The sequence below is a fragment of the Vreelandella indica genome, from assembly GCF_037070225.1.
Classification (GTDB): domain Bacteria; phylum Pseudomonadota; class Gammaproteobacteria; order Pseudomonadales; family Halomonadaceae; genus Vreelandella; species Vreelandella arctica.
In genome coordinates this window covers 1-57,671 of the sequence record NZ_JBANSO010000021.1, presented here as the reverse complement: position 1 = coordinate 57,671, position 57,671 = coordinate 1, and the positions used below count along the sequence as shown (strand labels likewise).

General features: G+C 53.7%; 52 protein-coding genes and 1 tRNA gene (1 of these 53 running past the window's edge). 19 read left to right on the top strand and 34 right to left on the bottom strand.

Annotated elements, in window-relative coordinates:
- The 8 genes from purH to ppa all read right to left on the bottom strand — a co-directional run.
- Positions 1 to 1,191, bottom strand: partial view of a bifunctional phosphoribosylaminoimidazolecarboxamide formyltransferase/IMP cyclohydrolase gene (gene purH / locus V8L71_RS14775; RefSeq protein WP_336274591.1) — the 5' portion only. Its footprint begins 426 nt before the window's first position; 1,191 of the gene's 1,617 nt are visible here — the first part of the coding sequence; its start codon is at positions 1,189 to 1,191; its stop codon lies beyond the left edge, outside the window.
- 50 nt (positions 1,192 to 1,241) lie between these two features.
- Entirely contained in the window at positions 1,242 to 1,598 is a 357-nt protein-coding gene (fis, locus tag V8L71_RS14770) for a DNA-binding transcriptional regulator Fis (RefSeq protein ID WP_336274590.1), read from the bottom strand.
- Complete coding sequence (gene dusB, locus V8L71_RS14765; protein WP_336274589.1) at positions 1,595 to 2,647, bottom strand: tRNA dihydrouridine synthase DusB; 1,053 nt, start codon at positions 2,645 to 2,647, stop codon at positions 1,595 to 1,597. The genes fis and dusB overlap by 4 nt, the downstream gene beginning before the upstream one ends.
- Positions 2,648 to 2,746: 99 nt before the next feature.
- Positions 2,747 to 3,661 carry a 50S ribosomal protein L11 methyltransferase gene (gene prmA / locus V8L71_RS14760; RefSeq protein WP_336274588.1) on the bottom strand — a complete coding sequence of 305 codons (915 nt, stop codon included), beginning with the start codon at positions 3,659 to 3,661 and terminating at the stop codon, positions 2,747 to 2,749.
- A gap of 142 nt (positions 3,662 to 3,803) precedes the next feature.
- Positions 3,804 to 5,144, bottom strand: coding sequence for an acetyl-CoA carboxylase biotin carboxylase subunit (gene accC, locus V8L71_RS14755; RefSeq protein ID WP_008956427.1), 1,341 nt, complete (start codon positions 5,142 to 5,144; stop codon positions 3,804 to 3,806).
- Between the two features lie 31 nt (positions 5,145 to 5,175).
- Positions 5,176 to 5,643: an acetyl-CoA carboxylase biotin carboxyl carrier protein gene (gene accB, locus V8L71_RS14750; RefSeq protein ID WP_176303548.1), complete on the bottom strand. Its 468-nt coding sequence runs from the start codon at positions 5,641 to 5,643 to the stop codon at positions 5,176 to 5,178.
- A 357-nt stretch (positions 5,644 to 6,000) separates the two neighbouring features.
- Entirely contained in the window at positions 6,001 to 7,860 is a 1,860-nt protein-coding gene (dsbD, locus tag V8L71_RS14745; protein WP_336274587.1) for a protein-disulfide reductase DsbD, read from the bottom strand.
- A gap of 179 nt (positions 7,861 to 8,039) precedes the next feature.
- Positions 8,040 to 8,570 carry an inorganic diphosphatase gene (gene ppa, locus V8L71_RS14740; RefSeq protein WP_008956424.1) on the bottom strand — a complete coding sequence of 177 codons (531 nt, stop codon included), beginning with the start codon at positions 8,568 to 8,570 and terminating at the stop codon, positions 8,040 to 8,042.
- A gap of 299 nt (positions 8,571 to 8,869) precedes the next feature.
- Here ppa and V8L71_RS14735 point away from each other — a divergent pair, with 299 nt between their 5' ends.
- Positions 8,870 to 10,585, top strand: coding sequence for a bifunctional protein-serine/threonine kinase/phosphatase (locus V8L71_RS14735; protein WP_336274586.1), 1,716 nt, complete (start codon positions 8,870 to 8,872; stop codon positions 10,583 to 10,585).
- 89 nt (positions 10,586 to 10,674) lie between these two features.
- Here the strand turns inward: V8L71_RS14735 and V8L71_RS14730 are convergent, their stop codons facing one another.
- Together V8L71_RS14730 and rnt are read right to left on the bottom strand one after the other, a co-directional pair.
- Positions 10,675 to 11,934 carry a 6-phosphofructokinase gene (locus V8L71_RS14730; RefSeq protein ID WP_336274585.1) on the bottom strand — a complete coding sequence of 420 codons (1,260 nt, stop codon included), beginning with the start codon at positions 11,932 to 11,934 and terminating at the stop codon, positions 10,675 to 10,677.
- 212 nt (positions 11,935 to 12,146) lie between these two features.
- Positions 12,147 to 12,815 (bottom strand): ribonuclease T, encoded by a 669-nt coding sequence (gene rnt, locus V8L71_RS14725; protein WP_176303552.1) that lies wholly within the window; start codon positions 12,813 to 12,815, stop codon positions 12,147 to 12,149.
- A gap of 288 nt (positions 12,816 to 13,103) precedes the next feature.
- Between rnt and V8L71_RS14720 the strand changes: the two genes are divergently transcribed.
- The 3 genes from V8L71_RS14720 to V8L71_RS14710 all read left to right on the top strand — a co-directional run bounded on the left by V8L71_RS14720 (position 13,104) and on the right by V8L71_RS14710 (position 15,913).
- Positions 13,104 to 14,324 carry an argininosuccinate synthase gene (locus V8L71_RS14720; RefSeq protein ID WP_336274584.1) on the top strand — a complete coding sequence of 407 codons (1,221 nt, stop codon included), beginning with the start codon at positions 13,104 to 13,106 and terminating at the stop codon, positions 14,322 to 14,324.
- 67 nt (positions 14,325 to 14,391) lie between these two features.
- On the top strand, positions 14,392 to 14,724 hold the full coding sequence (locus V8L71_RS14715) for an HlyU family transcriptional regulator (RefSeq protein ID WP_336274583.1): 333 nt from the start codon (positions 14,392 to 14,394) through the stop codon (positions 14,722 to 14,724).
- Between the two features lie 31 nt (positions 14,725 to 14,755).
- Complete coding sequence (locus V8L71_RS14710) at positions 14,756 to 15,913, top strand: DUF294 nucleotidyltransferase-like domain-containing protein (protein ID WP_101147177.1); 1,158 nt, start codon at positions 14,756 to 14,758, stop codon at positions 15,911 to 15,913.
- 38 nt (positions 15,914 to 15,951) lie between these two features.
- On the opposite strand, the gene V8L71_RS14705 is transcribed toward V8L71_RS14710, so the two are convergent.
- From V8L71_RS14705 to V8L71_RS14690, 4 genes are read right to left on the bottom strand one after another with little or no spacing between them, the layout of a single operon-like run.
- Positions 15,952 to 18,699: an ATP-binding protein gene (locus V8L71_RS14705; RefSeq protein WP_336274582.1), complete on the bottom strand. Its 2,748-nt coding sequence runs from the start codon at positions 18,697 to 18,699 to the stop codon at positions 15,952 to 15,954.
- 2 nt (positions 18,700 to 18,701) lie between these two features.
- A complete protein-coding gene (locus tag V8L71_RS14700; RefSeq protein ID WP_336274581.1) occupies positions 18,702 to 18,911 on the bottom strand; it encodes a hypothetical protein in 210 nt (69 codons plus the stop codon).
- 13 nt (positions 18,912 to 18,924) lie between these two features.
- Entirely contained in the window at positions 18,925 to 20,988 is a 2,064-nt protein-coding gene (locus V8L71_RS14695) for a 3'-5' exonuclease (RefSeq protein WP_336274580.1), read from the bottom strand.
- Positions 20,985 to 21,359: a response regulator transcription factor gene (locus tag V8L71_RS14690; protein WP_336274579.1), complete on the bottom strand. Its 375-nt coding sequence runs from the start codon at positions 21,357 to 21,359 to the stop codon at positions 20,985 to 20,987. The genes V8L71_RS14695 and V8L71_RS14690 overlap by 4 nt, the downstream gene beginning before the upstream one ends.
- A 251-nt stretch (positions 21,360 to 21,610) precedes the next feature.
- Here V8L71_RS14690 and V8L71_RS14685 point away from each other — a divergent pair, with 251 nt between their 5' ends.
- Positions 21,611 to 22,687, top strand: coding sequence for a tRNA-queuosine alpha-mannosyltransferase domain-containing protein (locus V8L71_RS14685; RefSeq protein ID WP_336274578.1), 1,077 nt, complete (start codon positions 21,611 to 21,613; stop codon positions 22,685 to 22,687).
- On the opposite strand, the gene V8L71_RS14680 is transcribed toward V8L71_RS14685, so the two are convergent.
- The 13 genes from V8L71_RS14680 to V8L71_RS14620 form a co-directional block, all read right to left on the bottom strand.
- Positions 22,667 to 23,740 (bottom strand): hypothetical protein, encoded by a 1,074-nt coding sequence (locus V8L71_RS14680; protein ID WP_336274577.1) that lies wholly within the window; start codon positions 23,738 to 23,740, stop codon positions 22,667 to 22,669. The two genes, V8L71_RS14685 and V8L71_RS14680, sit on opposite strands and share 21 nt — an antisense overlap.
- A 12-nt stretch (positions 23,741 to 23,752) precedes the next feature.
- Entirely contained in the window at positions 23,753 to 24,391 is a 639-nt protein-coding gene (gene nth / locus V8L71_RS14675; RefSeq protein ID WP_336274576.1) for an endonuclease III, read from the bottom strand.
- Positions 24,392 to 24,462: 71 nt separating this feature from the next.
- The gene (locus V8L71_RS14670; RefSeq protein WP_336274611.1) at positions 24,463 to 25,164 is read right to left on the bottom strand and encodes an electron transport complex subunit E; all 702 of its coding nucleotides are present in this window, start codon (positions 25,162 to 25,164) and stop codon (positions 24,463 to 24,465) included.
- A gap of 11 nt (positions 25,165 to 25,175) precedes the next feature.
- Positions 25,176 to 25,823, bottom strand: a complete 648-nt coding sequence (gene rsxG, locus V8L71_RS14665; protein ID WP_336274575.1) for an electron transport complex subunit RsxG — start codon at positions 25,821 to 25,823, stop codon at positions 25,176 to 25,178.
- Positions 25,820 to 26,860, bottom strand: coding sequence for an RnfABCDGE type electron transport complex subunit D (locus tag V8L71_RS14660; protein WP_336274574.1), 1,041 nt, complete (start codon positions 26,858 to 26,860; stop codon positions 25,820 to 25,822). The genes rsxG and V8L71_RS14660 overlap by 4 nt, the downstream gene beginning before the upstream one ends.
- Positions 26,857 to 28,530: an electron transport complex subunit RsxC gene (gene rsxC / locus V8L71_RS14655; protein WP_336274573.1), complete on the bottom strand. Its 1,674-nt coding sequence runs from the start codon at positions 28,528 to 28,530 to the stop codon at positions 26,857 to 26,859. The genes V8L71_RS14660 and rsxC overlap by 4 nt, the downstream gene beginning before the upstream one ends.
- Entirely contained in the window at positions 28,530 to 29,126 is a 597-nt protein-coding gene (gene rsxB, locus V8L71_RS14650) for an electron transport complex subunit RsxB (RefSeq protein WP_336274572.1), read from the bottom strand. The genes rsxC and rsxB overlap by 1 nt, the downstream gene beginning before the upstream one ends.
- A 12-nt stretch (positions 29,127 to 29,138) precedes the next feature.
- On the bottom strand, positions 29,139 to 29,720 hold the full coding sequence (gene rsxA / locus V8L71_RS14645) for an electron transport complex subunit RsxA (protein ID WP_007114112.1): 582 nt from the start codon (positions 29,718 to 29,720) through the stop codon (positions 29,139 to 29,141).
- Positions 29,717 to 31,315: a sensor domain-containing diguanylate cyclase gene (locus V8L71_RS14640; RefSeq protein WP_336274571.1), complete on the bottom strand. Its 1,599-nt coding sequence runs from the start codon at positions 31,313 to 31,315 to the stop codon at positions 29,717 to 29,719. Before V8L71_RS14640 ends, rsxA begins: the two co-directional genes overlap by 4 nt.
- Positions 31,316 to 31,415: 100 nt before the next feature.
- Complete coding sequence (metG, locus tag V8L71_RS14635) at positions 31,416 to 33,452, bottom strand: methionine--tRNA ligase (protein ID WP_336274570.1); 2,037 nt, start codon at positions 33,450 to 33,452, stop codon at positions 31,416 to 31,418.
- Between the two features lie 104 nt (positions 33,453 to 33,556).
- A complete protein-coding gene (locus tag V8L71_RS14630) occupies positions 33,557 to 33,838 on the bottom strand; it encodes a hypothetical protein (protein WP_176303569.1) in 282 nt (93 codons plus the stop codon).
- Positions 33,839 to 33,965: 127 nt separating this feature from the next.
- Positions 33,966 to 35,147 carry a 1-acyl-sn-glycerol-3-phosphate acyltransferase gene (locus V8L71_RS14625; RefSeq protein WP_336274569.1) on the bottom strand — a complete coding sequence of 394 codons (1,182 nt, stop codon included), beginning with the start codon at positions 35,145 to 35,147 and terminating at the stop codon, positions 33,966 to 33,968.
- 67 nt (positions 35,148 to 35,214) lie between these two features.
- Positions 35,215 to 36,144 carry a recombination-associated protein RdgC gene (locus V8L71_RS14620; RefSeq protein WP_336274568.1) on the bottom strand — a complete coding sequence of 310 codons (930 nt, stop codon included), beginning with the start codon at positions 36,142 to 36,144 and terminating at the stop codon, positions 35,215 to 35,217.
- 176 nt (positions 36,145 to 36,320) lie between these two features.
- On the opposite strand from V8L71_RS14620, the gene V8L71_RS14615 reads away from it, so the two are divergent.
- The 8 genes from V8L71_RS14615 (at position 36,321) to V8L71_RS14580 (ending at position 47,396) form a co-directional block, all read left to right on the top strand.
- Positions 36,321 to 36,755: an acyl-CoA thioesterase gene (locus V8L71_RS14615; RefSeq protein WP_336274567.1), complete on the top strand. Its 435-nt coding sequence runs from the start codon at positions 36,321 to 36,323 to the stop codon at positions 36,753 to 36,755.
- A 153-nt stretch (positions 36,756 to 36,908) separates the two neighbouring features.
- Positions 36,909 to 39,665 carry a DNA gyrase subunit A gene (gene gyrA / locus V8L71_RS14610; protein ID WP_336274566.1) on the top strand — a complete coding sequence of 919 codons (2,757 nt, stop codon included), beginning with the start codon at positions 36,909 to 36,911 and terminating at the stop codon, positions 39,663 to 39,665.
- On the top strand, positions 39,649 to 40,752 hold the full coding sequence (serC, locus tag V8L71_RS14605; protein ID WP_336274565.1) for a 3-phosphoserine/phosphohydroxythreonine transaminase: 1,104 nt from the start codon (positions 39,649 to 39,651) through the stop codon (positions 40,750 to 40,752). Before gyrA ends, serC begins: the two co-directional genes overlap by 17 nt.
- 5 nt (positions 40,753 to 40,757) lie before the next feature.
- Positions 40,758 to 41,849 (top strand): prephenate dehydratase, encoded by a 1,092-nt coding sequence (gene pheA / locus V8L71_RS14600; protein ID WP_008957324.1) that lies wholly within the window; start codon positions 40,758 to 40,760, stop codon positions 41,847 to 41,849.
- A 5-nt stretch (positions 41,850 to 41,854) separates the two neighbouring features.
- Positions 41,855 to 44,134: a bifunctional prephenate dehydrogenase/3-phosphoshikimate 1-carboxyvinyltransferase gene (locus V8L71_RS14595; RefSeq protein ID WP_336269046.1), complete on the top strand. Its 2,280-nt coding sequence runs from the start codon at positions 41,855 to 41,857 to the stop codon at positions 44,132 to 44,134.
- Entirely contained in the window at positions 44,127 to 44,825 is a 699-nt protein-coding gene (gene cmk / locus V8L71_RS14590) for a (d)CMP kinase (RefSeq protein WP_336269031.1), read from the top strand. The genes V8L71_RS14595 and cmk overlap by 8 nt, the downstream gene beginning before the upstream one ends.
- A 183-nt stretch (positions 44,826 to 45,008) precedes the next feature.
- A complete protein-coding gene (rpsA, locus tag V8L71_RS14585; RefSeq protein ID WP_176303578.1) occupies positions 45,009 to 46,688 on the top strand; it encodes a 30S ribosomal protein S1 in 1,680 nt (559 codons plus the stop codon).
- Positions 46,689 to 47,021: 333 nt separating this feature from the next.
- Positions 47,022 to 47,396: a histone-like nucleoid-structuring protein, MvaT/MvaU family gene (locus V8L71_RS14580; RefSeq protein WP_008957328.1), complete on the top strand. Its 375-nt coding sequence runs from the start codon at positions 47,022 to 47,024 to the stop codon at positions 47,394 to 47,396.
- 84 nt (positions 47,397 to 47,480) lie between these two features.
- On the opposite strand, the gene V8L71_RS14575 is transcribed toward V8L71_RS14580, so the two are convergent.
- Complete coding sequence (locus V8L71_RS14575; RefSeq protein ID WP_336269029.1) at positions 47,481 to 48,314, bottom strand: helix-turn-helix transcriptional regulator; 834 nt, start codon at positions 48,312 to 48,314, stop codon at positions 47,481 to 47,483.
- 374 nt (positions 48,315 to 48,688) lie between these two features.
- Between V8L71_RS14575 and V8L71_RS14570 the strand changes: the two genes are divergently transcribed.
- Complete coding sequence (locus V8L71_RS14570) at positions 48,689 to 49,033, top strand: hypothetical protein (RefSeq protein WP_336269028.1); 345 nt, start codon at positions 48,689 to 48,691, stop codon at positions 49,031 to 49,033.
- 45 nt (positions 49,034 to 49,078) lie between these two features.
- Here V8L71_RS14570 and V8L71_RS14565 read toward each other — a convergent pair whose 3' ends face one another.
- From V8L71_RS14565 to pilB, 6 genes are all read right to left on the bottom strand, one after another.
- The gene (locus V8L71_RS14565; RefSeq protein ID WP_336269027.1) at positions 49,079 to 49,954 is read right to left on the bottom strand and encodes a DNA replication terminus site-binding protein; all 876 of its coding nucleotides are present in this window, start codon (positions 49,952 to 49,954) and stop codon (positions 49,079 to 49,081) included.
- A 50-nt stretch (positions 49,955 to 50,004) separates the two neighbouring features.
- Positions 50,005 to 50,238 carry a DNA gyrase inhibitor YacG gene (gene yacG, locus V8L71_RS14560; RefSeq protein ID WP_008956862.1) on the bottom strand — a complete coding sequence of 78 codons (234 nt, stop codon included), beginning with the start codon at positions 50,236 to 50,238 and terminating at the stop codon, positions 50,005 to 50,007.
- A 33-nt stretch (positions 50,239 to 50,271) separates the two neighbouring features.
- Positions 50,272 to 50,874, bottom strand: coding sequence for a dephospho-CoA kinase (gene coaE, locus V8L71_RS14555; protein WP_336269026.1), 603 nt, complete (start codon positions 50,872 to 50,874; stop codon positions 50,272 to 50,274).
- An 82-nt stretch (positions 50,875 to 50,956) separates the two neighbouring features.
- On the bottom strand, positions 50,957 to 51,802 hold the full coding sequence (locus tag V8L71_RS14550) for a prepilin peptidase (RefSeq protein WP_336269025.1): 846 nt from the start codon (positions 51,800 to 51,802) through the stop codon (positions 50,957 to 50,959).
- Between the two features lie 47 nt (positions 51,803 to 51,849).
- Positions 51,850 to 53,082, bottom strand: coding sequence for a type II secretion system F family protein (locus V8L71_RS14545; RefSeq protein ID WP_336274564.1), 1,233 nt, complete (start codon positions 53,080 to 53,082; stop codon positions 51,850 to 51,852).
- A gap of 3 nt (positions 53,083 to 53,085) precedes the next feature.
- Entirely contained in the window at positions 53,086 to 54,843 is a 1,758-nt protein-coding gene (gene pilB / locus V8L71_RS14540) for a type IV-A pilus assembly ATPase PilB (RefSeq protein ID WP_336269023.1), read from the bottom strand.
- A gap of 241 nt (positions 54,844 to 55,084) precedes the next feature.
- Here pilB and V8L71_RS14535 point away from each other — a divergent pair, with 241 nt between their 5' ends.
- The 5 genes from V8L71_RS14535 to V8L71_RS14515 all read left to right on the top strand — a co-directional run.
- Entirely contained in the window at positions 55,085 to 55,603 is a 519-nt protein-coding gene (locus tag V8L71_RS14535) for a pilin (RefSeq protein WP_336274563.1), read from the top strand.
- Positions 55,604 to 55,710: 107 nt separating this feature from the next.
- Complete coding sequence (locus V8L71_RS14530; RefSeq protein WP_336274562.1) at positions 55,711 to 56,139, top strand: anti-virulence regulator CigR family protein; 429 nt, start codon at positions 55,711 to 55,713, stop codon at positions 56,137 to 56,139.
- 94 nt (positions 56,140 to 56,233) lie between these two features.
- The gene (locus tag V8L71_RS14525) at positions 56,234 to 57,049 is read left to right on the top strand and encodes an inositol monophosphatase family protein (RefSeq protein WP_336274561.1); all 816 of its coding nucleotides are present in this window, start codon (positions 56,234 to 56,236) and stop codon (positions 57,047 to 57,049) included.
- Positions 57,050 to 57,187: 138 nt separating this feature from the next.
- Positions 57,188 to 57,264 (top strand) — tRNA-Pro (locus V8L71_RS14520).
- A 147-nt stretch (positions 57,265 to 57,411) separates the two neighbouring features.
- The coding region (locus tag V8L71_RS14515) for a BrxA family protein (protein ID WP_336274560.1) at positions 57,412 to 57,671 on the top strand (260 nt) is incomplete at its 3' end.

Genomic DNA, 57,671 nt, shown 5'->3' with positions numbered 1-57,671 from the left:
CACCAGTAACCCGCCGTTGACACGCTTAAAGTCCAGCGCAGGCTGCTGCTCGCCGGGCCAGTGAGCGCTGACGTCCAGCAAGCGTACGTTTTGCTTATTCGCCACGATGGCAGCGGCTTCATCGCTGACCCCTGGGGCAATAATTACCTCGACAAACTGGCGATCAATGATCGCCTGGGCTGTTTCGGCGTCTAGCGGTGTATTGAAAGCGATAATGCCGCCAAACGCACTGGTAGGATCAGTGGCAAAGGCTTTGTCGTAAGCGGCTAAGGCGGTTGCGCCAATGGCGACGCCGCAGGGGTTGGCGTGTTTAACAATCACGCAGGCTGTCTCGTTAAAGGCTTTTACACACTCAAACGCAGCGTCAGTATCGGCGACATTGTTATACGAAAGCGGCTTGCCTTGGAGCATTTTGGCAGTAGCGACACTGGGCTCGCTCGCCTGGGGGTCAACGTAAAAGGCTGCCTGCTGATGCGGGTTTTCGCCGTAGCGCATGTCCTGCTTTTTCGTTAGCTGCAGGTTAAAAGTGCGTGGGAAGGTCTTATCGCTAGCATTCACTTGGCGACCCAGGTAGTCAGCAATCGCGCCGTCGTAGCCAGCGGTGTGTTCAAACGCTTTTACTGCTAAATCAAAACGCGTGGCGCGACTCACCTGGCCATCCTGGGCGGCCAACTCACCAAGTACCCGCGCGTAGTCACTGCTATTGACCACGATAGTGGTGTAGGCGTGGTTTTTAGCGCAGGCGCGTACCATGGTTGGGCCGCCGATATCGATATTTTCAATCGCATCTTCCAGCGTGCAATCAGGCTTGGCTACCGTCGCGGCAAATGGGTAGAGATTGACAACCACCATGTCGATCGGGGTGATGTCGTTCTCGGCCATAACCGCATCATCCTGACCACGGCGCGCCAGGATGCCGCCGTGAATTTTCGGATGCAGCGTTTTTACCCGGCCATCCATAATTTCGGGGAAGCCGGTGTGTTCAGACACTTCTTTCACTGCAATAGCATTTTCCTGCAGCAGGCGGAAGGTGCCGCCAGTGGAGAGCAGTTCAACACCGTGCTCCGTCAGGCCGCGGGCAAATTCTACAATACCGGTTTTATCAGAAACGCTCAAAAGAGCGCGGCGGACGGTGGTGGCGCTACTGTCAGTCAATGAAGAACTATCAGCCATGAGAGGATTATCAGCCATGAGAATGCTCGTATGCAGAGTCGAGAATAGAAAATAATAACGCCCCAGAGTTATGGGGCGTCACCTTCGATAAGTCCGTATTGCTTGAGTTTTTTACGCAGGGTGCCGCGGTTCAAACCGAGTACATCCGCGGCACGGGTCTGGTTGCCGTCGGTGTGCTCCAACACGCAGGCGAGTAACGGCGCCTCTACTTCGGCCATCACCATGGCGTAAAGGTCGCTGGCTTGGCTGCCGTCTAAGTGTTCAAAGTAGCGGCGCATTGCCGTTTCAACAGCCTCTCTAAGTGGCTGTGGCGGTGAGCTAGCAGCCGGGTCCGCAAGCGTGCCCGTTAAATGGGAGTAGCTCTCGCTGGAACGGGTGTCGCTAGAAGAATAGGTGTCGCTAGAGAGAAGATCGCGTTCGGTCATGCAGCATGGCTTCCTTTGGCTAGCAAACGTATGGCAGCACCGGGGGCCATCACGTCGTTGATCCAATCAAATTGCGTTTCAGGTGACGCTAACGCATTGAACTGCTGCTTAAGCGCGCGCTGCTGAGGCTGCGTAAAGCGTGGGTCGTCGCTGAGGTACCAGCCGACATGTTTGCGTGCGATACGCACCCCCATGGTCGTGCCATAAAACTCATGTAACGCCTCGACATGCCCGTGTAGCACGTGCTGGCGCTCCACAAGGGTGGGTAGCGCCAACCGTTCCCCATGCTGAAGATAGTGGTTAATCTGTTGAAATATCCACGGGTTGCCCTGAGCACCACGGCCTACCATTACTGCATCAGCGCCGGTATAAGCGAGTACCTCGGCGGCTTTTTCCGGGCTTGTTATGTCGCCGTTGGCTATCACCGGTATCGAGAGGTGAGATTTTATCTCAGCAATCGTGTCGTACTCTGCCTGTCCAGTATAGCGCTGCTGGCGGTGACGGCCATGTACGGCGAGTGATTGAATGCCTGCTGACTCAGCTAAGCGGGCAATTCGCAGGGCATTGTTTGATTCGGCACACCAGCCGGTGCGAATTTTCAGCGTTACTGGAATGTCGACCGCTGAAACTACTGCGTCAAGAATCTCGGCAACCAAGGCTTCATCGCGAAGTAGCGCCGACCCAGCGGCTTTGTTGCAGACTTTTTTCGCGGGGCAGCCCATGTTGATATCGATGATCTGCGCCCCCAACTCTGCATTTAGCCGCGCCGCCTGCGCCAGCATTTCAGCATCGCCACCGGCGATTTGTACCACGCGCGGGTCGGGCTCTCCGCGATGGTCCATCCGTAGCTGCGATTTACGCGTGTGCCATAAGCTGGGGTCTGACGTCACCATTTCACCCACCACCCAGCCAGCCCCCAGCCGCCGACACAGCTGGCGAAAAGGCCGGTCGGTGACGCCGGCCATGGGCGCGAGAATTACCCGGTTGGGTAATGCATACGTCCCAATGGTGACGGGCTCATCGGTGGCTAGTGCATTGGCTACAGTCATGGCGTTAGGCTTTATGTGTGCTGGGCTAGCGGCGAGTAGGCGATTCAAGGGGGCGTATGATACGCCTACTCGGTGATGGGGTGAAGGCCGTTTGCCGCTTTAACGCGGACGCTGGCCGTTAAGTCGCACCCAGCCTTCGCGAATCACTGGCTCTTCCATGGTGATTCCCTGTGCGGCATAGGCTTCATAAACCTCATTTGCCTGGTTCGCCAAGATGCCGGATAGTGCAATGCGGCCGCCAGGGGCCACGTGCCCGGCAATCATTGAAGCAAGCTCGACTAGCGGGCCCGCTAAAATATTGGCGGTCACAACAGGATAGCCGCCGCCATCGCTTAACTGCTCAGGGTAGTAGAGAGTTAAGTCCGGCTCGGCAATACCGTTACGCTCGGCGTTGTCGCGGCTGGCTTGGAGTGCCTGCGGATCAATATCGGTAGCATCAGCATGGCTAGCGCCCAGCTTGAGCGCGGCGATAGCAAGAATGCCGGAGCCGCAGCCCACATCCAACACGGTCTGCTGTGCTAAGTGCCCAGCCACGGCCAGTTCATCCAACCACTCCAAGCACAGCGCGGTGGTCGGGTGCGTGCCCGTACCAAATGCCAGGCCGGGGTCGAGAATCAAATTAACGGCGTCGGCATGGGGCGGTTCGTGCCAGCTTGGTACGATCCACAGCCGCTGGCCCATCTGCAGCGGTGTGAAGTCATCCATCCATTCCCGCTCCCAGTCCCGGTCAGCCAGTAGCTCATATTCGATGGCGGGGCAGGGCTCCTCAGGCATCTGTTCGGACCATGCCGCCTCAATACGTTCCAACATGCTTTCGACGCCCTCTAGGTCATCGTAAAGGCCGGTTAGAATGGTGTCTTCCCAGAGCGGTGTGGTGCCACGTTCTGGCTCAAATACCGGATCATCGTGGGCATCCTGAAGGCCAATCGCTGTCGCGCCTTCACCAAGCAGCAGTTCTTCGAGAAACTCTGCTTGTTCAGGGGCGACATGGGCTTTGAGTTGGAGCCAGGGCATGGAGAGTCTCCGCAGGGCGAATTAAAGACAAATACAGTCAAGACAGATTCAGTAAAAACAAAGACGTTAAAGACAGAGACGGGGTGGACATGGCCACCCCGCTGGGCATCACTCTTAGCGCTGGAAAGCGTTTGCAGCGCGATTAGCTGCTGAGCTTCTTTTCCAGGTAGTGAATGTTGACACCACCTTGACGGAAGTAGCTATCGCGAACCAAATCTTTTTGTAGATCGATATTGGTTTTAATACCTTCCACCAATAGCTCGTCGAGAGCATTGCGCATGCGCGTCAGCGCTATTTCACGGTCGGCGCCCCAGGTGATCAGTTTGCCGATCAGTGAGTCATAGTGCGGAGGCACGGTGTAGCCAGTGTAGAGGTGGGAGTCCATACGGACACCCAGGCCACCCGGCGCATGAAACAGCGTTACCTTACCAGGCGAGGGCATAAAGGTGCGTGAATCTTCAGCGTTAATCCGGCACTCGAAGGAGTGACCGTTGAGCTTTACATCTTCCTGGCGAATCGACAGCGGCAGACCCGAGGCAATGCGCAGCTGCTCTTTAACGATATCGACGCCGGTGACCATCTCGGTAACAGGGTGCTCTACCTGAACGCGGGTATTCATCTCAATGAAGAAATACTCGCCGTCTTCGTACAAGAATTCAAAGGTGCCTGCGCCACGGTAGTTGATCTTAATACACGCTTGGCGACAAGCTTCTAGCACTTGAGCGCGGGCTTCCGGATCAAGGCCTGGTGCAGGAGCTTCTTCAAGCACTTTCTGGTGACGGCGTTGGAGTGAGCAGTCGCGGTCATAAAGATGAATCGCGTTGCCCTGACCATCCGCAAGCACCTGAACTTCGACGTGGCGCGGTTTTTCGAGGAATTTCTCCATATAAACCGTGCCGTCACCAAAGGCGGCGTGGGCTTCAGTGCGAGTAACGGTGATGGCCGAAAGCAGGTGGCCTTCGGTGTGTACCACACGCATACCGCGACCACCGCCGCCGGAGGCTGCCTTAATGATGACCGGATAGCCAATGCGACGCGCAGTGGCTAAATTGGTCGCATCATCGTCACCCAAGGGGCCGTCTGAGCCTGGAACCGTGGGAACGCCCGCTTCCTTCATCGACTGGATAGCACTAACTTTATCGCCCATCAGGCGAATCGTCTCAGCGCGGGGGCCAATAAAGGTAAATCCCGAGCGCTCAACCTGTTCGGCAAAGTTGGCGTTTTCAGACAAAAAGCCATAACCGGGGTGAATAGCGGTCGAGTCAGTGACTTCGGCTGCACTGATCAGGGCCGGGATATTTAAGTAAGACTGCGCTGACGATGCCGGTCCAATACACACGGCTTCATCCGCCAGGCGAACATGCATGAGTTCACGATCAGCTTTGGAATGTACCGCTACGGTTTTAATGCCCAGCTCTTTACAGGCCCGTAGGATACGGAGGGCAATCTCGCCGCGGTTGGCGATAAGTACCTTGTCCAGCATGGGAGAGTCCACCCGTGTTGAAAATGAAGAATTAAGCGATGACGATCATGGGTTGATCGAATTCGACCGGCTCACCATCTTCTACCAGGATGGCTTCCACCACGCCGTCGCGGTCAGCTTCAATCTGGTTCATCATTTTCATGGCTTCAATAATACAAATGGTGTCGCCTTGCTTGACGCTATCACCGACTTCTACAAACGACTTGGCGCCCGGCGCTGGGCTGCGATAGAAGGTGCCTACCATCGGGGAGTTAACTGCTTCACCACGGTAGCTTGTGCCTTGGGGCTCAGCTTCAGCAGCAGGTGCTGATGCCGGAGCAGGCGCTGCTGCATAGCCAGGCTGCTGCTGTGCGTATTGCGGCATGGGCTGTGGCTGCCACGAGGCGCCATTAGGGTGGCGGCTGATACGAACGGACTCTTCGCCTTCCTGAATTTCAATCTCGCTAATATTGGACTCTTCGAGCAGCTCGATCAGTTTCTTAACTTTGCGGATATCCATGGCATAGCCCCATCAATGTCATAAAAGAAGATTATGAGAAATAATCACACAGCAATCGTGACCTATAGGCGGGTTGCTGTGCGGCGCTGCGCGATTCATCTATAGGCGCAGTAAACCAAATTTAAAAATGAGGAGAACGCTGCATGTTAGCGAACGTTACCCCGTTCTCACCCCTAAAAAAGGAAGTTTTTAGCTAATATGGGAGCGGAGTTTGCCGAAAAAGTGCCAGGATGTCCAGCGACAGCCTAAGCCAGTGCTTAAACTGTCGCTGAATGTAGATTTAAACAACTGTTTGACGATATTCGCGTCAAAACGCTGCTTAAGTGCCTTAGTGGGCAAGGCTCGTAGGGTGGTGGCTCAACTATTGGCAAGCCACTGGCTAACGGATTCAAGATGTTCATGCAGTTGGTCGGCGGTGACTTCGCCTTGAATGCGCGCATCACGAATTTCTTCGCCTTGACTGAAAAACAGCAGGCTTGGCGGGCCGAAAAGATTGAACTGATCCAGCAGATCACGACTTTGTGGGTCGGTCTGCGTCACGTCTGCGGCAATTAACGTGTAACCCTCGAATGCCGCTGAAACACGTGAGTCGGGATAAACATCGCGCTCCAGTAGCTTGCATGAAATACACCAGTCAGCCGTAAAGTGAACAAACGCCGGCTTATTAGTACTGTTCGCTTGGGCGATGGCCGCCTCAAGCGCGGTAAGGTTATCGACCTCAACAAACTCAAGCTGTTCCACTTGAGACTCGCCAGACCCAATCGAGGTGGCCGCAAGAGGACGCAGTGGGTTACTGCCACCTTGCGCGGCACCAATGACCAGCAGGACGCCCCACGCAAGCAGCAAAACCCCCAGCGTTTGACGTGCCCGCGGCCACCCTTGCGGTTGATTGAAGTTTAGAGCCCCAAGCGCCAGCGCCGTGCCGATAGCCAGCGCGGCCCATAACAAGAGTGCAACGGGAGCTGCCACCAAGCGTTCGATCATCCAAATTGCCACACCCAGTAGCAACAGGCCAAAGGCAATCTTTACACCATTCATCCAGGCGCCCGAACGGGGTAACAGCGTGGCGCCAAAGGTGCCTACAAAAAGAAGCGGTACGCCCATGCCAAGGCCCAGCGCAAAGAGCACCGCACCACCCATGACTGCATCGCCGGTTGAGGATATAAACACCAGGGCTCCGGCCAATGGCGCGGTGACGCAGGGTGACACCACTAGTACCGAGAGCGCACCTGCTAGCGCTAAACCCGCTGGGCCACTACGCTGAGCGCGAGCCTGCCAAGCGTCAATATGGTTGGCCAAGCGGGGCGAGAGATTCAGCGTGAAGGCCCCGAACATCGCCAGCGCAAAGAGCGTGAAGAGTACAGCGAAAGTGATAAGCACCGGGGCCGACTGTAAGCGCGCCTGAAGGTTGAGCCCAGCGCCAAACAGCCCCATTAAGATCCCGACCAGGGCGTAGGTCAGCGCCATGCCCAGCACGTAGCTTAACGAGAGAGCAAAGGCGCGTGGGCGGGTGGGGTTCTGGCCGACGACGATGGATGACAGAATCGGAATCATCGGTAATACACAGGGCGTAAATGTCAGCCCTAAACCGGCGATAAAAAACAGCCCCAGCGCCAGCGGCAGGCTAGCATCGCTGATTAGCGCGCTAAAGCGGCTATCTTCGCTTTGAGGCCCTGCGAAGTCACCCTGTGAGGTAGGGGGGACGGTTTCACTAGCGGCGCTATCGCCTTCTTGCCAGTTCGCAAATTGACTGGGCGGCTCAGTCTCACTCGCTTGTAGGCTCAAACGTTCCGGTGGATAGCATAGTCCTGCATCGGCGCAGCCTTGAAAGGTTAACTCAACGTTTAGCGGGCCTGCGTAGGGGGCGCTCAGCGGTACTTCAAACACCACCTGGTCGCGGAAGATGTAAACATCGCCCATGAATTCATCGTTGGTGAACGTGCCTTCGGGGATGTTGGGTTCGCCAAGCGTTATACCCTCGGTCTGACTGGAGACAGCAAACTGATGCCGATAAAGATAGTACTCATCGGTGATGTCGGTACCGATAAAAAGCGTTTCTCCATCGTGCCAAGCGGTAGGCTGAAAGGCTTCCATTACCGGTAAAAATTCATCTTGGTTGCTAGACGATGAAAACCATTGGGCGTGTGCGCTCAGCGGTAACCAACCGAGGAAAAAAACAAGTAAGGGAAATAGGCTCAGGCGTTTAAGAGATAACACGGTGCGTCCTTAATTAATGGCATCGCAAGCTAAGACAAATAGCATACCGCAACCTTGAATCTCTCGCGTATACGCTGCGGTGACGTGACGCGGTCGCTAATGGTGTGTTAATCCTAACAACCTAAAAGGTCGCCCGAAGGCGACCTTTTCACATACACAGAAGCAGCTTTAGAAAACGATTACGCTTTCTGGTAAGCGATAACGGATTTTTCAATCGCTTTGCGCGCAGCGTCAGCGCCTTCCCATGACTCAACTTTTACCCATTTGCCTTTTTCGAGATCTTTGTAGTTCTCGAAGAAGTGGGCGATTTGCTGGCGCAGCAGCTCAGGTAGGTCAGTGACTTCCTGAATGTCATCGTAGAGCGAGCTAAGCTTGGCGTGGGGCACGCAAATCAACTTGGCATCTTCGCCAGCTTCGTCGGTCATGTTTAAAATGCCTACCGGACGAGCACGAATAATGCTGCCGGGTTGAACCGGGTGCGGGGTCACGACCAGCGCATCCAGGGCGTCGCCGTCATCGGCTAGGGTGTGGGGAATAAAGCCATAATTGGCAGGGTAGAACATGGGGGTGGCCATAAAGCGGTCAACGAGTAGTGCGCCCATGTCCTTATCAATTTCGTATTTGATTGGATCGTGGTTGGCTGGAATTTCGATCACCACATAAACGTCGTTGGGGAGATCCTTTCCAGCAGGGATATTATCGAAGTTCATCGTTGATTCCTTGGTAGTACTGTGGCTTGAGTCGTGCAGAGGTTAGGTAATCGTTACAGAGTCGTTGATGGCGAAGAATTATACGAACATGACTACTCGATTACCAATGCGACATAGGTGGGCCGGTGTGGTTTAGCCGTTGCCCTATTATGAGGGAAATCAAAAAGGAGCGCATATAAAAGCGCGCTAATACGATAGAGACGTTTGTTGGGCATCGTTTCTGCTCCGCTGCGTGTATTATAGGCAGCGTTTATTGACAGTGAAGTCCCTCGATCGAGTCGGCAGCCTAGGAGGATGACTTGTCGCACGCCCAGTTGCTCATCAGTTATGGTCAAGCATTTGTCGCGCCCGACCGGCGCCTGCATCGCAGTTCTATGTCAGTTCGTTTTCCAGAAGCGCCGCTACTACGCGCCAAAGGCGGCTGCGCGGTAATTAGCGACTCCATTTCACGCAATACGATGGCGAAACAGGCCGGTGATCTAAGCGTGCGTGGCTTTCTGGCCGATTACTTCTCCACCCCTGATCATTGGGATGTCAAAACCTCGGCGACACGCGTGTTGCGAGCACTTAATAGCTGGTGCTATAGCCAGAGCCAGCATGTTAAAGAGGGCAGCTTTGTTTCTTCTATGTCGGCCATCGTGTTTCGTGGTCGTGAAGCCCATCTGTTTCATATGGGCGATACGCTGGTGTTTCGTTTGCGCGGCGCCGAGTTTGAGCAGTTGAGCCGAGACCATGTCACCGACTTAGGCGGCTACCGCTATCCTTCTCGCGCGCTGGGTATGGATGGCAGTGTCGATATTGACTACACCCACATTGCGCTAAAGCAGGGCGATCTGTTCCTGTTCACCACCCAGGGCGTGCGCGGAACGCTGCTGCCTTCAGACTATGTCCGCTTGATTCGCCAAGATGCCAGTGATCTGGATGCGGCCTGCGAGCGGCTTGCCGATGAGGCGAAGCAGCGTGCCCAGGATCGTGGCTACGGTGGCGATCAATTCTGCTTCCAGTTGGTGCGAATTGACGAGTTGCCGGATGAAGTGACGGAGCACCCTGGGCAGCTCTACGGCGACTTGCCGATTCCGCCCGAGTTAGCGCCGGGTGAGCGGTTAGATGGCCTTGAAGTTCTCGCTGTATTGTCACGCACGGCGCAGTCGCGGGTTTATCGCGTTCGCGATGTGCATAGTGAGCGTGAAATGGTGATGAAAGCGCCGAGCCCAGAGCTTTCGTTGCGCAACGCCTATCTGGAGCACTTCCTGCTTCAGCAATGGGTCGTTGAACGCGTTAATTCGCCCTTTGTAGTGAAGGTAATGGAGCCATCGCGTTCGCGCCGTTATCTCTATTATCTGATGCAGCATATTGAAGGTGAAACGCTACGCCAGTGGGCTGAGCGCCACCCTCAAGCCAGCCTAACGCAGCGCCTGGATATTGCTAACCAGCTGGGTAAGGCCGTACAGGCGCTGCATCACCGGGATATTATTCATCAGCAGATTAATCCCGATAATATTTTGATCGACCCCCACGGCAAGCTAGTGTTGACCGATTTTAGCGCTTGCCATATGCGTGATGGCGAAGGCCACCGTCACTCAGGCGAATTGCTCCGCCAAATAGGCTTTAACGAACACACCGCCCCTGAGTACGCCTTGGGCGACAGCATTGGTCGGCGTAGTGACCAGTACTCGCTAGCTTCGACGACTTACTGGCTATTGACCGGTGCTTTGCCTTATACGCTAACGCCCAATCGGTTACGCAGCCATACCGATCTTGAAGAATTAACCTACCGCAGCGCGCGCACAACCAACCCTGAGATATCCCAAGAATTAGACGATGCGCTTCGCCGTGCTTTAGATCCTCAGCGGGCGCTGCGTTTTAGACGGATGTCTGAATTTTTGCACGCACTCAGAGTGCCACTTGGGCGGCTACCCAAGCGCGAAGAGAGTCGCCAGGAGCCGCGGCGTTTCTGGCAGGGGGTGGCAGGTATATTGCTATTGCTGCTCGTGCTTTCCTGGCTGTTGCGTTAACAGTCAGCTACGCGAAACGGGGCGATGAAATTATTCATCGCCCCGTTTTTTTACTGCCGCACAGCTTATTTCTTTCGCGCGTAGGTAGTTTACAGCGTAAAAGTAGGCAACTTGCGCTCTGCTTTTGCCAGTTTCAGCTTGGCCACTTTCGGCAGGCCATTCTCAAACGGGGGGAAATCCTCGCCCTGAATTAATGGCGAGAGGTAATCCCGGCACGTTTGGGTAATGGCAAAGCCGTTTTCACTGATAAAGTCGCGGGGCATAAATTTCTCTTTATTGGCCACCTGAGACAGCGGGGCGGAGATGACATCCCACTGGTAGGGTGACTGAGAAATGCGCCGAATAGCGGGCATCATGGCATTTTTGCCTGCTAGCGCCAGCGTCACCGCTTCGCGACCTACCGCATAGGCTTGCTCAACGTCAGTTTTAGACGCCAAGTGGCGCGCTGCACGCTGGAGATAATCGGCTACCGCCCAGTGATACTTGTAGCCCAGATCCTGCTTGATCATGCCTGCAAGCGTCGGCGCTACGCCGCCTAGTTGGCGGTGGCCAAAGGCGTCGGTATTGCCCGCATCGGCCAAGAAAGTGCCATCTTCATAGCGCGCGCCTTCAGAAACCACGATCACGCAGTAGCCAAATTGTTTAACGCTTTCTTCCACCCGTGCCATGGCCGCTTTACGGTTAAACGGGATTTCCGGGAAGATGATCATGTGCGGCGGCTCGCCTTCGGCTTCGCCCGCTAAACCACCGGCAGCGGCGATCCAGCCCGCGTGGCGGCCCATGACTTCAAGTACAAATACCTTGGTGGAGGTGGCGCACATGGAAGCAATATCCAGCGACGCTTCCAGCGTAGAGGTCGCAATGTACTTAGCGACACTGCCAAAGCCCGGGCTGTTATCGGTAATCGGCAGGTCGTTATCCACGGTTTTAGGTACGTGAATCGCGGTAAGCGGATAGCCCAGCTTCTCGGAAAGCTGAGAAACCTTTAAGCAGGTATCGGCACTATCGCCGCCACCGTTATAGAAAAAGTAGCGAATATCGTGAGCTTTAAAGACTTCGATCAAGCGCTCGTACTGAGCGCGGTGCGTATCAATATCTTTTAGCTTATAGCGGCAAGAGCCGAAAGCACCACCTGGCGTGTGGCGCAGGGCTGCAATCGCTTCGTCACTCTCTTGGGTAACGTCGATTAGGTCTTCTGTTAACGCCCCGATAATGCCGTTATGACCGGCATACACCTTGCCAATCTGATCGGGTGCTTGACGACAGGCTTCGATAACGCCACAGGCACTGGCGTTGATCACGGCGGTGACGCCACCGGATTGGGCGTAAAAGGCATTATGCTGGGCCATGGAAACGTCTCATCTCCTGAAAATGGATAAAGTTAATCGATATCGTTTTATCACCGCCAATCACGCGCTAACCGGCATTGTCGGTGTTAAAGCACATTGCTGTAATGCGGCAAAGTTTAGCGTAAAGCCTGGTTTTCTGCATTAGCGGCTCTCTGCATTACTGCCTCTATGCATGAGTAATGCATCAGCGGCTAGGCGGCGGATGCCAGGTTCTACTCTGTGCCATCCATCTCTTGCTCGCGCTGGGCAAGCTGCCAGCCGCCCAAATCTTTATAGCGATTCACCATGGAGCAAAATAGCTCAGCAGTTCGCTCGGTATCGTAACGGGCGGAGTGGGCAGCTTTATTATCAAACTCAATGCCAGCAGCACGGCAGGCGCGGGCAAGCACAGTTTGCCCATATATCAAGCCAGCCAGCGTGGCGGTATCAAAACTAGAAAACGGGTGAAAAGGATTGCGCTTAATGCCACAGCGATTCACCGCCGCGTTCAAGAAGCCTTGATCGAACGCTGCATTATGACCAACTAAGATGGCGCGAGTGCAATCGTGAGCTTTGATTGATTTACGTATCGGGCGAAAAATTTCATTGAGTGCTTCAGCTTCGCTAAGCGCGACCTGGCTGCGCAACGGGTCATCCAGGTTAATGCCGGTAAAATCGAGTGCCGACTGCTCAACATTCGCTCCTTCAAAGGGGTGAATGTGGTAAGCATAGGTGGCATCAGGCAGCAGGTTGCCTTCCGGATCCATGGTCAGCGTAACGGCAGCAATCTCAAGTACGGCATCACCTTGGGCATTAAATCCCCCGGTTTCTAAATCAACGACCACCGGCAGGTAACTGCGAAAACGTTGGGCCATTAATTCGCGGGCAATTGCCTCGCTCATGCAGCTCTCCTTATGTTCAAGCGAGTAATAGTCTTCAAGCGAGTAGTAGTAAAGCGAGTAACCATTCGACATTAGCGGCAAGCCGCCGCTTTGAATGGGGTGATTCTAGCAGCTTTAGCCCCCAGGCGTCGTTGACGGTATTCGCTGGGCATTGAGAACGCTATACTCAACGTCTGTCTCAAAGATCTATCTCAACGGTCGGTCGCAAAGAGCGCTCGCATCAGCCAAGTGTGAATGGCTAGCGTGGTTTTGTTTTATCAATTTCTTATGGTCAATGAGGAGCAAAGAATGTCCGATGTCAAAAAGGTTGTGCTGGCATATTCAGGCGGCCTGGACACATCCGTCATCGTTAAGTGGTTGCAAGAAACTTACAACTGCGAGGTAGTGACTTTTACTGCCGACATCGGTCAGGGCGAAGAGGTCGAACCAGCGCGTACCAAGGCGCAAGCCCTTGGTGTAAAAGAAATTTACATCGAAGACCTGCGCGAAGAGTTTGTGCGTGACTACGTTTACCCCATGTTCCGCGCTAACACGATTTATGAAGGTGAGTACCTGCTGGGTACCTCTATCGCTCGGCCCTTGATCGCCAAGCGCTTGATCGAAATTGCCAATGAAACCGGCGCCGACGCTATTTCTCACGGTGCTACGGGTAAAGGTAATGACCAGGTGCGTTTCGAACTTGGCGGCTACGCCCTTAAGCCCGGCGTAAAAGTCATCGCCCCATGGCGTGAGTGGGACTTAACCTCTCGCGAAAAGCTGATGGCCTATTGCGAAGAGCACAACATTCCGGTCGATTTTGCCAATAAAAAGAAAAAATCGCCGTACTCAATGGATGCCAACTTACTGCATATCTCTTATGAGGGCGGTATTTTGGAAGATCCTTGGGCCGAAGCCGAAGACGACATGTGGCGTTGGAGCGTCTCTCCTGAAGCCGCACCCGATACCCCTACCTACGTTGAACTGACGTATGAAAAGGGTGACATCGTGGCCATCGACGGCGAGCCGTTAAAAGCCCACGAAGTGCTTGAAAAGCTCAATAAACTAGGTGGCGACAACGGTATCGGCCGTTTGGATATTGTTGAAAACCGTTACGTGGGCATGAAATCGCGTGGCTGCTATGAAACGCCTGGCGGCACTATTATGCTGCGTGCTCACCGCGCGATTGAGTCGCTAACCCTAGACCGCGAAGAAGCCCATCTGAAAGATCAGCTGATGCCGAAGTACGCGGAAGTGATCTACAACGGTTACTGGTGGAGCCCAGAGCGCCGCATGCTGCAAGCGGCCATTGACGAGACCCAAAAGAATGTAGCGGGTGTCGTGCGAATGAAGCTGTATAAAGGCAATGCTACCGTGGTTGGCCGCAAGTCTGATGAATCGCTATTTGATGAGTCAATTGCGACATTTGAAGATGATGCGGGCGCTTACAACCAGAAAGATGCCGAAGGCTTTATTAAGCTGAATGCTCTTCGCCTGCGTATTGCCGCTGGCAAAGGCCGTAAGCAAAGCTAATTTTTAAAGCGCATATGTTATTAGGGCGGCAGCTAATCGCTGCCGCCCGGCATATTAAGGAGCCACTATGTTAAAAAAATTATTATCCGGACTCTTTGGTAGTGATCGTCAGTCTGCTCCAGGCGCTACCACCAAAGCGGCTGATGCCGTGGAATACAAAGGCTATGAGATTGTATCTCAGCCGGATGATCAAAGCGGTCAATACCGCGTCAGCGGTTGGATTCGTAAGGCTGATGCCAGCGGTGAAACCCTTGAACACCGTTTTGAGCGTTCCGATATGCTGCCAGGTCGCGAAGCATGTGATGCCATGATGGTCACTAAAGCGCAGCGCTATATTGATGAAGTAGGGGAGGCAATGTTCGAGCCTGACCCACGTCGTGCTGGCGACAGTTCAGAGTAAGCCGACACAAACGTTCGTAAAGGAGAGGCGTATGCGTGTAGTACACCAAGCCTCGCCCTGGCGCTCCTTATTTAATGAGCATGGACATTTAAACACCATGGCGCTCGACGCGCCGCTCCAGCATCTTTTCTCAAAAACCTCTTCACCTCAGTCTTCCATTGCCGACGCTTATGCTTGGCAACCCTCCTTGGTTGAAACACTAGCACATTACGATTTACCCGCTTGGCGTATCAGCCAGATCATTAGTGATCATAATGCTTGGCTATACCGGCGCGCTATTGCCCAGTCGCTTGAAGAAATGCAGGCGCAAGGGTGGGGCACACCACCGGTCGATTACTGCGTGTTGATGCTAGGTTCGGCGGCCCGCTATGAAAGCCTGCTCGGCCCTGATCAGGATAATGCGCTGATTATCGATGATTACCCTGACCATAGGCATGTTGAGATTGACGGCTACTTCCAAGCCCTGGGCGAGCGGTTTACTCAACGTCTGGATGAAGCCGGCATTCCCCTTTGCCGAGGCCATGTGATGGCTCGCTGGCCAATGTGGCGCAAGCGGATAAGTGAATGGCAAGCACAGCTGGAAATCTGGAGCGCCGATCGACGGGTGAAGCGTGTTCAGCAGACTAATATTTTGCTCGATTTTTCTCCCATCGCTGGCAATCAAGCACTTGCCGCGCAACTGGGGGATAGCATCGCCGCGATACTCCCTAACGCATCGCTTTATATGGATGAAATGGCGGCGCTACTGAATGAGTTGCCGGTAGCTTTGAACCGCTTTGGGCAACTTGCCTCGAGCCCACACCTTGAGGCTCCTCACGAGCAAGCCATTAATCTGAAACTTCAGGGCCTATTGCCTTTGATTAGCGCTGCGCGTTTGTTCTGCCTGCGTTACGGGCTGCGCCACATAGCCACCCGCGAACGGTTGATCGCGCTCAGTCATATGAGAGATGGTCATACGGAAGATGGTCATAAGGTGGATGCGCTAACGTCGGCTGAATCGGCGTTGCTTATAGCCGCTTTTGAGCGTCTACAGCAACTCTTATTAGATCAGCAGCGTTACAACAGAGCCCGTGGCCAAGCCGCAGACGCCTGGGTGGATCTTCGCCGCCTGCGTGAAGACGAGCGCCTGCTATTAAAGTTTGATCTGCAGCAGATTAGAGCGTTTGTTCAGCGCGCCAAAAGTGGTTAGCGGAAAGTTCTTGGCGGAAAGTTCTTAGCTGAATAGGATCAAGCGTGGGTGTCATCCGGCGCCGCGGGTAGCTCCAGTGTTAAACAGGCACCGCCAAGCGTTTTGGCATCCTCAACCCAGAGTCGTCCACCCAGATGAGCGATAATTCCACGGCTAATGGGTAGTCCCAAGCCGCTCCCTCTGGGCCGTCCTCTTGGAATATCATCGTCTTGCTGTATCTGATGGAATTTTTCAAATACCCGTTCACGCTCCTCCGCGCTAATACCTGCCCCGTTATCCTCCACGCTTAAACGGAAATGGCGGCGATGGCGATAGAGCGACAGGCGTACTTTAGGCTGGTGTCGATCGGCAAACTTACTAGCATTATCAAGCAGGTTAATAATCACCTGTTCTAAACGATCATGGTCACCAACCACCATCGCTGGGTCTGCTTCTAAATGAACCTCTAGCTGGATACCACGCTCTTGGTGCAAATGCGCAATGGCGTCAATGCTGTGCCGGATAAGAGCGGCAAGATCCAGTGGCACCGGGTTAAGCGTTAAACGGCCACTTTCCAGGCGGGCAAGGTCCAGTATTTCTTCGATTAAGCGTGAGAGCCGTTGACTTTCGAGAACGATGACACCCAGAAAATGCTGTCGTTTTTCATCGGGCAGCTGGCCGCTATCGCGCAAAATTTCAGCAAAGGCGCGGATGGAGGTAAGCGGCGTGCGGAGTTCATGACTGACCATGGCGACAAACTCATCTTTTAAACGATCCAGCTCCCGCAGCCGTTCATTAGCGCTGCGTAACTCTTCGCCGATTTGGACGAGCTCTTGGGATTTCTGCTCTAAGCGGCGGTTGTACTCAAGGGTTTGCGAGGTGGTATCCAAAATACTAAGGATCGACTCAATATCCAGCGCCTCGCCGCGAACCACTGAGTTGATCAACACCCGCGCTGAAGAGCTGCCCAGAGCCCCCGCCAATGCCTGCTCTGCACGTGTAATCAACTCAGCGGCAGCGGGCTCGTCTGCTACAAATGCGTCTTTGGTACTGCTGAACACCCGTCGGGTGGTGTGAGCCCCCAGATAGCGAATCAAAAGCTCTTTAAGCGCCCCCTGGGTGGTTTGCCCGCGCCATAATGACGTCGAGAGCGATGTTGTTTGCAAATTAGGGTGCATTGCTTCGGTGAATAGCGCCGCCTGGGTTTGCTCCAGGGGCGTTGGGCGGGTAAACAGCGAAACACCGACCAGCAACCCGACGTTGACCAGCATGCTCCAGAGCAACGAGTGGGTGTAAATATCCCAATTTTCGAGTCCAAACAACGCATAGGGTTTCAACCAGCCGATTCCCCATGGCCCGTTTGTAAGTAGTGCGGTATCCAACCAGCCCGACTGGGCAAAGCCCGGCAACAGTAGCGTATAGCACCACACCAAGAAGCCGGCGATTAAGCCTGCCGTGGCGCCCTGGCGAGTCGCACCACGCCAGTAAAGGCCTATCAATAACGCAGGTGCAAACTGTGCCGCACCTGCAAAAGAGACCAAGCCGATGGTGACCAGACTGTATGAGTCGCCAATGAGCGCATGGTAGAGATAACCCAGCAGTAGAATAAGCACGATAGCGACCCGGCGAATTCCCAGTAGCCAACCGGCAAGCTCGCCTTTGGTACTTAAGTGCAAGCGCCGTGAGCGCAGCAGCAGTGGCATCACCAACTGGTTGCTGACCATTGTGGAGAGGGCGATTGTCTCGACAATCACCATGCCGGTTGCCGCTGAAAGCCCCCCGATAAAGACCAGTAGCGGCAGTCCTTCTAGACCTTCTGAAAGCGGGAGCGTCAGAACAAAGCTATCCGGGTCGCCTGCGCTCGCACCTAGCAGCAGGCCCGCCAAGGCGATAGGGATCACGAACAGGTTGATCAACAGCATATAGAGGGGAAATAACCAGCTTGCTCTCGCTAAATGCTGCTCATCGACATTCTCAACTACCAGCACCTGAAACTGGCGGGGAAGCGTTAAAAAGGCCAGGAAGGCGAGCACCAGCATGCCCACCCAACCCGTGACGCCGCCAGGAACGCTGTCTAACCGCATGCTATCGACCAGCGCTGGCGTGGCTGCTACCTGCGCAAACAGCGCCGCGGGGCCTTCAAACATCACAAAGACCACGAACACACCGACGGCCATAAAGGCGATCAGCTTCACCAGGGATTCCAGCGCGATGGCGGCCACCATGCCCTCGTGGCGTTCGCTGGCATCCAGGTGGCGGGTGCCAAAGAGAATAATAAACACCGCCAGTACCAGAGCCACCCAGAGCGACTTATCCATCCAAAAGTGTTCATCGACCAGTGTGGTGTCGGCCGCTTGTGGGTAGTTAATGAGCACCGCGTGGCTAACGGTAATGGCCTTTAACTGCAGGGCAATATAAGGCGTGATACTGATAAGCGCCATTAAGGCCACCAGTGCGCCTAAGCTGGTACTTTTGCCGTAACGGGCGCTGATAAAATCGGCAATGGAAGTAATGCGCTGGCGGGCGGCAATGCGCACCATCTTGCGGACCACGAAGGGTGCCTGCAGCATGGCGAGTGTGGGGCCAAGATAGATGAGCAAAAAGCTGGGGCCATACTCCGCAGCGCGGCCTACGCTGCCGTAGAAGGTCCAGGCGGTGCAGTAAACAGCAATGGAGAGAGCATATACCGTGGGCGAGCCGATCAGCGATCGCCCTTGCTCGGCCCGTCTGTCGCCCCAGGCGGCGACCACAAACAGCAGTGCCAAGTAGCCAAAGGCAGTGCCCAGGATGACGGCGTCAGTACGCATAATCAGCGATCCGCACTGTGTTCCATTAGCCAAGCCGTCAAACCGATGACGACTGCCCAAGCGCAAAACAGATAGAGCGGTAACCAGCCCACGTTAAAGGAGGGAAGACGGTCTACCACGATAATCAGTGGTGGGCAGAACAACAGTAATGCCACCACTACCAGGGCCATTAAGCGTTCGGTTTGCCGCGATTTAGTGCCTGAGTTTTTCATGAGGCTGCGTCTTTCATAGGGCGCTCGCATCCTGTCGGTCGAAAGCGTTGGCTTGTAGCGTTAATAGCTGTTCCAGGGTGTCGACACCGCGGGCCTCTAAGCGTGGCAGCAGGGCTAGCCAGAGTTCTGCGGTCACTCGAGCATCGCCTAAGGCAGTGTGGCGGGTGCCGGGGGGGAATGTTAGATCGTAGCGTTGCGCAAGGCTATCCAGGTCATGCCCATCTAAGGCTTCGTCCAGCGCGCGTGAAATTAGCAGAGTATCGATGACGGGAATATCAAAAGCGACGCCTTTATGACTGATGGCGAGCAGATCAAAGGCGGCGTTATGGGCCAGTAAAACGGCTTCCCCTACAAAGTCACGAAAGCGGGTAAGCACGATATCCAGCGGTGGTGCACCAATGACATCGGCATCGGTAAGGCCGTGAATGGCCGTACTGGCGGCCGGAATAGGCCGCTGAGGATCGACTTTTTGATCGAAGGCCTCGCTTGCCAATAGCCGCGCGTTGACCACGCGACAGGCACCAAGACTGATCACCGTGTCGCCTCTACGTAGCTCAAGCCCGGTGGTTTCAGTGTCAAACGCCACGACCTCCAAGCTGCGCAAGGAACGACTCGCAAGCGCTTCATCCGGCGGCGGGAGGTCGGCAATGCCAAAATCATGAAACTCGGGGCGTGGTGGTGCGGTTTCCCGTGGGGCACCAACGCGTTCAACGGCAGGGAGTGGAAGGCGTAGGCGGGCATGCACACCATCATCGTCGGCCAGACTCCAGATGTCGCTGGCGTGTTGGCGCAGTACGTCGGCAACACTGGGCGTTAGAGGTAGCGAGTTGAGTGGTTGCTGGCGCCACTCCGCCAATTCATGTTCGGGGATCGCTTTGCCGCGCCAGATAAGGTCTAAATAGACACGCTTATTGCCTAGGCATATCTCGCCTTCAAAGCCACTCTCGGGAAGGTGGGTATTGAGGTGCTTCACTAATGAGTCGAACAGCGCAATCAGGGCGGGGGCATCGCCTTTAAACCAAGCGGGCATGCCCACTGGGGTAATCAAACGGTGCTCGGGATCTAGGCGTTCATCCAGGGCTTGCCAGAAATCGTTCGACCACATCGGCGTTAAGCGCTCGCCCTGATGCTGCATGTCGTCGAGCAGTTGGCCGATCTTAGCCACGTTGTCGCCTAATGTGATGCCTTCCTCATGAATAACGCGCTCAAACCGTTGACGCAGCAATGAAGTGCTGGCGTCGTTTTGATGGCGCAGTTGAATCAACGCATCGGCGGCACTGGTTAGGCTGGCGGTATGCTGGCGCAGCGGTGTCAGCATATCGGCCAATTCGGCTCTTACGCCCATTTCACTCGACCACGACGCCGTTGCATCACCAAATGTAAGCAATGTTTCGCCATCGCTACCCGGCACGCGGCGCAGAATAACCTTTAGCCACCGGTTATCGCAGGGGGCGAGCAGCTCTCGCGGGGAGCCGTCGTTAGGCAGTTGGCTGAGTGCTTGCTGTAAGCTAGCAACCGGAAGCAGTGCTTCGAGGCGCTTACCTAAACCTAGCCCGGTATTGCCGATAAAAAAGTCTTCTGCCGCTTGATTAAACAGCATCACACGACGGTGGTGGTCACATAGCAGCAGCGGTGTTTCGAGTACTTGCAGCAGTGTTTCCAGCTCCTGGCGAATGCGTGCCGCGCTGCGGGCGCCGTCGGCGTGGGCGGTAGCGAGGCGGCTGCGATCTTCGCGCCAGCTTTCGCGTACACGGCGTAAATCTGGCCCCAGCCCTTTTAGCCAACCCTCGGGTGGGTGTTCGTCTCGGGCGTCGGGATTGGCAACCAAGCGCGCCAGTTGCACCTGTAAATGACGTAGCGGTGTAAACAGCATGCGTTCAAGCACTAAGCCCGCCAAAAATAGGGTCGCGCCGCCGGAAAAGCTGCCTAGCCATAGCGCCATTCGAGTGACGCCTGTGGGCGCGAGCTGGGCATCCAGCCAGGCGGCAAAAATAGCGCCACCCAATAGGCTGATACCGCTTAGCAAGAGCCATAAGCCAATCAGGCGCTGGCGTTTGGGCAGCCCACCTCGAGTCATGGCTGCTCCTCGATGAGTAGCGCTTTGACTTTTTCCACCAGAGATTGGGTAGAAAAAGGCTTGGTAATGTAGTCATCAGCGCCCAGCGCCATGCCTTTTTCACGCTCTACATCGCGTCCATGAGCGGTGAGCATAATAATCGGCAGTTGGGCGGTGGCTTCTTCGTTGCGCAGGCGCTCTAAAACGTCAAAACCGCTAATCCCAGGCAGGCTAATATCGAGCAGGAGTAAATCGGGCTGGCTATCGTTAACACGTGCTAACGCCTGTTCACCATCTTCGGCAGTCACTACCTCAAACCCTGCTTGCTCCATCAAGAACTCAAGCGATAGAACAATGTTGGGTTCGTCATCGACGACGAGCACTTTGACCATGGTGTTCTCCAGCTTTTATTTGTTTTAACGACGCATACTTGCAGTCTAGATAGATCGAGACAGTCAGCCAAGACGACCTTGGCCGAATGCACTAGCAATCCGCTAGCAGCGAGTAAATGCGATTGGTTTGGTACACTGTTTAGCTCTGTGCCATGGATTAGGCTTTGTACGAAAATTGCCTGCGCTCGCCGATTTTTCGTACAAACCCTCACGTGTTGTGGCTGACCAATGATCTACTGCTAAGGCTGCCAATGCGCGTACTACTGTTATCCGCCTACGAGGCTGTGAGTCATCGCTATTGGGCGCAAAGTTTAATAGCGCAGCTTGATGAGGTGTCGTGGACGCTTTTGACCTTACCACCCCGTCATTTTGCCTGGCGCATTCGTGGCAACCCACTGAGCTGGATGTTGAAAGAGCACGATACTCTTAGTCAGTCGTATGAGGTGGTGCTTGCCACTTCGATGGTGGATCTGGCGACGCTAATAGGGCTGTTTCCGCACCTTGGGCGAGCCAAGAAGATCGTCTATTTTCACGAAAACCAGTTTGCCTATCCCGAGTCTAGCGATCAGATACCCCAAGTAGAGGCCAAAATGGTTAATCTCTACACGGCGTTAGCGGCGGATAGCGTGGTATTTAACAGTGCCTATAATCGGGACTCCTTTATCGATGGTGCGCGAGCGTTTTTGAAAAAAATGCCTGAAAATCTTCCCGCAGCGAAGCCATTGGAAGCGCTGCGCGAGCGGTCTCAGGTTTTACTAGTACCCATTTCTGATAGCTCAACATCGCGACAGCAAACGGGTGTTCAAAAAACAGTGCCACAGCGCATTGTTTGGAATCACCGCTGGGAGTATGACAAAAATCCTGATGACTTCTTTGCCGTGCTGTTCGCGTTAAGCGATGCTGGAGTGGCGTTTGAGCTGGCAGTGCTGGGCCAGCGTTTTCGCCAAGCACCGGCCATTTTTGATGAGGCCGAGCAGCGATTAGCCAGGCATATTGTGGCTTGGGGCCCTCAGCCCGAGGAGTTGTATCGCGAATTGCTCGATAGCGCAGGCATCGTGGTTTCGACTACCTGGCATGAGTTCCAGGGCTTGGCGATTATGGAAGCGGCTCAGCGCGGGGCGCTGCCCCTAGTGCCGGATCGGCTTTGCTTCCCTGCTTTATATTCACCTGACTACCGCTACGACGGCACTCGGGAAGGGCTGTATGAGCGACTCAATGCCTGGCTGACAAATCCAGCTGCGCGTCCCGTACCCCTTGATACTTCGGTTTGGGAGTGGCCTGCTTGGCGCGAGGCCTACCGCCAGCTTCTATCCGTCGAGCCGGTCTAATCGCCGCGTCGGCCAATGCACCACGGCAGTATGGCGACGCATCTTTTGCGCAAGCGTTGGGTGCTCACGGCGAATCACCTGCTCGGCAAACTCGGATAGAAAGTGTGATTTAAGCTCTGCACGAGCGCGGTCGACGCCGCTGTGCTGGTAAGGGGTCGAAGCCAGCAGCATAAAGCCATCATCTGGGATGCGTCCGGCGCGCATATTGGTGTCAATGATGGTGGCTGCCGTACCAATGGGCACCGCTAAGTCCGGCCCGTAAGGGCCAATAATCAGGGCGGTATTGGGTAGGTGCAGAAAATCAAAGCCCCGGCCGATGCAGATCACCCATTCGCGGTGCTCGATATCGAGCTCCCGCTCGACGCCATGCAATTCGCTAACGTGGGCAAGGTTACCTTCCAGCAGAGGCAACAAATCGCGCTGCATGTCATGGGGCATATCGGGGCAAAGGGCGTTCAGTTGACTGCTTAATCCTTCTGGGGCCCGGCCAATCCACTCGCTGACATCAAGGGTGGTGCCGTCTTGGCCATGAATCACCAGCGCATCGCTGTCGGTTTCAAAGCCGCACACCAGCGGGTAAACCTGTTGGTGGTCGTGGCCAAATAGCTTGCCCGCCTGCTCGGCAATGGCATAGGCGTGTGCTTTCGCCGCTTGGGTATCGCAGTTAAACCCGGCGCAGCCGCGGGCTGGGTTGCCATGGGAAAAGTGGTAGGTGATCAGCATTAGCGTGCTGCGCCCCGCCTGAGCGGCGTCGACTACCGTCTCAGTCAGCAGTTCCCCCAGGTAGGGCCAGCCTAGATCAAAAATGCCGCCCAGGTTACGAAACGGCGTAATGATCCCTAACGGTGTGCGCGTGGCGTGGGGAATATGAATGCGCCCATCCATGCACTTCATGACGACGATAGATGTCGGGTGTTGTGCCATATAACGTTGCCGTGCCAGCCATGCCCCTGGACTACAGAAATGCTCGGCGTGTTGCCGTGACAGATCCAGTAGCGCATCAATACGCTGTTCAATGGGCTGATCATGCAGAAGCGTGGCAGGGGTAGGCATGGGGGACTCCGTCTAGGCGATTTCGGTTTTGTCTTTATAGTCGCATAGATCCTCAATAATGCAGCTACCGCAGCGCGGTTTGCGGGCAATGCAAGTGTAGCGACCGTGCAGAATCAACCAGTGATGAGCATCTTGCAGAAATGCTTTGGGCACATGGCGCAGCAGTTTTTGCTCCACCTCGACAACATCTTTGCCTTTGGCGATGCCGGTACGATTAGCGACCCTGAAAATATGCGTATCCACCGCCATGGTGGGCTGGCCAAACGCCGTGTTGAGAATCACATTGGCAGTTTTGCGGCCTACACCAGGCAGGGCTTCTAACGCTTGGCGGGTATTGGGCACTTCGCCGCCATGTAGGTTGACCAGCATATGACAGGTTTTCATCAGGTTTTCGGCTTTGGTGTTGTATAAGCCGATGGTTTTGATGTGCGCTTTCAGCTCGTCGATACCCAAATCAATGATCGCTTGGGGAGTATTCGCTACCGGGTAGAGCCGTGCCGTGGCCTTATTGACGCCCACATCGGTGGCTTGAGCGGAGAGCAGCACGGCGGCTAGCAGCTCAAACGGTGAACTCCAGTTAAGCTCGGTAGTCGGGTGCGGGTTCTCTGCCTGAAGGCGAGCAAAAATTTCATGACGCTTTTGGGCATTCATGGCGGGTCTCTTAATCAATACGAATGATGAATACGGACAGCTGTTTACACATCTATTTTGGGGCAGCTCAGCTATTTAATTGTGCCGGTGACGCGCACACGCCGCTCAGGCCGTGGCGTTGCGGCTGCTGGTTTGGTACGCGCCGCGCTGCGCTGATCAATGACATTTTTCAGTGCGATTAACATGCCTGCCACAAAAAAAGCGCCAGGTGGCAGCACAAAAAATAGGAATTGATAATCGTCGGCTATCGTCAGCTGCCAGTTAGCGGCTTGAGGTCCAAACAGCAGCGCCATATCGCTAAAGAGCGTGCCTTGGCCGAGTAGCTCGCGTAGGGCGCCCAGCAGTACTAGTACGGCGCCAAACCCTAGCCCCATCATAAAGCCATCTATGGCCGCTGGAATGATCGGCTGGCGCGAGGCAAAGGCATCAGCGCGGCCTAAAATGGCGCAGTTGGTGACAATCAGCGGAATAAAAATCCCCAACACCTGATAAAGTGGGTAAGCGTAGGCGGCCATCAGCAGCTCAGCGCAGGTCACAAAGGCGGCAATCACCATCACGAACGCGGGCAAGCGCACCGCGCTGGGTACCTGGTGTCGAATCATTGAAATGGCGGTGCTCGCGCTCACCATTACCAGCAGCGTGGCGAGCGCCAAACCCAGCGCATTCACCACACTGCCACTAACGGCTAGCAGCGGGCAGAGTCCCAGCAGTTGAACCAGTGCTGGGTTGTTCGACCACAGCCCATCCCGGGCCAGTTGGCGCCATTGGCCTATTGGACGAAGGCTCATGTGCCGGGCTCCTTAAAATTAATGGGTAGCGGCGTTTGGGCAGCATATTGCAGCGCCACATGTACGGCATTCACCACGGCGCGTGGCGTTATCGTTGCACCAGTAAACGCATCAAAGTGACCGCCGTCTTTAGCTACCGCCCACTCTTCCGGTGGCAAACTCGCTAACCCTAAACCATTAAATCGCGTAATCCAGTCACTGCGGCTCCGCTCTATATCGTCGCCTAGCCCAGGGGTTTCCTGGTGTTGAGTGACGCGCACACCGCTAATGCGCTGCTGATCGTCAATGCCGATCAGTAGGCGAATTTCGCCGTTATAGCCTTGTCTTGTGACCACCGGCAAAATGACGGCACTGTCTCCGTTACTATGCTCGCTGTCGCTTACCCACCAGCCTTGGCTATCGCTTTTCAATCCTAGTGCTTCGGGATTGGGAAGCGTAAAGGTGCCTTCTACCACCTGGGCGATGGGTATATTTTCCAGCGTTTGGGGGAGTACTTCTTGTAACTGACGGTGCTGGTAAGCCAACTGATGGGTCGCTATTCGTTCGGCGGTAAGTGCACGAGTGAGGGCAACGCTACCCGCTGTTACCAGAGCAAACGTGCCCAGCGCGAAAGCGCCCCGTTGCATGGCTTGGAAGAGCGTCATGGCTGCTCACCCCGGGAATTTTTTGGCTGCCCCGTCGGACGTGGCACGCTGTACAGGTCTAGCAGCGGTACGCATAGATTCATCAGCAACACCGCAAACGCCACTGCATCCGGGTAACCGCCAAAGGTGCGAATAATGATAACCAAGGCGCCGATACCGGCTCCATAAAGTAGTTTGCCGCGACGGCTGGTGGCGGCGGAGACCGGGTCGGTGGCGATAAAGAATGCCCCAAACAGCGTCGCCCCGGTGAGCAGGTGAAAAAGCGGTGAGGCAAAGTGGCTTGGGTCGCTGAGATAAAAAAGCGTGGCAAGTAGTAACAGGCTGCCCAGCATCGCTACCGGGATGTGCCAGCTAATAATTCGCTTTACGAGTAAAAGGATGCCACCCGCTAACCAAGCAAGGGCTACCCAACGCCAGGCATTAAGCGTTCCCTCCGGCAATGGATTGGTTGCCCAGAATTCGCTGGCAAGCACAGCCTCGCCTTTGTGTTTAAAGGCATCGAGCGGCGTGGCACCGCTCAAGCTATCCAGTTCGGCGCTAGGCAGCATCCCTGTGATTTGTGCCCATAAGCTCTGCGGTAGGAGTTCTTGGGGTGGCGCCCAAAGCGTCATGTAGGAAGGAAACGACACCAATAGCAGCGCATAGCCCACCATGGCGGGGTTAAACGGGTTATGACCTAGGCCGCCGTATAGCTGCTTGCCCACCACTATAGCGGCGATCATCCCGACGCTGATCAACCACCAGGGGCTAGCGGGAGGCAGCGAAACACCGAGTAAAATAGCAGTGAGCAGGGCGCTGGCGTCATTCAATGCAACGCGAATGGGTCGCTTGCGGAGCCGCAACACCGCAGCTTCAAGCACAACACCCAACGCCGCCGCTATTAATATATTACTGAGTACGCCCAGCCCAAAGAAGTAGCTCATGGTGGCGAGGCCTGGCAGCGTCGCCACGATCACCCAGCGCATTAAGCTTGCTGTGGGCGGCACGAAAGTCGTCACGGGGGCGTCGTTTACGCCTGACGCGTGCATCATGCTCATGATGACTCCTCGCTTTGGGAGGGACTAGGGGCGGCTTGCTGCTCCTTCGCCTGGGCAAGTTGCGATTCGACTGCTTTCAGGTTCTCCTGGGCAGTGGCAAGCTGCATTTCCAAATCATCCAACGGCTGTTTGGGATCTTCCTGGGCGACGCGTGCCAGGGTTCTTTCCGCTTTTTTGACTGATGCTTTGGCGGCGGCATGGGCAATTCTTAAGCCCCGTAAATCGATCTTTTCACTGCTAGCGGCGGCGCTGGTCGGCGTGCGACGTTGTTGCGATTTGCGCGCCTCTTTGCGTGCCTGTTTTTCAGCCTCTTCCCGAGCTAATCGCGCTTGGCGAAACTCGAAACGGTGCTTGGCGTACTCCGCTTTTGCTGCCTCAATCCGCTGTAGGCGTATGCGGCTTTTAGCTTCGCGGTAATCGACGACGAGCGGAATATGGCTTGGGCAGACATAGCTGCAAGCGCCGCACTCTATGCAGTCGAACAGATGGTAGCGCTCCATCTTGGCATCGTCTTTGGCGCGGGCGTACCAGTGCAGCTGTTGTGGCAGCAGCGACACCGGACAAACGCTTTCGCATTCACCGCAGCGTATGCAGGGCGATTCTGTCGGCCCGGGGGGCAGTTCAGCGATAGTCGCCGCGATTAAACAGTTGGTGAATTTGGTAACCGGCGTATCGAGCGTTAGCAGCGGTGCTCCCATCATGGGGCCACCCTGAATCACTTGATGCAGTGCTGTGTGATCTAGTCCGGCCTGTTCTAGCAGTGCTTTAACTGAGGTGCCCAACCGCACCCAGCGATTGCCGGGCTGACTGATCGCTTCGCCCGTTAGCGTGACCACTCTGGACACCAGCGGCTGACCATCACGCACTGCATGTAGCACTGCCAGCAAAGTGCCGGGATTATGGCACAGCACGCCCACATCGGCGGGTAAGCCGCCGCTGGGAACATCAAGGTCTAGCAGTCGCTTAATGAGTTGGCGCTCGCCGCCGCTGGGGTAGCGGGTAGAAATCACCTTGAGCTCAACGGTAATCGGGTGGCTATTCTGTATCGCCTGCCGCAGCGCTTCAATTGCCTCGGGTTTGTTATCTTCAATGCCGATAACGATATGCTGCGCGCCGCACAGTTTGGCGCTTATCTGGGCGCCTTCGAGTACGTCGTTAGCGTAGTGGCGTAGCGTGATATCGTCGGCGGTAATATAAGGCTCACATTCGGCGGCGTTGATCACCAAGGTATGAATGTCATGCTGTTCCACTACCCGCGCTTTAATATGGGTAGGGAAACCAGCACCGCCGAGTCCGACAATCCCGCTCTCATTCAAGCGCTCAAGTAGCGCATTGGGTTCGACACGTTGCCAGTCGAGACGGGGTAACCGGAGCCACTCATCCTGACCATCGCTATCAATGATGATTTGGGTGGCGTTAACCTCGCTCACGGTGCCGCTAATGCTGGCGTGCAGATTACTGGAGATCATGCCTTCGCGCTTGGCAATGACGCTACCTACTTTGACTGTATCGCCCGGCGCGACACAGGGCGTGGCGGGCTGGCCGCTGTGCTGTTGCAGCGGCAGTGTCACTCGGCCAGGTAATGGCGCGTCAATCAGCTCGGCCTGATTCGATCGCTGTTTGCGCTCGGGCGGGTGAATTCCACCGGGGAAATCAAAGGTGTTCGACATCAAGACACCCCTGGTGCGGGTTGGCGGTCACTGGCAATCATGTTTGAAGAGTGCGCTGTTACCGGTTGCCATTGGGTGAGCGGTGCCGTGCGTGGCAGCATATCGATACAGTCTACGGGGCAAGGGTCAAGGCACAGATCGCAGCCGGTACACTCATCCTCAATCACGGTATGCATTAACTTAGCCGCACCAATAATCGCATCGACCGGGCAGGCTTGAATGCACTTGGTACAGCCGATGCACTCCTCTTCACGAATAAACGCCACTTTTGCTTCGCTTTGGGCTTCGCCGTCCAGGGGCTCAGGCTCCCGGCCTAATAGATCAGCGAGGGCGTGGATCGTCGTGTCGCCACCTGGCGGGCATTTATTCAGTGCATCGCCCTGGTTAATCGCCTCGGCATAAGGGCGGCAGCCTGGGTAGCCGCACTGGCCGCACTGAGTTTGCGGCAGCAGGGCATCAATTTGTTCCACTAGCGGGTTATCTTCCCGCTTGAAGCGTTCGCTCACCACGCCCAGCAGGGCACCAAAACCCAGGCCTAAGCCGGTTAATACCGCAACGGCGCTAAGCATGCTGATAGCATCGAATGTGTCACTCATTATGCGCTACCTTCACCCTTGTACTAATCCGGAAAAGCCGAGAAACGCTAGCGACATAAGGCTAGCGGTCACCATGGCAATCGCCGCACCTTGAAATGGTTTAGGAATATCCGCTCCTGCCAAACGCTCACGCATGGCAGCAAATAGTACCAAAATAAGCGAAAAACCCAGCGCCGCGCCCAAACCATAGAGGGTGGTATGAAAAAAGCTCAGTTCGCGGTTCAGCGACAGTAGCGCTACGCCCAATACCGCGCAGTTGGTGGTAATAAGCGGTAAGAATATTCCCAGTACTTGATGTAGTAGTGGACTTAATTGACGAACCATTATTTCTGTAAATTGAACTACCGCGGCGATCACCACAATAAAGCTGATGGTGCGCAGGTATGTCACATCCAGCGGCACTAGCAGCCCGTGATAAACCACGAAGCTAGCAGCCGATGCCAGGGTTAACACAAAAGTGGTTGCCAGGGACATGCCCATGGCCGACTCCAATTTATTAGAGACGCCCATAAATGGGCATAGACCCAAAAATTGAACCAGCACGAAGTTATTGACCAGCGCCGTGCTGATCAAAATGATAAATAGCTCACTCATGATGGCGTATTGTGCGAAGAAATGGTGGCGTTGGCGAGCGAAGGTGTATATACCTTGGCGCAGTGTCTGCCAGCTGCTTTAGCAGCGTAAAGCGCTTGGTCAGCGGCGGTCATTAATCCACTGAATGTCTGAATGCCTGCTATACCCAACTGGCTAATACCGATGCTCACGGTAACATGCGGTGCTACGGGCGACATATAGTGTAGATGCTGCAATTGATCAATAGCGTCACTAAGTGCTTGGCTTTTTTCCAATGCCTGGGTAGCTGGTGTTGCGGACATCATGGCACTAAACTCCTCGCCGCCTGTACGCGCGATAAAGAAGCCATGCGCAGTGGCGACGTCATGCATGGTTTGTGCTACCCGCTGCAAACATATATCACCCTCGGGATGCCCATAATGATCATTAAACATTTTGAAGTGATCGATATCGAGCATCATGACCGACAACGGTTGGCCTGACGCCAAGGCGCTATTAACCACCTCTTGCAGGCGCTGATCGAATAATCGCCGATTGGGTAAACCGGTCAATGGGTCATGGGTAGAGAGCTCGATGAGTTCAGCATTCAGCTGCTGTTGATGCTTGAACTGGTCTTGAAAGGCCCGCGCTAGGATGCCAATTTCATCGCCGCGTCCTAATAGATGGCTTGATCCCTTTAAATCCACGCTGGCTTGCTGCGTAAACTGAGTCAGAGTTCTGAGTGGCTTCAGAATAATACGCTCCAGTAGCAGCAGAACAAGGCCAATCACTAATAGCATCAAGCAGGCTGTCCATAAAAGTACGTAGCGGAACGTTTCTAGACTCGCCAAATAACTGGTGCGATTAAGCTGGGTTCCCAATGCTATCTGCTCGTTATGCGGGTAAGTAGTTAAATAGCGCTGCGCCTGGATAGTATTGCCTGAGATGGTGACGGCTGTGTCATTATTGATACCGCCTTCCACCATCGAAAGCGTCGTTGGTAGCCCCGTATAGTCTTCTATGATCGTCAACCATTCATCGTCCATTGGCCTAACTTTGAATAGCCATCCCTGGGGCGGACCGCTCTCATCGGTTCTCACAATGGGGTTGGACGCTACCATTAGCGGCGTTGTGCCCGCATACAGGCTGCTTTTGCCCTGTTCTGGATCTTCTTTAATGGAAGCCTGCATCGTGCGAATCAGCCCCGACATCCAGCGGCACTCACGCTCTGCGGTATAGCAAGTGTGGTATTGGCCGGTAGCAGGATTGAGGCCTGCTAAAAAATGTACATCGCCCTTCGCATTGAAAAAGGCCATTAGCTGGTAGCGCATTTCTTCAAACATCTGTTGGCTAAAATTGGTATCCGTATAGCCAGGGTAGTTACCTTGAATAAATTCATAGGTATCGTCCCAGATCGACCAGTCTCGCGCTTGGGCTAGTAGTTCCTGTTGGCTGATATTGAGGCTGCGTTCAATTTGCGCTAGCTCCTGGATTACTACCGCACGCTCTTCCTTATGAAGTGCGGGAAATATTACCCACTTGCTCAAGGCAGCTAAGGAAATAAGGGCTAGTAATAACACCCCGCCCAAGGCGGCCAGAAAACGAAAGCGCAAAGATCGAGAGAAGCGATGAACCATAGGGGTGCCTAAGCGAAACGGTGACGATGTACGACAGCTGCAAAAAATAAAAGGGGCAAAGGCTTTTAGCCTCTGCCCCTTTGGCATGGCTCTTTAGTGATTAAGTGACCCGCTGGCCCGGTTCGGCACCGGTGTCTGGGGAGAGCAAATAGATGCCGTCTTCGTTTGCTGAGGCTAGCACCATGCCTTCCGATACGCCAAAGCGCATTTTACGCGGTGCCAAGTTGGCAACCATAACTGTCAAGCGACCTTCCAGTGCTTCAGGTGCGTAAGCAGAGCGAATGCCAGAGAATACATTGCGTGTTTCGCCGCCCAGGTCGAGGGTCAATTGCAGCAGCTTGTCGGCGCCTTCCACGTATTGGGCTTTCGCAATGCGCGCAATGCGAAGGTCGACCTTGGCAAAGGCTGCAAAGTCGATTTCATCGGCAATGGGGTCTTCCGCCAGCGGGCCTTTTGGCGCCTCTTTCAGCTTTTGCTCTTCCACAAGATCTTCCTTTGACGATTCGATCATGGCATCAATTTTATCGCGCTCGACGCGAGTCATCAGCGGTTTGAATTTGTTGATCGAGTGATCGGTCAGAACCGTTTGGCGAGTGTGCCAGTCAAGAGACGCGACATTCAAGAACTCACGCGCTTCTTTGGCCATCGTGGGAACGACGGGGGCTAGATACACCATCAACTGCCGGAACAGGTTAATACCGACCGAACATATCTCAAGCACTTCAGCGTCGCGGCCATCTTGCTTGGCCAATGCCCAGGGTTCTTTATCTGCAATATAGGTGTTGGCCTCGTCTGCCAACTCCATAATTTTACGCATTGCCCGGCTAAACTCACGAGCTTCAAAGTCTTCGGCAATATCATCACCGGCGGCAATAAAGCGGGTGACCATTTGCGGTTCTGCGCAGTGAGCCGAGAGAGTGCCACCGCCGATTTTCTTAACAAAACCGGCGCAGCGACTTGCAATGTTGACTACTTTGCCGACTAAATCTGAATTTACTCGGGCGGCAAAGTCCTCCAGGTTCAAATCCAAATCATCCACTTTGGAGGTAAGCTTTGCGGCGAAGTAGTAGCGCAGGTATTCAGGATTCAGGTGATCGGCGTAGGTGGCAGCTTTAATGAAAGTGCCACGAGATTTCGACATCTTGGCGCCGTCCACCGTTAGGAAACCGTGGCAGTTAACGGCGGTAGGTGTGCGCAGGTCAGCGCCATGCAGCATGGCAGGCCAGAACAGCGCGTGGAAGTAGACGATATCTTTGCCGATAAAGTGATATACCTCGGCCTTCGAGTCTTTGTTCCAGTAGCTGTCGAAGTCGATCCCTTCGCGGTCGCAGAGATTTTTAAAGCTGGCCAGATAACCTATCGGCGCATCCAGCCAGACATAGAAATACTTGCCAGGTGCGTCGGGGATTTCGAAGCCAAAGTAGGGCGCGTCGCGGGAAATGTCCCACTCGTTAAAACCGGACTCAAACCATTCCATCAGCTTATTACGGATTTGCGGCTGAACGTGGCCGTCGTCAATCCAGCGCTGTAGGAAGTCGGCAAAGTCGGGCAGCTTAAAGAAGTAGTGGGTTGAGGTGCGTACTTCGGGCGTTGCGCCTGAAATTGCTGAGACGGGATTAATCAAGTCAGCGGGGGTGTAGGTAGCACCGCACTTTTCACAGTTGTCGCCGTACTGGTCCTCTGAACCGCATTTAGGGCAGGTGCCTTTAATAAAGCGATCGGCTAAAAACAAGCCTTTCTGGGGATCAAACATCTGCTCAATATCACGCGTGGCAATATGGCCTTTATCGCGTAGACGCTTATAGATCATCTCGCTGAAGTGACGATTTTCAGGGGAGTGCGTCGAATGGTAGTTGTCAAATCCAACGCCAAAACAGGCAAAGTCCATTTGGTGGTCATTGGAAACCCGTTCGATCAGCGCTTCAGGGGTAATACCTTCCTGTTCCGCACGCAGCATAATGGCGGTGCCATGGGCGTCATCAGCGCATACGTAGTAGCACTGCTGGCCACGGCTTTTCTGAAAACGTACCCAGATATCAGTCTGGATATACTCAAGTAAGTGACCGAGGTGAATGGCTCCGTTGGCGTAGGGGAGCGCGCTAGTCACCAAAATGTTGCGCGTGGCGGTAGTAGACATGGTGAAGGTTAATTCCGAGTGAATAAGGGTGCCGATCAGGCGATAACAAAAAAGACGGCGAAGTCGCTAAATGCTTCGCCGATAGCGTTACTTTCTAATAACGGTTAATAAAGCGCTTGCTCTTCTTGAACCACTTCGCGCAGCAGTTCTAAAAAAAGCTTATCAGCCTCAGAGTGCTCAGCAGGGTCTTCGGGTATATGCACACTAGTGGTGTCTGAAATTTCGTTAGCAATCCGTGCCATGGCCGCTGAGCTATTGCCCTCGGTCAACTGCTGCCTAGCGATCACAAGTGATTGCTCAAGAATTTTGGGGTCTTGTAGCAATTTGCGAATAAAGCCTCGCAGCTCATTGATGACACGTGTTTTCTGGATTTCTGAACCGGACATGGAAGTCTCCTTAGGATCGCGAACGACAACAGGGCCAAGCGAAGCCAATCAATGCGTTGACCATAGCATTTTTTCTGCCAACGGGCATGAGTTGCACGGCATTAAACCTGCAGCTTAAAACGCTGGTTTAAAGCGTCAATCGACCGGCCTTGTGCTTGACGGGGTTCGCGTATTGGGCAAGCCAATATGGCCTTAACGCCTCAGGTACATCGGCAAGACGTGCATTGAAGCGCTCCCTGTCTTGTTTAGTAATCGCTTTACGCGCTACTAGTTCCGGCGCTTCGCCCAATGCTTCAAGCGCTAAATAGTGGCTGGGGAAGAGGCGGTACCCGCCAATCACCTGACGATCAATCTCCGCGGCCACTTCGTCTGGCGTCGCCATATCAGCGCCGACCGGCGTGCCAAAGTGCAGCCGCACACGGCCCTTAGAGCCGGTAATGCCTGCCACAATGGAACGGATATCCTCAAACTCACCTTTGGCATAGCTGCCCTGCGTATCAATATCGTGTAGTTCCTGGGCCTTTTGCACGTCGCAGGGGTCATATTCATAGCTAATCGATACCGGCACGAGCTTCAATTCGGCAATCGCATCACCAAACACCATGTCGCGCTCTGACGCTTTCCTGGCCATGGTTAACATCTTGATAATAGCGGGCTCGGTATGGTCGATGCCATTCTTTGCCCGGCCTTCGCGCTGGGCCATCCAGATTGAGTGCTGGTCTTCTGTAATCGTATGGCGAATATAGGCTGAAAGCTGTTGATACGCTGCCAGCATTGCCCGCTTGCCTCGTGCACTCCGTGGGACAATAAAGCTTTTATTGAGTCGCATTAGGTCGGTGACGTAGGGCTTTTTGAGCAGATTGTCACCGATAGCGATACGCACAGTGTCGCGGTTCGCTTGATAGAGCGCATAGTTGACGAACGCTGGGTCAAGCGAAATATCGCGATGGTTGCCTATGAATAGGTAAGCGCCTTTGGGGTCGAGCTTATCAAGCCCCGTGACTTCAAATTCATCGGTGGTGGTACGAATCATGCGCTCCATATAATGAGCAATGCGCATTTGAAATTCGTAGATCGATGTAACACCTTTCACTTCACGGCGGACCGCGCGACTGGCAAAGCCACGCGCCAGCGATGGCGCCCAGCGCGCCAAGCGTGGAAGCCGAAAGCGGGTGAGGGCATCGAGCAATTCGTTGTCCCGTGAGAGCCTGGCAAGAACATCGGCTACTTCATGATCCATAAAGGGCCGAATGTCGGCCCACGGGTCTGTCGCGGTAGAGACGTTAGTAGCGTTATTGTGATGAGTCATGCGAACCGTTGGATAATAAAAAATAAGTATCGATTAATAGCATCGAGGTCGAAGGTCTATAGAGTCCTTACTGCGCCGCGGGTTCCCGCTGCGTTTCGCCCCCAAGCCACTCTATTAAGCGTGGAATATCGGTAGATAGCGCCTGCGCCATTAAAATAAAGTCTGTTTCCAGGCGGGCGAGCGCATCGTCACCATCGTCCGCATGGTCGGCCTCTTCAATGAGAGCATCGCCAAAGCGCAACGATTTCAGCGCCAAATCATCGTGCAGCACGAAGCTTAACCGGCCTTCTAAGCTCACAGCGAGTTTGCTGGCCTGGCGGCCGCTTTCGAGTAACTGCTGAATTTCATCACTGTCTAAATCGACTTGGCGCGCGCGAAGTACACCGTCATCGCCTTTCGCTTTGAGCTCAACTTGATCACCCAGCTGCAGATCGGCAGGGCGGCTAGCCACATCGCCCAGCCAAGTGGTCATAGCGCGAATGGGCAACGTTTGCGAACTCAGCGGGGTGACTTTCAAGCTGCCCAGCGTCTCGCGCAGCAAGTCCAGAATATCCTCGGCACGGGTGCGCGAGCTGGCATTGATGCCAATCATTTGGCCTTTTGTGTCCCACCAAAGGTCGATTTTCTGGCTGCGTACAAAGGCGCGAGGCAGCAAATTTTCAGTGACCTGCTCTTTAAACGCGGTTTTCTCTTTGCGGGTAACTTTACGGCTTTCGCTGGCTTCGATGTCGGCGACGAGCTCGTCGACCTCTTCTTTTACAACCGAGGCAGGCAGTAGCCGCTCTTGGCGAAGGGCGGAAAGCAGGCGGTGCGATTGAATTTCGTGCACTAACTGCCCGCCGCCCATACGTCCAGCCGGGGCTGTCCAGCCCAGGCGGCGTGCATCAGCGTTGCCGAGTGGTTTGGCGGCATGCTCTTGTAAAGCGCTAGCGAGCGCATCGCTGGATAACTCGGGCGCGTCGTGCAGGCGGTATAAATGCAAGTGCTTAAACCACATGAGGCCAATCCTGTTCAAAAGGTGGCACATTATGGCGAAAGAGGGGCATTCCTACCAGCGGCTGCCACCAATCGTCTCTGTTGCACGTGTTTCAAACTTGTGTTTGATTTAGGGTTTGCCAGCTAAATACTATCCGCCAATTAATTACATTGTTTGACTGAACAGTAGGAGTGGTTATGAGTACATCGCTATCGCGGGTTCAATTGCGTGTTCGTGGCTATCACTTGGATGGCTATGGTCATGTGAATAACGCTCGCTACCTGGAGTTTATGGAAGAGGGCCGTTGGGATTACTTTGATCAACACCCAGCGATGATTAAGGAACTTCATCAGGCTGGTCGGGCGTTTGTAGTGGTTAACTTGAATATTGATTATTTGGCCGCGGCGCGTCATGGCGATGATTTAGAAATTATGACGGGCATCGTTAACGTCGGTGAACGCAGCGGCCTCTGCCACCACCGCATCGTGCGCAAAGACGGTACCGTCATTGCCCAGGCAGATTTGACCTTCGTGCTTCTGGATATGCGGGCTAATAAAGCCGCTGCCATTGAGGGCGAGGTGCGTGACGCGTTGGCTGCATTAACAGTGGCGAAAGAGGCATTTACCCCCTAAACGGCTTTGGTGAGCTCCCTGGCTGCCCTTGCTGCTTTTGCAGTGGTATGATGGTGCAGTATTTGCGCGCCGCTCCATTGAGTTTTTAGGGGCGGTGTTTTTAAGCGCTTTCAACTCTCGCAGTGCCAATGCAGTGCAAAGGATCTGACTTTCATGGGTGACATCGCCAGAGAAATCTTGCCCGTCAATATTGAAGACGAGCTTAAACAGTCGTATCTCGACTATGCGATGAGCGTCATTATCGGCCGCGCGCTTCCAGATGTGCGGGATGGCCTTAAACCGGTTCACCGGCGTGTGCTGTTTGCCATGCATGAACTGGGTAATGACTGGAATAAACCGTACAAGAAGTCGGCGCGTGTCGTCGGCGATGTCATCGGTAAATACCATCCGCACGGCGATAGCGCGGTTTACGACACCATCGTACGTATGGCCCAGCACTTTTCGATGCGTCATGTGCTGGTCGACGGCCAGGGTAACTTCGGTTCGATTGATGGGGATAACGCGGCTGCCATGCGTTATACCGAGGTGCGTATGTCGCGCCTTGCCCACGAACTGCTCGCTGACCTGGAAAAAGATACCGTCGACTGGGTCGATAACTACGACGGTACTGAACGTATTCCCGCGGTATTGCCTACCAAAACGCCCAATTTGCTGATTAACGGCTCCTCGGGCATTGCGGTAGGTATGGCAACCAATATTCCACCGCACAATATGCGTGAAGTGATTGATGGCTGCTTAGCGTTAATCGACGACTACACGCTGACCGTGGATGACTTGATGGAGTATATCCCCGGCCCTGATTTCCCCACTGGGGCGATTATCAATGGTCGCGCGGGTATCTTATCGGCATATCGTACCGGCCGTGGGCGTATTTATGTTCGCGCCTGTCACACCATTGAGCACCATGACAAAACCGGTCGCGATCACATCATTATTAGTGAGCTGCCGTATCAGGTAAACAAAGCGCGGTTGATCGAGAAAATTGCCGAGCTGGTGAAAGAGAAGAAGATCGAAGGCATCGCTGAGCTGCGCGATGAGTCGGATAAAGATGGCCTGCGCGTGGTCATAGAAGTTAAGCGTGGCGAGTCCGGCGAAGTAGTGGTCAATAATCTATTTGCTCAGACACAGCTGCAGAACGTGTTCGGGATCAACATGGTGGCGCTGGAAAATGGCCAGCCCCGTACCCTAAATCTGAAAGAGATGCTGGAAGCCTTTATTCGCCATCGTCGCGAAGTGGTGACCCGGCGTACGCTTTATGAGCTGAAAAAAGCACGTGAACGCGGGCATTTGTTAGAAGGTTTGGCCGTCGCTATTTCGAATATCGACGAAGTGATTGAACTGATTAAAGCCTCGCCCAATGCGGCAGAAGCGCGTGAAAAGCTGCTCGCCAAGACCTGGCAGCCCGGCCAAGTGACCGCCATGTTGGAGCGGGCGGGTGCTACTTCTTGCAAGCCAGAAGAGCTGGAAGAGGGCTTTGGTCTAAACACCGCGGCCACGTCGTATCGGTTATCGCCTGCCCAGGCACAAGCGATTCTTGAGTTACGTCTGCACCGTTTGACGGGCCTTGAGACCGAGAAGCTGCTCGATGAATACCTGACGATTCTTGAGAAAATTGCTGAGCTTACTGAAATTCTGGCATCGCCTGATCGGTTGATGGAAGTGATCCGGGAAGAGCTGCACGCCGTGCGTGATCAGTTTGGCGATGATCGTCGCACTGAAATCCAGGCAAGCCACCTGGATCTGTCGATTGAAGACTTGATCGCAGAAGAAGACATGGTCGTGACCGTGTCGCGCTCTGGTTACGCCAAGACGCAGCCGCTGTCGGATTATCAGGCCCAGCGCCGTGGTGGTCGCGGCAAGTCTGCCACCGCGATGAAAGATGAAGATGTAATTGAGCACCTGCTGGTAGCGTCTACACACGACACCGTGCTGCTGTTCTCCAATCGCGGCAAAGTGTACTGGCTGAAAGTGTATGAAATGCCCAACGCCAGCCGCGGCTCGCGTGGCAAGCCGCTGGTCAATATGCTGCCGCTGGAAGAGGGTGAAGCGGTTAACGCCATCCTGCCGGTCCGTGACTACGATCCTGAGCACTATATCTTCTTCGCGACGGCTAAAGGCACCGTCAAGCGCACCAGTCTTGAACAGTTCTCGCGCCCGCGTAGCGTAGGTCTTATCGCCATTGACCTTGAAGAGGGGGATCGCTTAGTTGGCGCTGCCATTACCACCGGTAATGATCATGCCATGCTGTTGTCGTCTAACGGCAAGGCCATTCGCTTCGAAGAGGGTAAAGCCCGCGCCATGGGACGTACTGCTCGCGGCGTACGTGGTATGCGCCTGGCTGGCGATGCGGAAGTCATCAGTTTGATTATTCCCAAGAGCCAGCAAATCGACGCTGAAGCGGATGCCGAAGAGGAAACTCAGGATAGCGCGCAAGAGAGCGTCGTGGCCGAAACCGCCGATGGTCAGATATACATTATGACCGCCAGTGAAAACGGTTACGGTAAGCGCACGCGTCTGGAAGAGTTTCCGCTGCGTGGCCGTGGTGGTCAGGGTGTTATCGCCATGCAAACCAGTGAGCGTAACGGTTCGCTAGTCGCGGCGATGCAGGTTTATGACAGCGATGAAATGATGTTGATCACTGACCGTGGCACGCTGGTGCGTACGCGTGTTGAAGAGGTCTCAACCACCTCGCGTAATACCCAGGGCGTGATGTTGATTCGTCTGGGTAAAGAAGAAAAATTAGTCAAAACCGTTCGCGTTGATGAGCCCGCCGAAGTCGATCTGACCGCTCTTGAGGAAGGTGCCGAAGAGGGTGCCGAGGCTAGCCTTGATGAGCGACCTGAAGACGTTCAGGCGAGTGAATCATCCGATGACGCACAGGAACCGGGGACTGATGACACGTCATTATAATTTCTGCGCAGGGCCAGCGGCCCTGCCAGTAGCCGTACTGGAACGCGCCCGGGAAGAGTTGCTGGACTACCATGGGCGTGGCCTTTCCGTAATGGAAATGAGCCACCGTAGCGATGAGTTTGTTGCCATTGCTGAGCGTGCAGAAGCTGATTTTCGTGAGCTTCTAAGCGTGCCAGATAACTATAAAGTGCTGTTTTTGCAGGGCGGCGCCAGTATGCAATTTGCAATGCTGCCGATGAACCTGCTGGGACAGGGCGGTAGCGGCAACTTCATTCAGACCGGTATCTGGGGCAAAAAAGCGCTTAGCGAAGCAAAGCGCCTTGGTTTCGCTTGTCATGTTGCTGCAAGCAGCGAAGCTAATGGTCACATGGCGGTACCCGCGCTGGATAACATCAGCGTTAGCGATGACGCGGCCTATTTGCACTACACGTCGAACGAAACGATTGGCGGCTTGGAGTTTGACTATACACCCCATGTTCAGCGTGCCGATGGCGCTAGCGTGCCGTTGGTCTGCGATATGTCATCAAATATCCTGTCTGGGCCGATCGACGTTAGCAATTTCGGCGTGATCTACGCTGGGGCGCAGAAAAATATCGGCCCCGCAGGTTTAACGCTGGCCGTCGTTCGTGACGACTTGCTAGGCAAAGCCCAAGCCCACATTCCTTCGCTGTTTGATTACAAAATGCTGGCCGAAGCGGGTTCGATGGTGAATACACCGCCCACCTATGCCTGGTATTTGGCGGGATTGGTGTTTCAGTGGCTGAAAGATGACATTGGTGGGCTAGCCGCGATGGACGCCATTAATCAGCGCAAAGCCGATAAGCTGTATGAGGCGATTGATGACAGCGACTTTTATAGCAACCCGATTGCTAAGCACAATCGCTCGCGTATGAACGTACCGTTTGTCTTGGCCGATGCGGCGCTGGATAAAGCGTTTTTACAACAAGCCGATGCGGCGGGGCTGCTCAATTTAAAAGGCCACCGCAGCGTGGGCGGTATGCGGGCTAGCCTATATAACGCAGTGCCTGAGTCTGCGGTAGATGCGCTGATCGCATTTATGGCCGATTTCGAACAAACAAGGGGCTAAACACCATGTCCGACACGTCGATCAATCTGGATGAGCTGCGCCAGCGAATCGATCAGCTCGATAGCGATATTCTGAATCTCATCAGCGAGCGCGCCAGCTGTGCCCAGCAAGTGGCGCATGTGAAGCTGGCCGAAGACAAAGATGCGGTGTTCTACCGCCCTGAGCGAGAGGCTCAGGTGCTACGGCGCATCATGGCCTTGAATAAAGGCCCGCTTGATTCAGAAGAGATGGCGCGCCTGTTTCGCGAAATCATGTCGGCGTGTTTGGCACTTGAACAGCCGGTTAAAGTGGCTTACTTGGGCCCTGAGGGCACTTTCACTCAGCAGGCGGCGCTCAAGCACTTTGGTGAAAGTGCAGTCAGTCTGCCCATGGCGGCGATTGATGAAGTGTTTCGCGAGGTAGAGGCGGGCGCTGTGCATTACGGCGTGGTGCCGGTGGAAAACTCCACCGAGGGGGTGGTCAATCACACCCTGGACACTTTCATGGACTCCTCCATCAAAATTTGTGGCGAGGTGGTGCTGCGTATTCACCATCATCTGCTGGTCAGTGAAACGACCCGTCGCGATAAAGTCTCGCGTATCTACTCGCACCCGCAGTCGTTTGCCCAGTGTCGTAAATGGCTGGATGCTCACTATCCCCATGCGGAGCGAGTTCCGGTTTCCTCTAATGCGGAAGCGGCTAAGTTAGTCAAAACCGAGTGGCATAGTGCGGCGATTGCAGGTGATATGGCAGCCAAGCTTTATGGGCTTGAGCACATTGCCGAAAAAATTGAAGACAGCCCGGATAACTCCACGCGATTTTTGATTATTGGCAACCAGGATGTGCCCATGGCAGGAGAGGATAAAACCTCTATTGTGGTTGCCATGCGCAATCAGCCGGGTACTTTGCACGCGTTACTGGAGCCGTTCCATCGCCATCAGATTGATTTAACGCGCCTTGAAACACGTCCTTCGCGCACTGGTGTGTGGAACTACGTCTTTTTTATAGACTTTAAAGGCCATCGTGATGAGCCCAAGGTCGCGGCGGTGCTTGAAGAGGTGCAGCTGCGGGCGGCGGACTTGCGTGTGCTGGGTTCCTACCCGATAGGGGTACTGTGACGTTAATGGTTGGAAGCAGCGTAACAACATCATCTTGTCATGAGTCGCGCTTATTAATTGTTGGTCTGGGATTAATTGGTGGTTCGCTTGCGGCAGCTCTGCGCGCTTCAGGATTTAAGGGGCAGATTGTTGCCTGTGACCCTGATAAAGATGAAATTGCTCGCGGTATAGAGATGGGTCTGATCGACTCAGGTGGCACCCACCTTGCGGAGCAAGTGAGTGGCGCTACTATGGTGGTGTTGGCTGTGCCGGTGCTGGCGATGGAAAGTGTAATGACTCATTTGGCGGGTGCCCTGGCATCTGCGTCACCGAGTGTGGTCATTACTGATGTCGGTAGCACTAAAGCCACTATCCGCGCCTGCGCTGAGCGAGTATTTGGCCAAGTTCCCACCAATATGGTGTTAGGGCACCCCATCGCCGGTTCAGAGAAAAGCGGTGTGGCGGCGGCGAATCCACGCCTTTATGTGAATCATAAAGTGATACTTACGCCCGAGCCCAACGTAGATGCCGATGCCTTGCAGCGCGTCCGTAGCTTGTGGGAAGCCTGCGGTGCCGATGTGCTGGAAATGGACGTTGAGCGCCATGACCAAGTGCTGGCGCGCACTAGCCATTTACCTCATCTATTAGCATTTTCATTGGTGGATACGCTGGCTCGTCAGGATGAGCGGCTAGATATTTTCCGTTACGCAGCGGGCGGTTTTCGCGATTTTACCCGTATCGCGGGAAGCGACCCGGTAATGTGGCGGGATATTTTTATTGCCAATAAGCAGGCGGTTTTAGCATCGTTGGATGATTTTGAAGCAGGGCTTTCTCGCTTGCGTCATGCGGTAGAAACCGGTGACAGCGATGCGTTAATTGCCACCTTCGATCGGGCGAGCCATGCCCGGCACTATTTCGACTCTTTATTGAACAAAACCAGCTATCAGGCGGAATACCATATGCAACCACAAGGTAAGGTCACCTACCGTGTGCAGCCGGGCGGTCAAGCCCAGGGGCGCCTGCGCGTGCCCGGCGATAAATCCATGTCACATCGCTCTATTATGCTGGGCGCGCTGGCAGAGGGTGTTACTGAAGTAAAAGGCTTTCTGGAAGGCGAAGATAGCTTGGCGACGCTGCAGGCGTTTCGTGAAATGGGCGTGGCGATTGAAGGACCGCATCAAGGTAAAGTCACCATCCATGGCGTTGGCATGCACGGTTTAAAAGCCCCCGCGGGGCCGCTCTATGTAGGCAACTCAGGCACCGCGATGCGGTTGTTTTCAGGGCTGCTCGCAGGTCAGGCGTTTGATAGTGAGCTAACCGGCGATGAGTCGCTGACCAAGCGCCCTATGGGACGCGTGGCTGACCCGCTACGTCTAATGGGAGCCACCATTGATACGGCTGAAGGCGGCCGCCCACCGCTGAAAATTCACGGCGGCGCTAATCTAAAGGGCATTTATTACGATATGCCTATGGCCAGCGCCCAGGTGAAATCCTGCTTGCTGTTGGCGGGGCTCTACGCCGAAGGCGAAACCCGTGTACGTGAACCAGCGCCCACACGCGACCACACCGAACGTATGCTCAATGGCTTTGGTTATGCGGTTTCTCGAGAAGGTGATACCTGCTGGCTGCAGGGTGGCGGTAAGTTAACGGCTGGGCCGATCGATGTGCCTTCGGATATCTCTTCAGCAACGTTTTTCTTAGTCGCAGCGGCTATCACACCGGGTTCTGATATTACCCTTGAGCATGTAGGTATTAATCCCACCCGGATCGGCGTTATCAATATTCTGAATTTGATGGGGGCCGATTTAACGCTTGAAAATGAGCGTGAGGTAGGGGGCGAGCCGGTGGCGGATATTCGTGTTCGCTATGCGCCACTTAAAGGGATTGATATTCCCGTTGATCAAGTGCCGTTAGCGATTGATGAATTTCCTGCCCTCTTTATTGCTGCCGCCAACGCAAACGGCGTAACCCGCCTAAGAGGCGCAGAAGAGCTGCGTGTTAAAGAGTCCGATCGCCTCCAGGCAATGGCGGATGGCATGGCCATCTTGGGTGTTAAGCACACGCTACTTGATGACGGTATCGATATTACCGGCAACGGTAATGCCGAGGTGGCCAGTTATGGCGGTGGGCGTATCGATAGCCTGGGTGATCACCGTATTGCCATGGCGTTTGCGATTGCATCTCTGCGGGCGAGTGCAGAAATTGAGATTGAAGACTGCGCCAATGTGGCGACCTCTTTCCCTGATTTCGTTGAATTAGCCACGCGCATTGGCATGGGCGTTAACGTGGAGGGCGCGCATGAATGATCGCGCTTCAGCTGTTCCAGTGCTCACCATTGATGGCCCAGGCGGGGCAGGTAAAGGCACCATTAGTGGTTTAGTAGCAGAACGCCTGGGCTGGCATTTGCTGGATAGTGGCGCACTGTATCGGCTGACGGCTCAAGCAGCGGTTAAGCACAACGTAGCCGTTGACGATGAGGCGGGGCTTGCCCGCTTAGCGGAGCAATTGGATGTCGCCTTTCCAGTTGAAGATGGTCAGCCACGAACGCTACTAGAAGGTGAAGATGTTGGTCAGGTGATTCGTACCGAACAGGCTGGGGAGCGTGCCTCGCAAGTAGCAGCGCTTCCTGCTGTGCGTCAGGCATTGCTGCAGCGCCAGCGCGATTTTTGCCAAGCGCCAGGGTTGGTGGCCGATGGCCGCGATATGGGCACGGTGGTGTTTCCCGACGCCACGCTAAAGATTTTTTTGACGGCAAGTGCCGACGAACGGGCACGTCGGCGTCATCTGCAGTTGCAGGAAGCCGGGGTGAATGCTAGTCTTTCGAGTCTTTTAAAGGAGATTCAGGCACGCGATGCACGCGACACGCAACGCAGCGTGGCCCCTCTCAAGCCGGCAGATGATGCCATTACGCTTGATACCACGCGTCTGAGCATACCGGAAGTGGTTGAACGACTGACCGAACTGCTCGCCCAAAGAGGGCTGGTAAGCGGCGTGTGATTCTCCCTTGCGGCGCTTTTGGATAGGTGTCACGACGTGGCAGGGCACTAAACTCACATCGGTGAGCCCGGTCAGGTCTAACCAGCGTTAACACCCCCAAAGGCTGAGTGACATTAGGCCCGCACTTGCTGGTGGTGCGGAGAAGGCATTTATGCCTCAACAACGTAATTACGTAGGAACACCATGAGCGAAAGCTTTGCTGAGCTGTTTGAACAGTCTCTTAACGACATCAACATGGAGCCAGGCGCTATTGTCGCGGCTCAGGTTGTCGACATTGACGGTGACTGGGTTACTGTCAACGCTGGCCTAAAATCTGAAGGTCAGATTCCGGCGTCACAATTCCGCGATGAACACGGTAACCTGAACATCGCTATCGGTGACGACGTGCACGTTGCATTGGAAGCCGTTGAAGATGGCTTCGGTGAAACTCGTCTGTCCCGTGAAAAAGCCAAGCGCGCAGAAGCTTGGAAGGTTCTGGAAGCAGCCTTCGAGAAAGACGAAATCATCAAGGGCGTTATTAACGGTAAGGTTAAAGGCGGCTTCACAGTTGAAGTTGACTCTATCCGTGCCTTCTTGCCTGGCTCGTTGGTTGACGTTCGTCCGGTTCGCGACACTGCGCACCTGGAAAATAAAGAGCTGGACTTCAAAGTCATCAAGCTTGATCCGAAGCGCAACAACGTCGTGGTATCACGTCGTGCGGTTCTGGAAGCAGAGAACAGTGCCGAGCGCGAAGCGCTGCTGGCAACGCTGCAAGAAGGCCAGCAGATCAAGGGTATCGTTAAGAACCTGACAGACTACGGCGCTTTCGTAGACCTGGGTGGTGTTGACGGCTTGCTGCACATCACAGACATGGCGTGGAAGCGTATTAAGCATCCGTCCGAAATCGTTGCCGTTGGCGACGAGATCAACGTCAAGGTTCTGAAGTTTGACCGTGAGCGCAACCGCGTTTCACTGGGTCTGAAGCAGTTGGGCGAAGATCCGTGGGTCAACATTAAAGAGCGTTACCCAGAAGGCATGAAGGTACACGCAGTCGTCACTAACCTGACTGACTACGGTTGCTTTGCTGAGCTGGAAGAGGGTGTTGAAGGTCTGGTTCACGTGTCTGAAATGGACTGGACCAACAAAAACATCCATCCGTCTAAAGTCGTTCAAGTGGGCGATGATGTTGACGTCATGGTGTTGGATATCGACGAAGAGCGTCGTCGTATTTCTCTGGGCATCAAGCAGTGTACTGCTAACCCGTGGGAAACCTTCAACACTGACTACAACAAGGGCGATCGCGTTTCAGGTACCATCAAGTCGATCACTGACTTCGGTATCTTTATCGGCCTGGAAGGCGGTATCGACGGTCTGGTTCACCTGTCTGATATTTCTTGGACTGATACTGGCGAAGAAGCCGTACGCAGCTTTAAGAAAGGCGACGAAGCTGAAGCCGTTATCCTGTCTATTGATCCTGAGCGTGAGCGTATCTCGCTGGGCATCAAGCAGATGGATTCTGACCCCGTTGCTGAGTACTTGTCAGTCAATGATAAGGGCAGCATCGTAACGGGTCGTGTCATTGAAGTTGATGCTAAAGAAGCTCAAGTTGAATTGGCGACTGACGTTATTGCTGTGCTGAAAGCTTCTGAAATTAGTGCTGATCGCGTAGAAGACGCGCGTAATGTACTGAATGAAGGCGACAGTGTAGAAGCCCGTATCGTGAGTGTTGATCGCAAGAGCCGTCAGATTAACCTGTCGGTAAAAGCGAAAGACCAGGATGATACGCGTCAGAACCTGAAGAAGATGCGTGAGCAAGAGCCGGAAACTGCGGGTGGCCCGACTACAATCGGCGACCTGATCAAGCAGCAGATGGGCCAAGACTAATTATCGATTAGTTATTGGTTGATAAAAGCGCCGCCCTTATGGGCGGCGCTTTTGTTTGTAAGTGTTGAGCCTTCTAATAGATGACACATAAATTCACAAAGCAATGATGAGCTATTAGGGTTATAAAACACTTTAAATAGCAGTTGTGTTTTTAAAAAACGATTAGTAATTGAGTAAAAATCAACTAGACTGTTGTCAGTTAGTCTTTTTACAGCAATAATGTCCCAGCATTCTGAACTAGTGGGTGCCAAGGTTGTCAAGTTAGCACCTAAGCCAGTTGAACCCCTTTCAGTTGGACCCCGTTCAGTTGGATACGATACTAAAGGAACCCCGATGTCATTACTTAACGAATATATTCAAAAAGAACAGCAGCTGAAGCAGCTTCAAGAAGACCTACAGCGCTTAGAAGGCGATCAGCGCCTTAAAAGCGAGTTGGAGTTCAAGGCCAAACTTGAAGCGCTTATGACTGAGTTCGGCAAGCGTCCTAGCGACGTCATTGCTTTACTAGATCCCGCTTCTGATCAGCGCAGCGTTAAAACGACGGCTAGTGGCAATGCGCGCCGTAAGCGTCGTCTTAAAATTTATAAAAACCCTAAAACCGGGGAAGTCATCGAAACGCGTGGTGGCAATCATAAAGGTCTGCGTAGCTGGAAGGATGAGTACGGCGATGAAGCCGTCGAATCCTGGCTGGTTCGCATGGAAGATTAAGAAATTTAATAACCGGCATTTCTTTACAGAAGTGCCGGTTTTTTATTACCCCAGCTCAGCGGTGCCTCAAAGACGTTATCTTTCCTACTGACTTATAAGCGGGAGCCGAAGCTCTAAACAATGTGCTTTCCATAAGACCTGAGGCGGGTAACCGCTTACGTGGAAGCTATTCTGGCTGTAAAGCAAGTGCGCGATGGTATGCTTCAACGCATCATAAAGATCAGCTAAATCACCAAAGCGCGTACTTGAATAATAGTGGGTTGGAATGTCGACCCGCCGATAAGGCACCGGTAAGGCAATGTCTTGAGCGTTATCTGCTGGTTCAAGGTAAAGGCCTACGTCTGTGCGGTAAGAATGAAAATAATCATTATTAAGCGCACCCACTTTGGCCGATAGTATATCAGGCAGTGAAATGGTGGTTGTCGATAGGCGTAATCGCGCCTGTAAGCAGGCTAGCTGCTTGTTGTGGTAGCGTGCATCCCCTAGCCCTTTAATATGCTCGGGAGCTTGATAGAGGCGCATTAGGATCATTTGCCGGTCACTGGCTTTTTGGATGTCAGTTTTGAAGCCTGGATTAGGCATTGAACGTGACAACGTGCTTTTTAGTGATTGCCGAAAATTACGTGGCCTAAGCTGATAGCGACGCTGGAATGCGCGTGAAAAGGACGAGTGATTATGATACCCACAACGTATCGCAATTTGCGCTATATTGAGAGGCGTAAGGGCTAACAATACAGCCGCCCGTTCTAATCGTCTTTTTTCGCGGTAGGCGCTAGGCGAAATGTGAAAGCTTTGGCGAAATTGGCGCCGTACTTGGGAAGACGAATAACCAATATGGTTAGCAAGATCTTCAATACCGAGTGGCTTATCAAGTGTGTCCTGCAGCCAGATCTCAGCTCGTGTCATCGCGTTGAACATTATCTGGCCTCTCATGCGTGAATCGTACAGGTCGTGCTTATCTCGCCTGTAGTGCACTCTCCCAGTGCGTTAGTGTTTGGTAACCTAGCTGAATAGCAAATGTTCAGCATCTAGATGAGAGTTGAATCTCTGTTCAGGCTACTTGTGGCTACGTCGATGCTAAGCATCAATTTTTGAGTTACCGCTGACTGTGGTGTATTTGATAAAGTGTTTGTCACCATCGTGTGCCTAATGATGTTGCCTTTATGCTGGTAACAGGGTGGCAAAGGCAAGTTTGCTCGTTATCTTTACGCGTTTGTGCACAGTTTTTGCAAAAAAAATGCTACGTTTGTAGCCATGTCGACCATTTCAAGTAAGGTGTAAATGAAACATCGATGAAATATCAAAAGGTTCAAAAGCCGATAGATGAGCGTGAGAAGCTGCGTAAATTCCGTGAATTAGACGATGCCTTTGCGCAGGCGTTACGTCAGTTAGACGATCCTGATAGCGACTTTGATATACCGACGGGGCCGCCGGTAAGGTCGCTTGCGGCATTGGAGCAAGATGATGTAGAAACAAAGCAGAAGGAACAACAAGAAGAGCAGGAGCGTGTGTTTAAACAGCGCTTTGAAGCTTTGCTGAATGAGTATGGTATTGACCATGGCGATCTGGCCGAATTGGTCGAAACACTGCTTGGCTATGGGTTATGGCAGCAGGATCAAGTACCAGGTAGGGAGTAAGTGCTAAGTAGTTAGCACCTCTACAATATCCTACGTGTGGTAGTGCTAACGGTAGCGGTAAACGCGCAAACTCGGCAGAAATACATCTGGCTCAAGCTTTTCATCGCGCCTTCGTGCCCGTGTGCGAGTGGTGGGGGGCTGTAAAGCGGGCAGGTTTATGTGTGGCAGCCGCTGGTTATTGTCTGGCACGAAGATCGGCATGGCCGCATTCAGTGCTCGCCTTGTATGGCCATCATCGAGTGGCTCGGTAAAAAATAGATTTGCCCGCATAAGGGGAGCCTGCGTTTGCACCTGGGCGAGCACTTCGCCGCTTGGGATGCCTGCTAGTTTGCGTAGTTGAATACGGATATGCGGTGCATCGGTATCAAGCTTTAAAAGCTTTTGCTCAGCCTCTTGAACGGTCAACCGCTTTATAGAGCGACCACTGCTATACCACGCAAAGCGAACCCGTGACACGGGCGCTTGTGCGATGGGCAGTTGACGCCAACTCTGCTTGAGGTGTAGGCGGGCAAGCCCATTTCGTCTTAACGCTTCATCAACATAGGGATGGCGTTGTGGCAGGCGGCTTTTGGCGTCACTCAAGGTTTGTGGAAAAGCCTGTTTAATATGTTGCAGCAGCTCAGCAAAACTTTTTTTGGCTTGATTAACGGCGTCTATCGCTGTCAGTAATTCATCATTAGCAGCCACAATGGCAATGTAATTTCGCGTTTCGCGGCCATCCTGATCTTGTTCATGCCACATATCGAAAAGCGCTTCGCGTAGCCAGTGGCGAGAGGGTGTTGCTTGATGAAAGACCCACGATGCCGGTTGCTGCCGTTCAAAAAGCGAAACAGCGGTCTCAATCATGTCAACTAAATAGTCAAACTGCTGCTCCAGCTGAAGCAGCAGATGATAGGCCGAGGGCGATGATTGATCAGGCATTGTTGTAGCCATGTGGATTGCGGGACTTAAAACGTTGGTTGCTTGGTGCGTTATGAGAGCGGCGCATCCTTATCGGCTTGCGCCAACAGTGTTTCAATATCAGCTTCATCCATCGCCGATTCGCCCGATATACGGTGCGACTCATCGGCCCACGCACCTAAATCTAACAGTTGGCAGCGTTTGCTGCAGAAAGGCCGATAGGTGCTCTCAGGTAGCCAAGGCACGCGCTTAGCGCACTGAGGGCAACTAACTTCAAGCGGGGAATCGTTTGCAGGGCGAACCATAAAAACTCCAATTGCGTTAACAGGGGCGATATCTCAGTCGTTAAGCAGCTGACGGTAGCGTTGATCCAGCCGCACCACTTGCTCCATCATGCTGGCATGGTCACCGCTGTTATCTATCACGTCATCTGCTTGTGCTAGTCGTTGTTCGCGGGAAAGCTGGGCGGCGAGAATAGCATGCACTTGGCTTTCGCTCACCCCATCGCGTTGCTGGGTTCTCGATAATTGTAGCGCTTGTGGTACATCGACAACGACCGCTCGGTTGGCTAGCGAATTTTGGCCCGACTCAAATAGCAGCGGTGATACCAGTAGCACATAAGGCGCGCCTTGTGTTTTAAGCTGCGCTAAGTGTTGCAATAGCCGTTCTCTTATTTTGGGGTGTGTGACTGATTCTAGCCATAGTCGCTGCTCTGGATCTTTAAAAATAATATCGCGTAGGACCACGCGGTTAAGCGTGCCATCCTGATGCATGACCTGATCACCGAAGCGGTTTTTAATGGCTAATAGTGCCGGTTCGCCAGGTAGAACGATTTCTCTGGCGACATCATCAGCATCGACCGAGGCAGCACCGAGCGTTTCAAAGGCGCGCGCAACAGTCGATTTGCCCGACCCAATGCCACCGGTTAATCCGATAATCATCTGCTGCCTCACTTAGCTAGGTTTTTAATAGCTCGGTTTTTAATAGCCCAGCTTTAATATCAAAAATAACAACAGTTAAATTTTAAATAAGCAGGCTGAGATACAGTGCCATTAGTTCATCGCCAACTAATAACGCTACCCAACCAGCGAGGGCAAGAAAAGGTCCAAAGGGTAGCGGTTTACCACGTAAGCGAGGCGCGCAGGCCTGAGCAGTCAAACCAACTACCGCGCCAAGCCCTGCGGAAAGTATCAAGATAAGCGGTAAAAATCCCCAGCCTAACCAGGCGCCTAATGCTGCCAGCAGCTTAAAGTCGCCAAAGCCCATGCCCTCTTTACCGGTGACGAGTTTGAACAGCCAATAAAAACTCCATAGAGAAAGATAGCCCACCATCACACCAATAACGGCATCGGGGAGCATAAACGGCTGAAAGAGTAGCTGAAAAAGTAAGCCTGACCATAGCAGCGGGAGCGTAATGACATCCGGCAATAACTGGGTGCGAAAATCGATCACGGCGAGTGCTAACAGCATCAAGCAGGCCCCGTAAATAAACAATGACTCTGCAGTGAGGCCATGGAGTGCCAGTACCGCTAATGCCAGTAGGCCACCGGCCATTTCCACCAGCGGATATTGGAGGCTGATGCTCGTTTGACACTCTGCACACCGCCCGCGGCGTTTAATCCAGCCAATCAGCGGTAGGTTGTCGTGCCAGGCGATCGGGGTTTCGCAGCGAGGGCACAGAGAGCCTGGTGTGGCCAAATTGAAGCGTGGCGAGTGTTCGTCATCCAGTTCAAGCGCTGCACGCGCCTCACGGCGCCAATGGCGCATCAGCATGACCGGTAGGCGCGTGATAACAACATTAAGAAAACTGCCTAAACAGAGCCCTAAAAGTAAAACGATAAACCACACGATAAGCGGAGGGTGGTGCATGTAGCTCCTTAGGTTTCTTAAACGTAGCGTTATTGGCAGTTTGAGGCTTAGAGTGCAGACCCTAAGTCGAAGATAGGTAGATACATCGAGACAACAACGCCGCCGACCAGCACGCCCAGTACCACGATAATAACGGGCTCCATTAGCGAAGTGAGTGCATCGACTTTATTGTCGACCTCTTCTTCGTAATAATCGGCGACGCGGTTCAACATGGCATCCAGCGAGCCCGCCTCTTCGCCGATACTAACCATCTGGATCGCCAGAGGAGGGAAGCGGTTAGTCATCCGCATAGCGAAATGCAATTGCTGCCCGGTCGCCACGTCTTGGCGCGTTTGAATCACCGCGCGTTCGTATACTTTATTACCTGTGGCCCCGGCGGCAGTATCTAAGCCCTCGACTAACGGCACGCCTGAGGCAAAGGTGGTAGCTAATGTACGCGAGAAGCGAGCAATAGCAGATTTATGCATAATATCGCCGATTACCGGTAAGCGAAGCAGTAAGGCGTGCATGCGGTAAGCGACCTTAGCAGAACGCTGAATGCTCAATTTGAGCAGTAGTACTGCGCCAATCACCGCACCCAGCGCCATAAGCCAATAGCGCTGGGCAAGCTCGGACAAATTCACGGTCATCTGGGTAAGTGCGGGAAGCTCCGCGCCGAAGCTCTGAAACATGCTTTCAAATTCAGGCACCACTTTGATTAACAAGAGCATAGTCACCGCGATGCCAATGGTCATAACGGCAGTAGGGTACCAAAGCGCTTTCTTTACCCGTGCTTTGAGCGACTCTACTTTCTCTTTATAAGTCGCAACACGATCAAGCATCTGATCGAGCGCACCTGACTGCTCACCAGCATTAACCAGATTAACAAACAGCCGGTCAAAGTGTTTGGGATGGCGGCGTAGAGCGTCGGAGAAACTAGAACCCGACGACACATCGCTCATCATATGCTGAACAAGAGCAACCATGGCGGGTTTTTTTAGGCTCTCGGCCACTACTTGCAGCGCTTGTAGTAAGGGGATGCCCGCTCGAATCATGGTGGCCATTTGGCGCGCAAAGACCATCACATCATTAGGGTTAATACGGCCGCTGCCGCCCAGGTTGCCCTTTTTAGAAATGCGCCGGATAACGATGTTCTGCTTGGCAAGCTCAGCCGCTACTTCAGCTTTGCTGCGGCCAATCATTTCGCCGCTTAGCGGCCTATCTTGAGGACCTTTACCTACCCATTTCCAGCGCGATAGTTTGATGGCGGGCGTTGGGCGTCGACGTGCCGTTTTAGCCATGCCTTACTCCTTGCTCACTCGGTTAACCTCTTCCAGGCTGGTAATGCCCTGCATGACTTTTAACAAACCACTGCGGCGAAGGCTGGGGTAACCTTCTTTACGTGCCTGATGATCAATATCTAACGCATTAGCGTCGCGCATAATTAACTGGTTCATCGCGTCAGTAATGGGCACCACCTCATAAATGCCAATGCGGCCTTTATAGCCCTGAGTGCAGTGTTTGCAACCTACCGGCTTATAGATACTCGCTTGCTGTATTTCATCATTATTAAACCCCTCTTTACGTAGCGCTTCGTGAGGAATGTCAATAGGCTCCTTGCAATGCTTGCAAAGTTTGCGAGCAAGGCGTTGGGCAATAATCAGACTAACGGCACTAGCAATGTTAAACGAGGAGACGCCCATATTAGCCAAGCGTGTGAGTGTTTCAGCAGCCGAGTTGGTGTGTACGGTAGATAGCACTAAGTGGCCCGTTTGCGCGGCCTTAACAGCAATTTCAGCCGTTTCAAGGTCACGAATCTCGCCCACCATCACTACGTCAGGGTCTTGGCGTAGAAACGCTCTTAACGCACTGGCAAAATCGAGGCCGATTTTAGGCAATACGTTTACCTGGTTGATACCCGCTACTTTGATTTCAACCGGGTCTTCAGCGGTACAAATATTGCGCTCAATTTTGTTAAGAATATTGATGCCGGTATATAACGAAACCGTTTTACCGCTACCGGTCGGGCCGGTGACCAGAATCATGCCTTGGGGCTGCTTCAATGCCTGCTCGTAGTGACTACGCTGCTCATCGGTAAAGCCCAGCTGCTCAATACCTAACTGAGCGGCGGTAGGATCTAAAATCCTGAGCACCAGCTTTTCGCCATAAACAGTCGGCAACGAGTTAACCCGAAAATCAAGCGAGCGGGTGCGCGATAACTTGAGCTTGATCGCGCCATCTTGTGGCAGGCGGCGCTCTGAAATATCAAGGCGAGCCATGATTTTCAGACGGGCTGCAATGCGGTTGCGCATGGCAAAGGGAGGGCGTGCCACTTCTATCAGCATGCCATCCACACGAAAGCGTACCCGATAGAGTGTTTCGTAGGGCTCGAAGTGGATATCAGACGCACCACGGCGAATGGCATCTAACAATATCTTGTTAACAAACTTAACGATGGGAGCGTCCTCGCTATTTTGCGAGGACTCTTCAAGCGGGACTTCGTTACCATCGCTATTTTGTACCACGTTCAGCGAGCTTACCGCATCGTCAATATCATCAAGCTCATCGAGCATGCCGCGCTCGTTTTGCGCAAGGTAGTTATTCAGCGCGACTGTAATTTGGTCAACAGGCGCGAGCACGCCTTCAACGCTAAGGCCCGTAGCAAACTGTAATTCATCCAGTTGCGTTAACGTGGCGGGGTAGGGCACCGCGACGGTAAGGCGGTGGCCATGGCGCGCTAATGGCAGAATATTAAGATTCTGCAGCACCTTGATGGGGTAGTCAGCGGCAGGCGGGAGTGTATTTAAGCGCAACGCCTCTAAATCAACGACCGGAAGCCCATACTCCCAACCCGCCGCCACGGTGGCTTCGATAGCATCTACCAAGCCGCTCTCGATAACATGCTGAAGTAGCGATATTTCCAAATCCGACGCGGTTGTTTCCGCCGTTGCGGCCTGGGCATCGGTCAGCAAGCCGTGTTTCACCAAGCGCTGAGCAATGCCGCGCAGGCCACCACGAGCAGCGGCGTGGCTTAGGGTCGACTCAAAAGGGGGTTGGCTCATCAAAAAACCTGTTTTACATCGGCGTAGGCGAACTACTTGTACCATAAACTAGCGGTTGCAGGCACTACATGCCTAGTCATTCAAAAACTGCTCAAGTAGTAGATAGCTGGGCCGATAGCGTTTAGAGAATCTGTTGTAAAAAAGCATCACGTAAGCTAGTGTAACGCTTATTAACGCTAACTCTTTTTAAGGAAGCTCATTCCTTAGAAAAGCTTGCTCTTTCCCCGTAGGAGATGTCTTCATGCAGAAATCTGCACAACTCAACGCCCGCAGCACGAAACAGGGCGGTTTCACGCTGATTGAGCTGATGATCGTGGTGGCGATTATTGGTGTATTGGCTTCTATCGCTGTACCGCAATACCAAAATTATGTGGGTAGGGCGCAGGCTACTGAAGCCTTTACTGCCACTGCAGGTTTACGGACTGATATTGGTTTATATTTTTCTGAGAACGGTAATTTTGTTGGTTATATGCAGCCAGCCGGTGGCCAGCCCTCTTACATTGCACAAACCGCGAGTGAAATTGGTGGCGAGTATATCGATGATGTGACCCTTGATGGCGGTGCAAGTGGTGGGTTCACTGTAGCTTTCGATAACGGTGTTCACAGTGATTCATCGATGACAATTCAACCCATGATTAGTGTACAAAATGGCACGGAAGTAGTAGCAAGCAATAACACTGATGGAGGGCAAATTACAGGGTGGCGTTGTTCTAGCGATGACATTGATGACACCTACCTTCCTTCGGCTTGTCGTGAGTAATATGTCTTAATCTGCACCATAGGGCCTGCGGGCCCTTTTTTATTTCCATAATCCCTACGCATTTGCTCGTTACACTGTAGGCTCTGACCCAAAGTGAGGAGCCTGCAGTGAATCCTATCAAATTAATTGTCCTGAGTACGCTCGGCGCGCTGCTTCTCAATAGCGCGGCTTTTGCACAGCCTGCACATGCGCCTGCCCACGGTGCGCGTGATAAAGGCCACCAGCAAGAATCACATCAATCACGACAGACCCGTGATGGACGAGTCGACCTACCGCGCATCAACGAACGCGAACTACGCCAGCTACTTCGTCAGCACGACGCGCCGCGAGCCGAATCATTGCCGCCGGGTATTCAGCGCAATTTAGAGCGCGGTAAGCCTTTGCCGCCAGGTATTGCCAAGCGTTTTGATGGTCGGCTAGCTTCTCAATTACCTCAGTACCCAGGCTATGAATGGGAGCGTGTAGGAGCTGATGTTGTCTTGATCGAAGCAGCCACACGCGTTGTGGTAGATGTTCTGGTCGATGTTTTACGCTAACGACCATGGTGGGAAGTCGGCATGACTCGAAAATTACGTCTCGGCGGCTTATGGTAGAAGCTCTTAGCATCATCGCCTTCTAAAGGGAGATTCAATGAGCGACTACACATTAGCTGCACGTCTCGAGCGGGCTATTTCTATCGCCGAAGAAGCTGGGCAGATGATCATCCAGGCGCGAGAGCGGCAAGGTTTTTCACAGCGGTTGAAAAAAGATAATGAGCTGGTCACCGATGTGGATGTCGCCGTTGATCAGCTCATTAGCCAGCGGCTTGAAGAGCATTTCCCGGGTGAAGCACGGCTGAGTGAAGAGCTCGCCCCCGAGAGCGCTGTGCATGTACAGGCGCCGCAGCTTTGGGTAGTGGATCCCATTGATGGAACTGTCAACTTTGCGCAGGGGTTGCGCCACGTGGCGGTGTCAATCGGCTGGATGGAAGAGGGCATTGCTAAGGTCGGTGTTGTTCACGCACCGTTTCTAGGCGAAACCTTTAGCGCCAGGCAAGGTGGTGGGGCTTTTTGCAACGATCAGCCCATTCAACCCAGCAGTGCAGATTCACTAGCGAACACCCTGGTAGGAACGGGTTTTCCTTACCGCAAAGAAGGGCGTAAGCACCTTTTAAAGCGGTTAGAGGCGGTGCTGATTGAATGCCAAGATATCCGTCGTAACGGTGCGGCGGCACTCGATTTATGCGATGTCGCCTGTGGCCGCTTAGATGCGTATTACGAAAGTGTCTCGCCCTGGGACTTCGTCGCGGGCTGGGTCATTGCACGAGAAGCAGGAGCGCGTGTAGGGCACTTATATGAGCCGCCTAAATCGGTGCCAGAAGACCTTTATCCCGAGCACTTGCTAGTAGCTGCGCCTGGTGTCTATGACGCCATGGCCTATCTGCTGCTCGACGCTGACCAACGCTAACGAGAAATGGCCGATCGCGTTAAGTTGATGGATGACAAATACTTGAAAAGAAAGCGCTATAAAGGCTTTTCATTTATGCAAGAAACCGCTAGTATACGCACCGTCTTGAGGCAAAGATGTAGCCGCCAATAAAGACAGCGGAGCGTGGCGCAGCTTGGTAGCGCGTTGCAATGGGGTTGCAAAGGTCGCAGGTTCGAATCCTGTCGCTCCGACCAAGAACATATAAAACGGTCACTTAGCTAATTGCTGAAGTGGCCGTTTTTGTTTGGTTAGATTTTAGGTAGTAAATAGGTGACATTCGTCAGGAACTCTTTTCTGAGGCTTCTTCATTATCGTATTTTAATTTAAATGGTAAATTGCTTGTGACGCTTTCGTTTAGCTACAACTCAGACCTCATTGGTGGTGGATTGATGGTGCGTGAAAGCCGTGCAGTTGCAGCGCTATTGCTGGATGAGGTAGACGAAGCACACTGGCATCAAGCTATCATCGTTGAAAACCGGCTACAGAAGAATCGCCCAGCGACAGCCAAGCGTGCAGCGCAAGCCATTCGTAAGCGCTTAGAGAAACTGGAACCCTCTTTTTGGAAAGCCCTGCATGAAGGAGATGATCAGCTAGCGTCACA

Coding starts and splice junctions, on each gene's coding strand:
- fis (WP_336274590.1), bottom strand. CDS start 1,598: ATGACCGAACGCGATCTTCTCTCTAGCGACACCTATTCTTCTAGCGAC.
- dusB (WP_336274589.1), bottom strand. CDS start 2,647: ATGACTGTAGCCAATGCACTAGCCACCGATGAGCCCGTCACCATTGGG.
- prmA (WP_336274588.1), bottom strand. CDS start 3,661: ATGCCCTGGCTCCAACTCAAAGCCCATGTCGCCCCTGAACAAGCAGAG.
- accC (WP_008956427.1), bottom strand. CDS start 5,144: ATGCTGGACAAGGTACTTATCGCCAACCGCGGCGAGATTGCCCTCCGT.
- accB (WP_176303548.1), bottom strand. CDS start 5,643: ATGGATATCCGCAAAGTTAAGAAACTGATCGAGCTGCTCGAAGAGTCC.
- ppa (WP_008956424.1), bottom strand. CDS start 8,570: ATGAACTTCGATAATATCCCTGCTGGAAAGGATCTCCCCAACGACGTT.
- V8L71_RS14730 (WP_336274585.1), bottom strand. CDS start 11,934: ATGGCCCAGCATAATGCCTTTTACGCCCAATCCGGTGGCGTCACCGCC.
- rnt (WP_176303552.1), bottom strand. CDS start 12,815: ATGAGCGAGGCAATTGCCCGCGAATTAATGGCCCAACGTTTTCGCAGT.
- V8L71_RS14720 (WP_336274584.1), top strand. CDS start 13,104: ATGTCCGATGTCAAAAAGGTTGTGCTGGCATATTCAGGCGGCCTGGAC.
- V8L71_RS14715 (WP_336274583.1), top strand. CDS start 14,392: ATGTTAAAAAAATTATTATCCGGACTCTTTGGTAGTGATCGTCAGTCT.
- V8L71_RS14710 (WP_101147177.1), top strand. CDS start 14,756: ATGCGTGTAGTACACCAAGCCTCGCCCTGGCGCTCCTTATTTAATGAG.
- V8L71_RS14705 (WP_336274582.1), bottom strand. CDS start 18,699: ATGCGTACTGACGCCGTCATCCTGGGCACTGCCTTTGGCTACTTGGCA.
- V8L71_RS14700 (WP_336274581.1), bottom strand. CDS start 18,911: ATGAAAAACTCAGGCACTAAATCGCGGCAAACCGAACGCTTAATGGCC.
- V8L71_RS14695 (WP_336274580.1), bottom strand. CDS start 20,988: ATGACTCGAGGTGGGCTGCCCAAACGCCAGCGCCTGATTGGCTTATGG.
- V8L71_RS14690 (WP_336274579.1), bottom strand. CDS start 21,359: ATGGTCAAAGTGCTCGTCGTCGATGACGAACCCAACATTGTTCTATCG.
- V8L71_RS14685 (WP_336274578.1), top strand. CDS start 21,611: ATGCGCGTACTACTGTTATCCGCCTACGAGGCTGTGAGTCATCGCTAT.
- V8L71_RS14680 (WP_336274577.1), bottom strand. CDS start 23,740: ATGCCTACCCCTGCCACGCTTCTGCATGATCAGCCCATTGAACAGCGT.
- nth (WP_336274576.1), bottom strand. CDS start 24,391: ATGAATGCCCAAAAGCGTCATGAAATTTTTGCTCGCCTTCAGGCAGAG.
- rsxG (WP_336274575.1), bottom strand. CDS start 25,823: ATGACGCTCTTCCAAGCCATGCAACGGGGCGCTTTCGCGCTGGGCACG.
- V8L71_RS14660 (WP_336274574.1), bottom strand. CDS start 26,860: ATGAGCATGATGCACGCGTCAGGCGTAAACGACGCCCCCGTGACGACT.
- rsxC (WP_336274573.1), bottom strand. CDS start 28,530: ATGTCGAACACCTTTGATTTCCCCGGTGGAATTCACCCGCCCGAGCGC.
- rsxB (WP_336274572.1), bottom strand. CDS start 29,126: ATGAGTGACACATTCGATGCTATCAGCATGCTTAGCGCCGTTGCGGTA.
- rsxA (WP_007114112.1), bottom strand. CDS start 29,720: ATGAGTGAGCTATTTATCATTTTGATCAGCACGGCGCTGGTCAATAAC.
- V8L71_RS14640 (WP_336274571.1), bottom strand. CDS start 31,315: ATGGTTCATCGCTTCTCTCGATCTTTGCGCTTTCGTTTTCTGGCCGCC.
- metG (WP_336274570.1), bottom strand. CDS start 33,452: ATGTCTACTACCGCCACGCGCAACATTTTGGTGACTAGCGCGCTCCCC.
- V8L71_RS14630 (WP_176303569.1), bottom strand. CDS start 33,838: ATGTCCGGTTCAGAAATCCAGAAAACACGTGTCATCAATGAGCTGCGA.
- V8L71_RS14625 (WP_336274569.1), bottom strand. CDS start 35,147: ATGACTCATCACAATAACGCTACTAACGTCTCTACCGCGACAGACCCG.
- V8L71_RS14620 (WP_336274568.1), bottom strand. CDS start 36,144: ATGTGGTTTAAGCACTTGCATTTATACCGCCTGCACGACGCGCCCGAG.
- V8L71_RS14615 (WP_336274567.1), top strand. CDS start 36,321: ATGAGTACATCGCTATCGCGGGTTCAATTGCGTGTTCGTGGCTATCAC.
- gyrA (WP_336274566.1), top strand. CDS start 36,909: ATGGGTGACATCGCCAGAGAAATCTTGCCCGTCAATATTGAAGACGAG.
- serC (WP_336274565.1), top strand. CDS start 39,649: ATGACACGTCATTATAATTTCTGCGCAGGGCCAGCGGCCCTGCCAGTA.
- pheA (WP_008957324.1), top strand. CDS start 40,758: ATGTCCGACACGTCGATCAATCTGGATGAGCTGCGCCAGCGAATCGAT.
- V8L71_RS14595 (WP_336269046.1), top strand. CDS start 41,855: ATGGTTGGAAGCAGCGTAACAACATCATCTTGTCATGAGTCGCGCTTA.
- cmk (WP_336269031.1), top strand. CDS start 44,127: ATGAATGATCGCGCTTCAGCTGTTCCAGTGCTCACCATTGATGGCCCA.
- rpsA (WP_176303578.1), top strand. CDS start 45,009: ATGAGCGAAAGCTTTGCTGAGCTGTTTGAACAGTCTCTTAACGACATC.
- V8L71_RS14580 (WP_008957328.1), top strand. CDS start 47,022: ATGTCATTACTTAACGAATATATTCAAAAAGAACAGCAGCTGAAGCAG.
- V8L71_RS14575 (WP_336269029.1), bottom strand. CDS start 48,314: ATGTTCAACGCGATGACACGAGCTGAGATCTGGCTGCAGGACACACTT.
- V8L71_RS14570 (WP_336269028.1), top strand. CDS start 48,689: ATGAAATATCAAAAGGTTCAAAAGCCGATAGATGAGCGTGAGAAGCTG.
- V8L71_RS14565 (WP_336269027.1), bottom strand. CDS start 49,954: ATGCCTGATCAATCATCGCCCTCGGCCTATCATCTGCTGCTTCAGCTG.
- yacG (WP_008956862.1), bottom strand. CDS start 50,238: ATGGTTCGCCCTGCAAACGATTCCCCGCTTGAAGTTAGTTGCCCTCAG.
- coaE (WP_336269026.1), bottom strand. CDS start 50,874: ATGATTATCGGATTAACCGGTGGCATTGGGTCGGGCAAATCGACTGTT.
- V8L71_RS14550 (WP_336269025.1), bottom strand. CDS start 51,802: ATGCACCACCCTCCGCTTATCGTGTGGTTTATCGTTTTACTTTTAGGG.
- V8L71_RS14545 (WP_336274564.1), bottom strand. CDS start 53,082: ATGGCTAAAACGGCACGTCGACGCCCAACGCCCGCCATCAAACTATCG.
- pilB (WP_336269023.1), bottom strand. CDS start 54,843: ATGAGCCAACCCCCTTTTGAGTCGACCCTAAGCCACGCCGCTGCTCGT.
- V8L71_RS14535 (WP_336274563.1), top strand. CDS start 55,085: ATGCAGAAATCTGCACAACTCAACGCCCGCAGCACGAAACAGGGCGGT.
- V8L71_RS14525 (WP_336274561.1), top strand. CDS start 56,234: ATGAGCGACTACACATTAGCTGCACGTCTCGAGCGGGCTATTTCTATC.